This is a genomic window from Pseudomonas sp. GW821-FHT01A09 (assembly GCF_058986725.1).
Genome location: NZ_JBYSWB010000020.1, coordinates 1 through 57671 on the forward strand (window position 1 = coordinate 1; position 57671 = coordinate 57671).

Consider the following 57671-nt stretch of genomic DNA (forward strand, 5'->3'; position numbering starts at 1 on the left):
CCACGCGGGAACCCCTCGCGCCAGCGAGGGGCCAATGGTGGGGGCGGCGACCCCAAGGCCGGCTCGAAAGCAGAACCACCCCGATCCCAAAGCCTCGATAAAACCGTTCACATACGAAAATATCCAACCTCTTATCGCTTTTTAAACAGTCCGCGTTGAAGAAAAATGCTTTACTGCCGATAGGATGAAGGCACAGAGCCATTGCTTTACTTGTCAGCCATAGCCGCATCATGCAATCTTGCTGGACGCACTAGAACACGGGCCTGCCGGTCGCGTGCGATTGAACTCTTGAAGTGAGCTCTCCATGAAAAGCCAACCCGATGCCGCCAGCCGAATGGTGGCCGAGGTCGTGACGCAACTGCCGGTGCCCTCGCGCCTTGGCATGCTGCGCTTCGAACGGCTGAACGAGGCGAGCTGGGCCCTGCTTTATCTCGATCCCAACTGCGAACGCCCCTTCGGTATACCGGCGGCAGAGCTGTGCGCGTTGATTGGCTCGCCCTACGCGAGCCTGATGGAGCCCGAGGCCCGTTACGAGCTGCACGATGTCATTCAACAGCAACTGACCACCCAGTCCAACTACCTGATTCGCTACACCCTGCACACCGCCGAGGGCCCGCTGCAGCTGCTTGAAGTGGGCGAACCCTATAAACAGCACAATCGCCAACTGCTGCGCGGTTATCTGCTTGCGGTAGACGATGTCGCCGATGCGGCGGCGCAAGGCTCGGCGGCCGAGCTGGAAAACCAGAACAACCGGCTGCAAGTGGCCTTGGAGCTCAACCAGCAAGCGCAGCTCGAGCAGTTGCAGCACCTGGATCGCGTGCGCGCGCAGCAAGAGCTGATCCTCAACCTCGCTCGCCAGCGCTATACCGCACACAATCCGCTGCTGGAAGCGGCCGAGCTGATTACCCGCAGTGCCTGCGAGATCTACGAAGTCGAGTGTGCCAGCCTGTGGATGCTCGAAGGCAATCGCCTGGAACCGCTGATTTCCTACGACGCCGATGCCTTGATCCATCACACCGAAGCGGCCATCGACACCCGCCCTTACCCCAGCTACCTCGACGCCCTGCACAGCAGCCGCGCCATCGATGCCCACGACGCCGTGGCCGATCCGCGCATGTCGGAGATGTCCGAGTGGCTGCGCGCCCGCGATATCCATGCGGTGCTGGACGCCGGAATCCGCGTCGATGGCCAGGTGGTCGGCGTGCTCTGCCTGCAACAACGAGGCAAACCGCGGGCCTGGCAAGCGGACGAAATCACCTTTGCCGGCGAACTGGCCGATCAGTTCGCGCAGGTCATCAACAACCAGAATCGCCGCGCCGCCACCAGCGCCCTGCATCTGTTCCAGCGCGCCGTCGAGCAGAGCGCCAACGCCTTCCTGCTAGTCAATTGCGAAGGCGTGGTCGAGTACGTCAACCCCAGCTTCACCGCCATCACCCAGTACAGCCCCGATGAAGTCCACGGCCATCGGCTGGCGGAACTGCCCGCGCTGGAAAACCTCAGCGAGCTGCTGTTCGACGCGCCGTCGAGCCTGGCCAACAGCAACAGCTGGCAGGGCGAATTCAAGAGCCGGCGCAAGAACCTCGAACCCTACTGGGGCCAGTTGTCGATCTCCAAGGTCTATAACGATCAGCGCGAGCTGACGCACTACATCGGCATCTACGAAGACATCACCCAGAGCAAGCTGGCCCAGCAGCGCATCGAGCGCCTGGCCTACACCGACAACCTGACCAACCTGGGGAATCGCCCGGCGTTCATCCGCAGCCTCGACGAACGCTTCGCCCGCAACAGCGACGCGCCGATCAGCCTGATGCTGGTGGACATCGACAACTTCAAGCGCATCAACGACAGCCTCGGCCACCAGACCGGTGACAAGTTGCTGATCAGCCTTGCCCGGCGCCTGCGCAACAGCCTGAGCAGCAGCGGCAGCCTGGCGCGCTTCGCCAGTAACGAATTCGCCGTACTGCTCGACGATGTCGACCCCGAGGCCGGGCAATTGATCGCCCAGCAGGTGTTGCGCACGCTCGACAAGCCGATGTTCGTCGACAACCAGTTGATCAATGTCACCGCCTCGGTGGGCTTCGCCTGCGCGCCACTGCATGGCCGCGACCCGCAAACGCTGATGAAGAACGCCGGCCTGGCGCTGCACAAGGCCAAAGCCAACGGCAAGCATCAAGTGCAGGTGTTTACCGAAGCGCTGAACGCCGAGGCCACCTACAAACTGTTCGTCGAGAACAACCTGCGCCGCGCCCTGACCCAGAACGAGCTGGAAGTCTTCTACCAGCCAAAACTGTGCCTGCGCAGCGGCCGTCTGCTCGGCCTCGAGGCCCTGCTGCGCTGGAATCATCCGGAACGCGGCATGATCCGCCCGGATCAGTTCATCAGCGTGGCGGAAGAAACCGGCCTGATCATCCCGATCGGCAAGTGGGTGGCGCGCCAGGCGTGCCGCATGAGCAAGGAATTGACCGCCAACGGCATCGGCTCCCTGCAAGTGGCGATCAACCTGTCGCCCAAGCAGTTTTCCGACCCGGACCTGGTGTCGTCGATTCGCCACATTCTCGAAGAAGAAGCCCTGCCCCCGCACCTGCTGGAGCTCGAGCTGACCGAAGGCCTGCTGCTGGAAGCCACCGAAGAAACACGCCTGCAGCTCGGCGAGCTGAAGAGCCTGGGCTTGACGCTGGCCATGGACGACTTCGGTACCGGGTACTCTTCCCTGAGCTACCTGAAGAAATTCCCGATCGACATCATCAAGATCGATCGCAGCTTCATCCATGAAATCCCCGACAACCAGGACGACATGGAAATCACCTCCGCGGTGATCGCCATGGCCCACAACCTAAAGCTCAAGGTCGTGGCTGAAGGCATCGAGACTGCCGAACAGCTGGCGTTTTTGCGCCGCCACCGCTGCGACGTCGGCCAGGGCTACCTGTTCGACCGGCCGATCCCCGGCAGCGCGCTGGTCGAAGCCCTCAAACGCTACCCCCGCGGACCAGCGGCCTGACCGCCACGCAACACCGGGGCAAACTGTCGGTCTATCCTTGTTGCCACTTCCCATTCCCTGCAGAGGAGAAGACCCATGGTCTTGCGCTCGGAAATCCTGGTCAATAAAACCGAACTGCCCGAGCGCAAGCAAGCGCTGCCGGGCCGCGAATCACCCATGGCGGTGCCGCTGGAACACTTCGTCAACGGCCACTCACTGACGCAGTTCCCGGCCGGGCTAGAAACTGCGATCTTCGGCCTGGGCTGCTTCTGGGGGGCGGAACGTCGGCTGTGGAACGAGCCCGGGGTGTGGAGCACCGCCGCCGGCTATGCAGGCGGCTACACGCCTAACCCGACCTATGAGGAAACCTGCTCGGGCCTGACCGGGCACAGTGAAGTGGTGCTGGTAGCGTTCGATCCGCAACAGGTCAGCTACGAGACGCTGCTGAAGCTGTTCTGGGAAGCGCACAACCCGACCCAGGGCATGCGTCAGGGTAACGACATCGGCACTCAGTATCGCTCGGCCATCTATTGCACCAGCGAGGCGCAGCTGCAGGCGGCCAAGGCCAGTGAAGAGGTGTTTCAGGCGCAGTTGACCGAGGCGGGAATGGGCGCTATCACTACTGAAATCGCTTTGGCGCCGACCTTCTACTACGCCGAGGCCTATCACCAGCAGTATCTGGCCAAGAATCCGGGCGGGTATTGCGGACTGGGCGGGACTGGCGTGTGTATGCCACCTGCGGTCTGATCGGCACCTGTATCAACCCGATGACGCCTTCGCGGGCAAGCCTTGCTCCCACAGGACCACAGGGGTGCTGTTGGAGCAAGGCTTGCCCGCGAAGGCATCGTCAGCCGTTACTCGGCAATCAACCAATCCATCTTCCAGCCACCCTGGGTCTGACCGAGCAGCTGCGCCAGCCACGGCAGCAGCTCGTTCAACTCCTCCTCCAGGCCCCACGGCGGATTGGCGATCGCCAGCCCTGAGCCGTTGAGGCTCTGCTCGGTCTCGATCGGGTGCACCAGCAGCTCCACCCGCAGCAACTTCGGCGCACCGCTGCCGGCCAGATCCTGGTAGAAGCGCTTGAGCGCACGCTGGTCCTTGACCGGGTACCAGATCGCGGCGACCGTCTGGCGCATGCGGGCAATGGCTTCCTTGAGCGCCTTGGCGCAGCGCTGCATCTCGTCCAGTTGCTCGAACGGCGGATCGATCAGCATCAAGGCGCGTTTCTCCGGCACTGGCAGCAGCGCCCGCGGCACATGCCAGCCTTCGCCCAGATGCACCGCCACGCGGCGGTCACCCTTCATGTTGTCCTTGAGCAGCTGACCATCCTGGGGATGCTTTTCGTTCAGCAGCACGCGGTCCTGCGGGCGCGTCAGGCGCCGCGCCAACTCGGGCGAGCCGGGGTAGTAGCGCAGCTCGCCATCCGGGTTCATGTCGTGCAGCACCCGCAGGTAGTCCGCAGCCAAGGGCGGCACATCCTGCGCCTCCCACAGTCGGGCGATGCCCTGCAGCCACTCGCCGGTGCGGGTCGCCTGGTCGCCGCGCAAGTCATAGAGCCCCAGCCCCGCGTGGGTATCGATGCACGCAAAGGGCTGCTCCTTGCGCGACAGCAAGGCAATCAGACGGGTAAGGACAAGGTGTTTGAAGACGTCGGCGTGGTTGCCGGCGTGGAAAGCGTGACGATAGTTCATGGCAACTCCTGCAATGCGCAGGAGTTTACCTTGTGCCGGTCCCGCCGCCAAAATCGGCGAGGCCGGCGGCTAGCTATCGCTGCTGACGATAGGCATTTTCGGCGGACTCGAAACGCGCCAGCATGCTGGCCGTAGGTGAACCCAGGCGACTGACCGACCAGATAGCCAGGGTGGCCAGCAGGAAGCCCGGAATAATCTCATACAAGCCCAGCCAGCCGAACTGCTTCCAGACCAGCACGGTAATGGCCCCGGTCAGAATCCCGGCCAGCGCCCCGTTACGGGTCATGCCTTTCCATAGTACCGAAAGCAGTACCACCGGACCGAAAGCCGCGCCAAAGCCAGCCCAGGCATAACTGACCAGGCTCAAGACCCGGTTATCCGGACTGGCCGCCATGGCGATCGCGACCAGCGCCACCAGCATCACCATGCCCCGGCCGACCCAGACGAGTTCCCGCTGCGAGGCATGCTTGCGCAGGAATGCCTTGTAGAAATCCTCGGTCAGCGCACTGGAACACACCAGCAACTGACAGCTCAGCGTGCTCATCACTGCCGCCAGTACCGCTGAAAGCACCACCCCCGCGATCCATGGGTTGAACAACAACTGCGCCAACTCGAGGAACACCCGCTCAGGGTTGGCAGTCACCGGCGCGGCCAACTCCGGATGCGCGGCGAAGTAACCCACGCCAAAAAAGCCCGCACTGACGGCGCCCCCGAGGCACAACGCCATCCAGGTCATGGAAATGCGCCGGGCCGTGGCGATCGACTTGACCGAATCGGCCGCCATGAAGCGCGCCAGGATGTGTGGCTGACCGCAATAGCCCAGCCCCCAACCCAGCAGCGATACGATGCCAACGAAAGTGGTCCCTCGCAGCATGTCGAAATGCCCAGCCGATTGCGTCTCGATAGCGAGCATGGAGGCCTCTGCACCGCCGGTCGCCAGCATCACCATGACCGGGGTCAGGATCAGCACGAAAATCATCAACGTCGCCTGTACCGTATCGGTCCAGCTGACCGCCAGGAATCCACCGATGAACGTATAGAGAATGGTGGCGGCCGCACCCGCCCAGAGTGCCTGCTCATAAGGCATGGCGAAGGTGCTTTCGAACAACCGTGCCCCGGCGACGATGCCAGAGGCGCAATAAAGAGTGAAGAACACCAGGATCACGACTGCCGAGATGACCCGCAGCAGTGAGCTGCGATCTTCGAAACGGCTGCTGAAATAGTCCGGAAGGGTCAGCGCATCGCCATTGTGTTCGGTCTGCATGCGCAGCCGCCCGGCAACGAACAACCAGTTGAGATAAGCCCCTGCCAGCAGCCCGATAGCGATCCAACCTTCGGAAAGCCCGGACATGTAGACCGCCCCAGGCAGCCCCATCAAAAGCCAGCCACTCATGTCCGACGCGCCGGCGGACAGTGCGGTGACGAAGGCGCCGAGACTGCGACCGCCAAGGATGTAATCGGAGAGGTTGTGGGTTCGGTGCCAGGCGATCAGCCCGATGAGTACCATTGCTGCGATGTAGACCACGAAAGTGATCAAGGTAGGATTGGCGAAAGTCATGTGTACATGCCTTTTGTTATGGGCTGAGACGCCAAGTGCAACCGGAGTTGCACCCAGGACGACCAGCAGGAAAACCGCCCTGTTTAAGGGCGATACGGCCTATTCGGGTGGTGCAATGCACCACCGGAGAGCATACCGATATAAATTCGTTTGAATGCCACGACAGTGTTACCAATCCTTTCAAAAAAACCAGGTTGCACCCGGTTGCACCCAGCCTTGCGCCGAGCTAATCTGCACCCCACCTGATGCCGCGGGTCCAGCGGCCTTGATGAGGATTTGTAATGGCGACGACCACCCTTGGGGTCAAACTCGACGACCCGACCCGTGAGCGACTGAAGGCGGCAGCCCAGTCGATCGACCGCACGCCGCATTGGTTGATCAAACAGGCGATCTTCAATTACCTCGAGAAACTCGAAGCAGGCGCAACCCTCAACGAGCTAAGCGGCCTGGGTGGTACCAGCGGCGACGATGCTGGCGAAGTACAGGTCGAGCACAGCCATCAGTGCTTCCTCGAATTCGCTGAAAGTATCCTCCCGCAGTCGGTCCTGCGGGCCGCCATCACCGGCGCCTACCGTCGCCCCGAGCAAGAAGTCGTGCCGATGCTGCTGGAGCAGGCACGCCTGCCCGCCGCCATGGCCGAGGCCACCCACAAGGTCGCCGCCGGCATCGCCGAAAAACTGCGCAATCAAAAGAGCGCCAGCGGCCGCGCCGGCATCGTCCAGGGTCTGCTGCAGGAATTCTCGCTGTCGTCCCAGGAAGGCGTGGCCCTGATGTGCCTGGCCGAAGCGCTGCTGCGGATTCCCGACAAGGGCACCCGCGATGCTCTGATCCGCGACAAGATCAGCAACGGCAATTGGCAGCCCCACTTGGGCAACAGCCCGTCGCTGTTCGTCAACGCCGCGACCTGGGGCCTGCTGCTGACCGGCAAGCTGGTCTCGACCCACAACGAATCCGGCCTGACGTCCTCGCTCAGCCGCATCATCGGCAAGAGCGGCGAGCCGATGATCCGCAAAGGCGTGGACATGGCCATGCGCCTGATGGGCGAGCAGTTCGTCACCGGCGAAACCATCGCCGAGGCCCTGGCCAACGCCACCCGTTTTGAAGCCAAAGGCTTCCGCTATTCCTACGACATGCTGGGTGAAGCAGCCCTCACCGAGCACGACGCGCAAAAATACCTGGCGTCCTACGAGCAAGCCATCCACTCGATTGGCAAGGCCTCCCACGGCCGCGGCATCTACGAAGGCCCGGGCATTTCCATCAAGCTCTCGGCCCTGCACCCGCGCTACAGCCGCGCCCAGTACGAGCGCGTCATGGAAGAGCTGTACCCGCGCCTGCTGTCGCTGACCCTGCTGGCCAAGCAATACGACATCGGCCTCAACATCGACGCCGAGGAAGCCGATCGCCTGGAGCTGTCCCTCGACCTGCTCGAGCGCCTGTGCTTCGAGCCGCAGTTGACCGGCTGGAACGGCATCGGCTTCGTTATCCAGGCCTATCAGAAGCGTTGCCCGTACGTGATCGACTACGTCATCGACCTCGCTCGCCGCAGCCGTCATCGCCTGATGATCCGCCTGGTCAAGGGCGCCTACTGGGACAGCGAGATCAAGCGCGCCCAGGTCGAAGGCCTGGAGGGCTATCCGGTCTATACCCGCAAGGTGTACACCGACGTTTCCTACATCGCCTGTGCGAAAAAACTGCTGTCGGTGCCTGAAGTCATCTACCCGCAGTTCGCCACCCACAACGCCCACACCCTGGCCGCCATCTACCACATCGCCGGGCAGAATTATTACCCTGGGCAGTACGAGTTCCAGTGCCTGCACGGCATGGGCGAACCGCTGTACGAGCAAGTGGTGGGCAAGGTCGCCGATGGCAAGCTGAACCGCCCATGCCGCGTGTATGCGCCAGTCGGTACCCACGAAACACTGCTGGCCTATCTGGTACGCCGCCTGCTGGAGAACGGCGCCAACACCTCGTTCGTCAACCGCATCGCCGACCACTCCATCTCGATCCACGAACTGGTGGCCGATCCGGTGACCAGCATCGAGCGCATGGCTGCTCAGGAAGGCAGCTTCGGCCTGCCGCACCCGCGCATCCCGCTGCCGGTCGATCTGTACGGCGGCGAGCGCCACAACTCCGCCGGCATCGATCTGGCCAACGAGCATCGTCTGGCCTCCTTGTCCAGCGCCCTGTTGGCCACCGCCCATAACGACTGGCAGGCCGCGCCGATGCTCGGTTGCCCGGTCAGCCAGGGAACGCCAGCGCCGCTACTGAACCCGTCCGATCACCGCGACGTGGTCGGGCATGTGCAGGAAGCGTCCATCGAAGACGTCGACAACGCCCTGCTCTGCGCCCTGGGCAACGGCCCGATCTGGCAAGCGACACCGCCGGACGAGCGCGCCGCCGTGCTGGAGCGCGCCGCCGACCTGATGGAAGCCGAGATCCAGCCGCTGATGGGCCTGCTGGCGCGCGAAGCCGGCAAGACCTTCGCCAACGCCATCGCCGAAGTGCGCGAGGCTGTGGACTTCTTGCGCTACTACGCCGTGCAGGCACGCCACGACCTGAGCAACGACGCTCACCGCCCACTGGGCCCGGTGGTGTGCATCAGCCCGTGGAACTTCCCGCTGGCAATCTTCACCGGTCAGGTGGCCGCTGCACTGGCTGCCGGCAACCCGGTATTGGCCAAGCCGGCCGAACAGACCCCACTGGTCGCCGCCCAGGCCGTACGCCTGCTGCTCGAAGCCGGCATCCCCGAGGGCGTGCTGCAATTGCTGCCGGGCCGCGGCGAAACCGTCGGCGCCCGCCTGGTGGGCGATGAGCGCGTCAAAGGCGTGATGTTCACCGGTTCCACCGAAGTCGCACGGCTGCTGCAACGCAACATTGCCGGGCGCCTGGACAACCAGGGCCGACCGATCCCGCTGATCGCCGAAACCGGTGGCCAGAACGCCATGATCGTCGATTCGTCGGCGCTCACCGAGCAAGTGGTGATCGACGTGGTGTCCTCGGCCTTTGACAGCGCCGGTCAGCGTTGCTCGGCCCTGCGCGTGCTGTGCCTGCAGGAAGACTCGGCGGACCGCGTGATCGAAATGCTCAAGGGCGCCATGGCCGAAGCGCGGCTAGGCAACCCGGAGCGCCTGAGCGTGGACATCGGCCCGGTGATCGACGCCGAGGCCAAGGCCAACATCGACAAGCACGTGCAGGCCATGCGTGACAAAGGCCGCAACGTGTTCCAGATGGCGATCGCCGACAGCGCCGAACTCAAGCGCGGCACCTACGTCACGCCGACGCTGATCGAGCTCGAAAGCTTCGACGAGCTGCAGCGTGAAATCTTCGGCCCGGTGCTGCACGTGGTGCGCTACCAGCGCAAGGACCTCGACGGCCTGATCGAGCAGATCAATGCCTCGGGCTACGGCTTGACCCTCGGTGTGCATACCCGCATCGATGAGACCATCGCCAAGGTGCTGGACAACGTGAACGCCGGTAACGTCTACGTCAACCGCAACATCGTCGGTGCCGTCGTCGGCGTGCAGCCGTTCGGTGGCGAGGGCCTCTCCGGCACCGGTCCGAAAGCCGGTGGCCCACTGTACCTGTACCGCCTGCTGTCGACCTGCCCGGCCGACGCCATCAGCACCTCGCTGCAACGCCAGGACGGCTCGAGCGCTCCCGATGTGCGCTTGCGTGACACCCAGCTCAAGCCGTTGCGCGCCCTGCAGGCCTGGGCCACGAGCAATCAGCATGCCGAACTGGCCGATGTCTGCGCGCAGTTCGCCGAACAATCGCAGAGCGGTGTCACACGTCTGCTGAACGGACCGACCGGCGAGCGCAACAGCTACACCATCCTCCCCCGTGAGCAGGTGCTGTGCCTGGCCGAAACCGAAGCCGACCTGCTGGTGCAACTGGCCGCGACGCTGGCGGTCGGCAGCCATGCGGTGTGGGTCGAGAACGAGCTGGGCAAAGCCGTGCGCAACCGCCTGCCGAAGGACGTACAGGGGCAGATTCGCCTGGTAGCGGAGTGGAACAAGGATGACGTGCCGTTCGACGCCGTGATCCATCACGGTGATTCGGATCAACTGCGCGGCGTGTGCCAGCAGATCGCCAAACGCGCCGGTGCCATCGTCGGTGTGCAGGGGCTGTCCCAAGGCGAAAGCAATATCGCCCTGGAGCGCCTGGTGATCGAGCGAGCCTTGAGCGTCAACACCGCGGCTGCTGGCGGCAACGCCAGCCTGATGACCATCGGCTGATCCTGTAACAGCTGAACCACCGCAACCCAGTAGCGAGGGGGCCTGCCCCCGACAGTTCCCGACTGACTCACCTCGTGGTGTCAGACCGGTCCTGTCGGGCACAGGCCCCCTCGCTGCATTCCGGTACAGGGCTTTTATCCGTAGCCCTTTGACATATATGCAATTACACAGGTTATTATCCTTGGCACGTAGCCTGCATGACGCACGCTTTGCCTCGGACTGGAGTACTGCCCTTGAATGCGACCACCATCAACAGCCTGTTCTTGATCGGCGCGTTGCTGGTAGGTGCGAGCATTCTTGTGAGCTCCCTGTCGTCGCGCCTGGGCATCCCCATTCTGGTCATCATCCTCGCGGTCGGCATGTCGGCTGGGGTCGATGGCGGCGGCATCATCTTCGATAACTACCCCACGGCTTATTTGGTCGGCAACCTGGCGCTGGCGGTGATCCTCCTCGACGGTGGCCTGCGCACGCGGGTGGCGAGTTTCCGCGTGGCGCTGTGGCCGGCCTTGTCGCTGGCCACCGTGGGCGTGCTGATCACCACGGGGCTGACGGGCATGATGGCGGCCTGGCTGTTCGACCTGAACATCATCCAGGGCCTGCTGATCGGTGCCATTGTCGGCTCCACCGATGCTGCGGCGGTGTTTTCCCTGCTGGGCGGCAAGGGCCTCAATGAACGGGTGAGCGCCAGCCTGGAAATCGAATCCGGCAGCAACGACCCCATGGCGGTATTCCTCACCGTGACCCTGATCGACATGCTCGCCAGCGGCCAGACCGGCCTGCACTGGAGCCTGCTGATCCATCTGGTACGCGAGTTCGGCATCGGTGCGGCCATCGGCCTGGGCGGCGGCTGGCTGATGCTGCAACTGGTCAATCGCATCAATCTGGCCAACGGCCTGTACCCGATCCTGGTGATCAGCGGCGGCCTGGTGGTGTTCGCCCTGACCAACGCTCTGCATGGCAGCGGCTTTCTGGCGGTGTACCTGTGCGGGTTGGTGCTGGGCAACAAGCCGATCCGCAGCCGCCACGGCATCCTGCACATGCTCGACGGCATGGCCTGGCTCGCGCAGATCGGCATGTTCCTGGTGCTGGGCCTGCTGGTCACCCCCCATGACCTGCTGCCCATCGCCATCCCGGCGCTGGCCCTGGCGCTGTGGATGATCCTCTTCGCACGGCCGCTGTCGGTGTTCGTCGGCCTGCTGCCGTTCAAGGCTTTCCATGGCCGGGAAAAGGGCTTTATCGCCTGGGTCGGCCTGCGCGGCGCGGTACCGATCATTCTCGCGGTGTTCCCGCTGATGGCTGGCCTGCCCCATGCGCAGCTGTATTTCAACCTGGCGTTCTTCATCGTGCTGGTGTCGCTGCTGGTGCAAGGCACCAGTCTGCCGTGGGTGGCCAAGCTGCTGAAAGTCACGGTCCCGCCCGACCCGGCGCCGATTTCCCGTTCGGCGCTGGAAGTCCATGTCACTAGCGAGTGGGAGCTGTTCGTCTATCGCCTGGGCGCCGAGAAGTGGTGCATCGGCGCCGCCCTGCGCGAATTGAAAATGCCCGAGGGTACGCGGATCGCCGCGCTGTTCCGTGGCCAGCAATTGCTCCATCCGTCCGGTAGTACGGTGCTGGAAGTGGGCGACCTGCTGTGCGTGATCGGCCACGAGCACAACCTGCCCGCGCTGGGCAAACTGTTCAGCCAGGCCCCGCAACGCGGCCTCGACCTGCGCTTCTTCGGGGACTTCGTGCTCGAAGGCGACGCCGAGCTGGGCGCGGTATCGGCCCTCTACGGCCTACAACTCGATGGCGTGGATCCGCACATGCCGCTCAGCCGCTTCATCGCCCAGAAAGTCGGCGGCGCACCGGTGGTCGGCGACCATGTCGAATGGAACAGCACCATCTGGACGGTTGCAGTCATGGACGGGAACAAGATTGGCAAAGTCGGCGTCAGATTCCCCGAAGGAAGTCGCCCGGGCCCCGGGCTGTTCCTCTAAACTGCCGATCCAATCTTCGAGTTGCCCGACTTTTTACCTATGCCTAGCCTGCGCTCCTTAGTCGCCACAGCCCTGTTGGGGCTGTGCCTGGCGACCTCTGCCGTCCACGCCGCCGATGCGCCGTCCCGCGACGCCGTGCAGCACAGCCTTGATCATCTGGCGGACCGCAAGCTCGCCGATGCCGACCAGAAGGCCCTGCAGGAAGTACTGCAAGGCACCCTGACCTTCCTCACCAACGACGAAGACAATCAGCGCCAACTGGTGGCCCTCAAGCAGCAACTACTCGACGCGCCCAAGGACACTACCGCCAACCAGCGCGAACTGGCACGGATCAAGGCCACCAAGGTGGTGCCGGTGGATCAGCGCTACGCCAGCCAGAGCGTCAGCCAGCTCGAGCAACTGCTGACCGATCGCAGCAACGAGCAAGGCAGCCTGCAAAAGGCCCTGTCCGATGCCAACTCCATGACCATCGCCGCCCAGACTCGACCCGAGCGCGCGCAGACCGAAATCAGCGACAAGCAAAACCGCATCCAGCAGATCAACGGCATCCTCAAGAGCGGCCGCGACAACGGCAAGGCCATCAATGCCGATCAGCGCAACGAGCTGACCGCCGAGCTGGCTGCGATCAACTCGCTGATTGTGCTGCGCCGTCAGGAACTGGCCGGCAACACCCTGCTGCAGGATCTGGGCAACAGTCAGCACGACCTGCTGATGGCCAAGACCGGCCTGCTCGAACAGGAAATCCAGGACCTGCAGACGCTGATCAACCAGAAGCGCCTGGCGCAGTCGCAAAAGACCGTCACCGAACAGTCCATCGAGGCGCAGAAGGCCGGCGGCAGCAGCGTGCTGGCTACCGAGAGCGCGACCAACGTCAAGCTCTCCGACTACCTGCTCAAAAGCACCGACGAACTCAACGAGCTGACCCAGGAAAACCTCAAGACCAAACAGCAGCTCGACAGCATCACCCAGACCGACCAGGCGCTGGATGAGCAGATCAGCGTGCTGCAGGGCAGCCTGTTGCTGTCCAAGATCCTCTACAAGCAAAAACAGGCGCTGCCGCATCTCAAGGTCAATCGCAATCTGGCCGACCAGATCGCCGACATTCGCCTCTATCAGTTCGAGGTCAATCAGCAGCGCGAGGCCCTGAGCAGCCCGACCGCCTATGTCGAAACCCTGATCGCCGCGCAGCCGCCAGAAGACGTCACCCCACAATTGCGCAAGGGCCTGCTCGATCTGGCCGTGACCCGCAGCGACCTGCTGGAGCGCCTGAACCGGGAACTGAGCGCGCTGCTCAACGAATCCATCACCCTGCAACTCAATCAGAAGCAGCTGACCAGCACCGCCCAGAGCCTGCGCAAGACCCTCGACGAGCAGATGTTCTGGATCCCCAGCAACAAGCCGCTGGACGGCGACTGGTTCGCCGGCATGCCCAAGCGTCTGGTGCGGCAGGTGGCGACTCTGCCGTGGGCCTCCAGCGTCAGTGAACTGAAAGAAGGCCTGGTGCAGCGGCCGCTGCTGTTCCTGCCGTTGCTGCTGGTAATCGGTGCGCTGCTGTGGCGTCGCGGCTACCTGTACCGCAAGCTGACGCAACTGCATCAGGACATCGGCCACTTCAAACGCGACAACCAGTGGCACACGCCGCTGGCGCTGTTGATCAACATCCTCCTGGCCCTGCCCGTGGCGCTGGCCTTCGGCTTGTGCGGCCTGGCCTTGCAGATCGACGCCCGCGGGCAGAACGCCAGCCTCGGCTCGGCGCTGCTGCAGATCGCCCAGGCCTGGCTGGTGTTCTATACCGCCTACCGGATCCTAGCGCCCGCCGGCGTGGCCGAGCTGCATTTCCGCTGGGAGAAGCGCCAGGTCGAGTTCCTGCAAAAATGGGTGCGCAAGCTGGGCTTCGTGGTGCTGGCGCTGGTGACGGTGGTGGCCGTGGCCGAGCTGCAACCCTCGGCCCTGGCCGAAGACGTGATCGGCATCCTCGTGGTGCTGGCCTGCTACGCCTTGATGGCCAGCTTGCTGGGCCGCCTGTTGCTGGGCAGCCCGACCCACCAGAACGCCTCGCTGTTCCGCCGCGCCGTGGGCCTGGCCTTCACCGCCCTGCCCGTCGCGCTATTCCTGGCGGTGTGCTTCGGCTACTACTACACCGCGCTCAAACTCACCGACCGGCTGATCAACACCCTGTACCTGCTGATGCTCTGGCTGGTGATCGAAGCGGCGTTCGTGCGTGGCTTGAGCGTCGCCGCGCGGCGCCTGGCCTACAACCGCGCGCTGGCCAAGCGTCAAGCCGCAAAGGACAACGGCGATGGCGAAGGCGTGGGCGAAGAGCCGACCCTGGACATCGAACAGGTCAACCAGCAATCCCTGCGTCTGATTCGCCTGGCCTTGCTCGGTGGCTTTATCGCGGCGCTGTACTGGGTGTGGTCGGACCTGATCAGCGTGTTCTCGTACCTGGACAACATCACCCTGTACGAATACACCAGCGGCACCGGCGCCACCATGAGCATGGTGCCCATCAGCCTCGGCGACATGATCGGCGCGGCGGTGATCATCGGCATCACCTTCGTGCTCGCGGGCAACCTGCCCGGCCTGCTGGAAGTGCTGGTGCTGTCGCGGTTGAATCTGGCCCAGGGCAGCGCCTATGCCACCACCACGCTGCTGTCCTATGTGATCGCCGGCGTCGGCTTCGTCTCCGCGCTGTCGACCCTGGGGGTCAGCTGGGACAAGCTGCAATGGCTGGTGGCGGCGCTGTCGGTGGGCCTCGGGTTCGGCATGCAGGAAATCTTCGCCAACTTCATTTCCGGCATCATGATCCTGTTCGAGCGCCCGGTGCGCATCGGCGACACCATCACCATCGGCAACCTATCGGGCACGGTCAGCAAGATCCGCATCCGCGCGACCACCATCACCGATTTCGATCGCAAGGACATCATCGTCCCCAACAAGACCTTCATCACTGGCCAGTTGATCAACTGGTCGCTGACCGACACCATCACCCGCGTGACCCTCAAGCTGGGCGTCGACTACGGCTCCGACCTCGATCTGGTGCGCAGCCTGCTGCTCAAGGCCGCAGCCGACAACCCGCGGGTGCTCAAGGACCCGCAGCCCCACGTGTACTTTCTCAACTTCGGTGAAAGTACCCTGGACCACGAACTGCGCATGCACGTACGCGACCTCGGCGACCGCAACCCGGTACTCGACGAGATCAACCGGTTCATCAACAAGGAATTCAAGGCGCAGAAGATCAACATCTCGTTCCGACAGATGGAGATCTACCTGAAGAACACTCAGGGCGAGGAATACAAGCTGGTGCCGCAAAAACCCGGCGAAGGCGGCCCCGCAGGCACTTTGCAACCCCAGAGCGATGAGCCCGAGCCGCCAACGCCACAGCAATCGATCGAGGCGCCGAACCCGCCGCCGTCCAAGCTGGACTGACACCCACCCTGTAGCGAGGGGGCTTGCCCCCGATAAGTGTGTCAGCGACAGAGATGTGGCTGACCTGTCTTTCGGGGGCAAGCCCCCTCGCTACAAGGGTGATGTGTTTACAATGAGCACTCATTGCACTGGGAGAAGGCCGTGAAAGCCCTCGACGAACTGACTTTCGACAACCGCTTCGCCCGCCTGGGCGATGTGTTCTCGATCCACGTGCTGCCCGCACCGCTGGACTCACCGCGTCTGGTGGTGGCCAGCGACGCCGCCATGGCACTGCTGGATCTGGCCCCCAGCGAAGCGCAGACGCCGTTGTTCGCCGAGGTGTTCAGCGGCCACAAGCTGTGGGCCGAGACCGAGCCGCGGGCGATGATCTATTCCGGGCATCAGTTCGGCCATTACAACCCGCAATTGGGTGACGGCCGCGGGCTGCTGCTCGGCGAGGTGTACAACGCCGCCGGCGAGCACTGGGACCTGCACCTCAAGGGTGCCGGGCAGACGCCCTTCTCGCGCATGGGCGATGGCCGCGCGGTGTTGCGCTCCTCGATCCGCGAGTTCCTCGCCTCCGAAGCCCTGTACGCCCTCGGCATCCCCAGCAGCCGCGCGCTGTGCGTGATCGGCTCCGACACCCCGGTATGGCGCGAAACCCAGGAGAGCGGCGCCATGGTCCTGCGCCTGGCGCCTAGCCACGTGCGCTTCGGCCACTTCGAATACTTCTATTACACCAAGCAGCCGGAACAGCAGAAGATCCTCGCCGACCACGTGCTGGCCCTGCATTTCCCCGAATGCCTGGAGCAGCCCGAGCCGTATCTGGCGATGTTCAACACCATCGTCGAGCGCAACGCCGAGCTGATCGCTCTGTGGCAGGCCTATGGCTTCTGCCATGGCGTGATGAACACCGATAACATGTCGATCCTGGGCATCACCTTCGACTTCGGGCCCTTTGCGTTTCTGGATGATTTCGACGCCAACTTCATCTGCAACCACTCCGATCACGAAGGCCGCTACTCCTTCAGCAATCAGGTGCCGATCGCCCACTGGAACCTCAGCGCCCTGGCCCAGGCGCTGACGCCGCTGATCGCGCTCGAACCGCTGCGTCAGGCGCTGGGGATGTTTCTGCCGCTGTATCAGGCCCAGTATCTGGACCGCATGCGCCGCCGCTTGGGCCTGACCAGTGCCGAAGACGCCGACATGGCGCTGGTGGAGCGCCTGCTCAACCTGATGCAGAACAGCGGCGTGGACTACAACCTGTTCTTCCGCCGCCTGGGTGATCAGCCTGCCGAGCTGGCAGTGGCGACGTTGCGCGATGACTTCGTCGACATGCTCGGTTTCGATGGCTGGGCGCAAGACTATCTGGCACGCCTCAGCCGTGAAGCGCAGGGCAGCGACAGTGAACGCCAGGCGCGCATGCATGCCGTCAACCCGCTCTATGTGCTGCGCAACTACCTCGCGCAGAAAGCCATCGACGCGGCCGAACGCGGGGATTACTCCGAGGTGCGCCAACTGCACGCCGTCCTGACCCGCCCGTTCGACGCTCAGCCCGGCATGGAACAGTACGCCGAACGTCCGCCGGAGTGGGGTAAGCATCTGGAGATCAGTTGTTCGTCTTGAGGTAGATCACGACTCACGACCCACCTTGATAATCCAGCCCGGCGGCTCCACATAGGCAACATCTGCCCTTATCCGGTAACCCCACCATGTCCGACCCTCTGATAATCCCCTGCCCCCACTGCAACGGCCTCAACCGCATCCCCGCCGAGCGCTTGAGCGATCAGCCCAAGTGCGGGCGGTGCAAGCGGGCGGTGTTGTCGAGCAAGCCGTTCGAACTCAAGCAAGGCGACTACAGCAGCCAGATCAAGGGCGACTTGCCGCTGCTGGTGGATGTCTGGGCCGATTGGTGCGGGCCGTGCAAGTCGTTCGCACCGGTGTTCGAGCAGGCGGCGGCGCAGCTCGCGGGCAAGTGCCGACTGGCCAAACTGGACAGCGAAGCCAACCAGCAGCTGTCGGCGCAACTGGGGATTCGCTCGATCCCCAGCCTGATTCTGTTCAAGGATGGCCGCGAGGTGGCGCGCCAGAGCGGCGCGTTGCCGTTGGCCCAATTGCAGGCCTGGCTGAAAAGCCATGGCATCGCTGCGTCCTAGCTGCAGCGCAGCCTGTGGTCAGTTGTCGTCCAGCAGGTGATGCAGCTCGACGAACTGCTGGGTCAGCTTGTGTCGCGGGTCCAGATGGATCAGCGGCCTGCTGGCTTCGTGGGACTCGCGCATCTTCACAGAGCTGCTGAGGTACACCGGCAGCACCGGCAGGCCCTCGGCGATGAGCTCGTCGAGCATCTGCTGCGGCAGGCTCGCCCGGGCCTGATACTGGTTGACCACGATGCCCTCGACGCTGAGGTCCTCGTTGTGGTCATCCTTCAACTCTTGGATCTCTTCCAGCAGGCCGTACAGTGCGTGGCGCGAGAAGCTGTCGCAGTCGAAGGGAATCAAAACCCGATCCGCCGCGATCAGCGCCGACACTGCATAAAAATTCAACGCCGGTGGCGTGTCGATGTAGATGCGGTCGTAGTCTTCGTCCAGATCGTCGAGCAGTTTGCGCAGCTTGTTGATCTTGTGCTTGGCCTCCAGCTTGGGCTGCAGGTCCGCCAGCTCGGCGGTGGCGGTGATGACGTGGAGGTTGTCGTAGGGCGTCTCGTAGATATCGACCGCGTTCTTCTTGGTCAGCAAGCCGCTGGACAAGGTGTTCTTGAAGAACTCGGCGATGCCCATGGGGATGTCGGCCCCGGTCAGGCCGGTGAGGTACTGGGTCGAATTGGCCTGGGCATCGAGGTCGATCAATAGCGTACGGTAGCCCTCGCTCGCACTCACCGCCGCCAGGTTGCAGGCGATGCTGGATTTGCCGACGCCACCTTTCTGATTGAACACCACGCGACGCATGGGTAGACCTCCTTGTTTCAGGGAATGTCCGAGTGTAGTGGCGTGGGGGGGATGTTTGCTACCTCGCATTGGCGGATCGCGCTCAACCGGCCGCAGCCCGCAACAACTCCACGAACCCCCTGACCATCGCCGAAGGCGTTTCCCGGCGTTGCACCAGCCACACCGCTGATTCCGCGCCGGCATCGAGCAGCGGGCGGTAGACCACGCCGTCGATGCGCATCCATTGGAAGGAGGCCGGCAGTACCGACACCCCCAAGCCAGCGGAGACCAGGCCAATGATAGTCATGGCCGCCCCCGCCTCCTGAGCGATATGCGGGCTGAAGCCAGCGGCGCGGGCGAGGTTGAGCAGCTGCGAGTACAGGCCGCTGCCGTAGCCACGAGGAAAGAACACGAAGGGCTCGTTGGCCATGTCCGCCAAGTGCAGCCCGGAGCCGCTGTCGGGTACCAGCGGGTGGGCACTGTTGAGCACGGCCACCAGCGGCTCGCGGAACAATTCCACCGAGGTGAGCGAGTCGGGCAACGGCAGCGGCCGCATCAGGCCGATATCGATGGAGCCGTCCACCAGCGAATCGGCCACCTCCTTGCTGCTCATTTCTTCCAGATTGAGATGCACCGCCGGGAAGGCCTGGCGGAACGCATAGATCGCCCTGGGGATGCTGGAATTGAACGGCGCCGAGGTCGTGAAGCCGACTTTCAGTTCGCCCAGCTGGCCCAACTGCGCGCGACGGGCGACATCGGCTGCCTTGTCGACCTGGGCCAGTACCTGCCGCGCTTCGTCCAGAAACAACCGTCCGGCTTCACTCAACTCGACCCGCCGATTAGTGCGCTCGAACAGCCGCGCGCCCAATTCCTGCTCCAGCGCCTGAATCTGCTGGCTCAGCGGCGGCTGAGAGATCCCCAGCGCCAACGCCGCGCGACCGAAATGCAGCTCTTCGGCGACAGCGATGAAGTAGCGTAAATGTCGTAATTCCATGACGAGCCTATCGAGTCGTTAAACCTATCAAACAGGTCGAACAATATATTGGAAAGAATCATTAGCAGGCTATATGCTTTTTTTTATTGCCGTGCCCGGCTGCCCCCTCCCAGAGGTAAATGTGAAAACTGCGGTCGCTCCATCCCTCCACGAAGCCCCCCCCACCTCACTTGAAGAGTTGACCGAGCAGCTAAGCGAAGCCTATATCGAAAAAGGCACACCGCTCTTCCTGCGCACCGTGCTGGCCCTTTTCGCTGGCGGCTTCGCGACCTTCGCGTTGCTGTACTGCGTGCAGCCGATGATGCCGATCCTGTCTCGCGAATATTCGATCAATGCCGCGCAAAGCAGCCTGGTGTTGTCCATTTCCACCGGCATGCTGGCCATCGGCCTGTTGGTGACCGGGCCGATTTCCGACAGTATCGGCCGCAAGTCGGTGATGGTCGCTGCGCTCTTCAGCGCCGCCTTGTGCACCATCGCCAGCGCCTTCATGCCCAGTTGGGAAGGCGTGCTGCTGATGCGTGCGCTGATCGGCCTGTCCCTGAGCGGGCTGGCGGCGGTGGGCATGACCTATCTGAGTGAAGAGATCCACCCGCAGCACATTGGTCTGGCCATGGGCCTGTACATCGGCGGCAATGCCATCGGCGGCATGAGCGGGCGGCTGATCACCGGGGTGTTGATCGATTACGTCAGCTGGCACACGGCAATGATGGTGGTGGGCCTGGTGGCGCTGGGCGCAGCGACGTTGTTCCTCAAGTTCCTGCCGCCATCGCGCAACTTCCGCGCGCGCAAGCTCAACCCGCGCAGCCTGCTCGACGGCTTCACCATGCACTTTCGCGATGCCGGCCTGCCGCTGTTGTTCATCGAAGGTTTCCTGTTGATGGGCGCCTTCGTGACCATGTTCAACTACATCGGTTATCGCCTGCTGGCCGCGCCGTTCCTGATGAGTCAGGCGCTGGTCGGCATGCTCTCGGTGGTGTACCTGTCGGGCATCTACAGCTCGGCGAAGATCGGCGCACTGGCCGACCGTCATGGCCGCCGCAAGGTGTTCTGGATGTCGCTGGTGCTGATGTTCGCCGGCCTGCTGCTGACCTTGTTCACGTCGATCGCGCTGATCATCGTCGGCATGCTGATGTTCTGCTTCGGCTTCTTCGGCGCCCACTCGGTGGCCAGCAGCTGGATCGGCCGCCGCGCGACCAAGGCCAAGGGCCAGGCATCGTCGCTGTATCTGTTCTGCTACTACGTTGGGTCCAGCGTGGCTGGCACCCTGGGCGGTGTGGCCTGGCATTACGGCGGCTGGAACGGCATTGGCGCGTTTATCGGCGCGTTGCTGGTAGTTGCGCTGGCGGTGGCGGCGAAACTGGCGAAGCTGCAGCCGTTGCAGGTGAATGTGAAGGGGTTATAACTCGGTTCTGGCGCATGCCGTGTCTCACGGTACACTGAGGGCTTTAAGCCCTAGGGTATAGGAACGCCGGATGCGCCTGGACCGACTACATCTTCAAAATTTTCGCTGCTTTGAAAATGCCACGTTTGAATTTCAACCGGGGTTCAATCTTGTGGTGGGAGTCAATGGCAGTGGTAAGACGTCGCTGCTACAGGCTGTAGCTATGAGCCTTTCACCCTTCGTGAATGTGCTTCGTAGCGAGCACATATGGCAGGATTTCCGTATCGAAGAAAACGTCAGATTTGTCGTTGATGATTATGACGGCAGAAAAAGATTCGAGCGCCGCTATCCCTCTACTTTGATTTCGTTTGGTGAAGCCTTCACCTTGAAAGAGTGGGACATGGTCAAGTCATCGCCGAACGATCACACCACTCTAGTAGATTTCTACGGTGCCATGGCGGCGTCCAAAAGCGCAGTCAGTGCAAACATACCAACATCCCTTCCTATTGTTGCGCTTTATCCTGCCAATAGACGCTGGTCGATTTCACACGTAACAGCTGAATATGCAGCCACTCAGCAGCCTTCGAGATTCGATGGATATCGTAACTGGTCAAATGGTGCATCCGACATTAAAGAGCTAGAAGCCTGGTTGATCGGAAAAACGCTTGAACGCTTAGAAGCAATGGCTAACCAGCACGGTAACTTGGCAAGCTTCGATGATGAACTAGCATGGTTAAACGCTGTATTGAAAACTGCACTTTCAGATTTTGCCGAGCTGCGATATGACCTTAAGCTTCGGATGCTGATGATGGACATGGGAAAAGGGCAGTCAATCCCGTTTAGCGAGCTAAGTGACGGACAGCGGAGCATGATCGCGTTAATCGCTGACATAGCGAGACGTATGTGCTTACTGAATCCTCATATAGGCAAAGACGTTCTAGCCAACACTGCCGGGATTGTCGTAATCGATGAGCTGGATATCCATCTTCATCCCGCATGGCAACGCACGATAGTTTCAACACTGAAAAAATCCTTTCCAAAAGTCCAGTTCATCGCGGCCAGCCACTCCCCTCAAATCATTGGCGGACTCGAACAACACGAAGTGATGATTCTGGATAACCGCAGTATCTCGCGCCCTCGAATCACCTATGGATTGGACTCCAGCAGAGTCTTGGAAGAAGTCATGGGCGTGGCGCAACGGGAGCCCGAGATAGAGTTCCTGTTGAGTGAACTGTTTTCAATCATCGAAGACGGCGATCTACCGCTAGCGGCTACAAAGCTGACTGCACTCAAAGCCAAGGCGCCTGACCTTCCCGAATTTTACCGAGCCGAGGCATTGCTCAAGCGTAAGGAGATTCTCGGTAAATGAAGCGCGTGCTCAAGGGAGCTGAACCTCCGTCATTGATAGAGTGGAAGGCGCTGGCTAATGACGATTGGCACCCGACTTACGATGATTTACGCCACCCTCAGAAGGAAGATTTACATCGAACACTCCTGCGCGAGCAAATGTTCTGCTGCTGCTATTGCGGCGTCCAGATCAATGCTACTGATAGCCATATCGAGCATTTCAGGCCGCAGGAAAGATATGAAGCGCTCGCGTTGGACTATCAGAACCTGCATGTGTCCTGCCTGAGAACGCTACAAAAATATCCTGTAGTACCATTGCATTGCGGCCACAAGAAAGCCAACGAATTCGACGAAGATACATTCATATCGCCCTTGGATGTCGACTGCGAACAACGCTTCCGATTTCTGCTCAATGGGCAGATTCAGCCTGCAAGCAGCACTGACAGTCATGCTCGTAAAATGGTCGAAGCCCTGGCATTGGATATTGCCCATCTGAACAATCGCAGAGAGGAGGCGCTCTTGGGCTGGTTCGACGATGAGTTCCTCGTGGAAGCCAGCCAAGATGACCTCTATAAAATGGCTCAAACCTTCAGAAGCGAACATGCCTCAACAAGTTTCAGCCATGTCATAGCGCGCTACGCCGAGCAGCTCATGACTGAGTGATTACTCGGCGCGAGCACTTACTGGTGATATTGCGCCGAAAACTCATGCACAGCGCGGATAAACGCACCCGCATGCTCAGGATCGACTTCCGGGGTAATGCCATGACCCAGGTTGAACACATGCCCGGTGCCATGGCCGTAGCTGGCGAGGATGCGCGCTACTTCAGCGCGGATGGCTTCAGGCTTGGCGTACAGCACCGTCGGGTCCATGTTGCCTTGCAGGGCAACCTTGCCGCCTACGCGGCGGCGGGCTTCGCCGATGTCGCAGGTCCAGTCCAGCCCCAGCGCGTCGGCGCCGGCATCGGCAATGCTCTCGAGCCACAGGCCGCCGTTCTTGGTGAACAGAATCACCGGTACCTGACGACCATCGTGCTCGCGGATCAGGCCACTGACGATTTTCTTCATGTAGGCCAACGAGAACTCCTGGTACGCCGCGGCAGACAGGTTGCCGCCCCAGGTATCGAAGATCTGCACCGCTTGAGCGCCGGCCTGAATCTGGCCGTTGAGGTAAGCGGTCACCGATTGCGCCAGCTTGTCCAACAGCAGGTGCATGGCCTGGGGGTTGTCGTAGAGCATGGCCTTGGTCTTGCGAAAATCCTTGGACGAGCCCCCTTCGACCATGTAGGTCGCCAGCGTCCAGGGGCTGCCGGAAAAGCCGATCAGCGGCACGCGGCCGTTGAGTTCGCGGCGGATGGTGCTGACGGCGTCCATCACGTAGCCCAGGTCCTTGTGCGGATCAGGGATCGGCAGTGCCTCGATGTCGGCCATAGTGCTGACCACTTTCTTGAAGCGCGGGCCCTCACCCGTCTCGAAATACAGGCCTTGGCCCATGGCGTCGGGGATGGTGAGGATGTCCGAGAACAGAATGGCGGCGTCCAGCGGATAGCGCTCGAGCGGCTGCATCGTGACTTCGCAGGCGAACTCCGGGTTCATGCACAGGCTCATGAAATCCCCGGCCTTGGCCCGGCTGGCGCGGTATTCGGGCAGGTAACGGCCGGCCTGGCGCATCATCCACACGGGGGTGACATCGACCGGCTGCTTGAGCAGGGCACGCAGAAAACGGTCATTCTTCAGGGCAGTCATGGCAACATCCGGCAGAAAAGTGCGGGCATTTTCTCAGACCGAGACGCAAAAGGCACGGCGAGAGCCGTGCCTTTTATCTATCGGGGCGATTTGTCGCAAACCATCTGTAGCGAGGGGGCTTGCCCCCGATCGGTATTTCAGACACTGCAACCGTGACTGATGCACCTTGATCGGGGGCAAGCCCCCTCGCTACAGGGGATGGATCAGACCTCGAGGTAATCGAGGATCCCTTCGGCGGCATTGCGGCCTTCGAAGATCGCCGTCACCACCAGGTCGGAGCCGCGCACCATGTCGCCACCCGCGAAGATCTTCGGGTTGCTGGTCTGATGCTTGAACTTCGCCTGCTCGGGCGCGATCACTCGACCCTGGCTGTCGGTCTGGACGCTGTGCTGCTCGAACCACGACGCCGGGCTCGGGCGGAAACCGAACGCGATAACCACGGCGTCGGCCGGGATGATCTCTTCGGAACCCGGGATCGGCTCGGGGCTGCGACGGCCACGGGCATCCGGTTCGCCGAGACGGGTCTCGACCACCTTGACGCCTTCGACCTTGTCTTCACCAACGATGGCGATCGGCTGGCGGTTGTAGAGGAACTTCACGCCTTCTTCCTTGGCGTTCTTCACCTCTTTGCGCGAGCCCGGCATGTTCGCTTCGTCGCGACGATAGGCACAGGTCACGGCCTTGGCGCCTTGACGAATGGAGGTGCGGTTGCAGTCCATCGCCGTGTCGCCGCCACCCAGTACCACGACCTTCTTGCCCTTCATGTCGACGAAGTCTTCCGGCGACTTTTCAAAGCCCAGGTTGCGGTTGACGTTGGCGATCAGGAAGTCCAGCGCGTCGTGCACGCCCGGCAGGTCTTCGCCCGGGAAACCACCCTTCATGTAGGTGTAGGTACCCATGCCCATGAACACCGCATCGTACTCTTCAAGCAGCTGCTCGATGGTGATGTCCTTGCCCACTTCGGTGTTCAGGCGGAACTCGATGCCCATACCGCTGAAGACTTCGCGACGATTGCTCAGCACGCTCTTTTCCAGCTTGAACTCGGGGATGCCGAAGGTCAGCAGACCACCGATCTCCGGGTTCTTGTCGAACACCACCGGGGTCACGCCGCCGCGTACCAGCACGTCGGCACAGCCCAGGCCCGCAGGCCCGGCGCCGATGATGGCGACACGCTTGCCGGTCGGCTTGACCTTGGACATGTCCGGCCGCCAGCCCATGGCGAAGGCCGTGTCGGTGATGTACTTCTCGACCGACCCGATGGTCACCGCGCCAAAACCGTCGTTGAGGGTACAGGCCCCCTCGCACAGACGATCCTGCGGGCACACCCGACCGCAGACTTCCGGCAGGGTGTTGGTCTGGTGCGACAGCTCGGCGGCGGCGAGGATGTTGCCCTCGGCCACCAGCTTGAGCCAGTTGGGAATGAAGTTGTGCACCGGGCACTTCCATTCGCAATACGGGTTGCCACAGCCCAGGCAGCGGTGGGCCTGATCGGCCGACTGCTGGGGTTTGAAGGGTTCGTAGATTTCCACGAACTCCTTCTTGCGTTGACGCAACAGTTTCTTCTTCGGATCTTTGCGCCCGACCTCGATGAACTGGAAGTCATTACTCAGACGTTCAGCCATGTTTAAACCTCATCACACTCTTCAGGCGCATCACTGCGGGTTGGCACGGGTGCTGGAAAGCAACGATTTCAGGTTGGCGGCTTTTGGCTTGACCAGCCAGAAGCGGCGCAGGTAATCGTCGAGGTTCTCCCAGACGTTGCGGCCCCACTCGCTATCGGTTTCTTCAACGTATTCGGCCAGCACTTTCTCGAGGTGAGTGCGATAGGCTTCCATCGCTTCGCCGCTGATGCGCTGGATTTCCACCAACTCGTGGTTGACCCGGTCGACGAAGGTGTTGTCCAGGTCGAGCACGTAGGCGAAACCGCCGGTCATGCCCGAACCGAAGTTGTAACCGGTCTTGCCCAGCACGCAGACGAAACCGCCCGTCATGTATTCGCAGCAGTGGTCGCCCGTGCCTTCGACGATGGTATGCGCACCGGAGTTGCGCACCGCAAAGCGCTCACCCGCAGTACCGGCGGCGAACAGCTTGCCGCCAGTCGCGCCGTACAGGCAGGTGTTGCCGATGATGGCGCTGTCTTGGGTCTTGAACGGGCTGCCTTTGGGCGGAACGATCACCAGCTTGCCGGCGGTCATGCCTTTACCGACGTAGTCGTTGGCGTCGCCTTCGAGGTACATGTTCAGGCCGCCGGCGTTCCACACACCGAAGCTCTGCCCGGCCGTGCCCTTGAAGCGGAAGGTGATTGGCGCCTTGTTCATGCCCTGGTTGCCGTGCAGCTTGGCGATCTCGCCGGAAATCCGCGCGCCGATCGAACGGTCGCAGTTGCAGATGTCCAGTTCGTACTCGCCGCCGCTGGAATTGGTGATCGCCGACATTGCCAGACCGACCATCTTCTCGGCCAGCAGGCCTTTGTCGAAGGGCGGGTTGCGATCCACCAGGCTGAACTGCGGCTTGTCGGCAGGGATATGATCGCTGCCCAGTAGCGGCGTCAGGTCCAGGTGCTGCTGCTTGGCGGACTCGCCCGGCAGGATGTCGAGCAGGTCGGTGCGGCCGATCAGCTCTTCGAGCGAGCGCACGCCCAGGCGCGCCAGCCACTCACGGGTTTCTTCAGCGACGTAGGTGAAGAAGTTGATGACCATATCGACGGTGCCGATGTAGTGATCTTTACGCAGCTTCTCGTTCTGGGTCGCGACGCCGGTGGCGCAGTTGTTCAGGTGGCAGATACGCAGGTATTTGCAGCCCAGCGCGATCATCGGCGCGGTACCGAAGCCGAAGCTTTCTGCGCCGAGGATGGCCGCCTTGATCACGTCGAGGCCGGTTTTCAGGCCGCCGTCGGTCTGCACCCGGACCTTGCCGCGCAGGTCGTTGCCGCGCAGGGTCTGGTGAGTTTCGGCCAGACCCAGCTCCCACGGCGAACCGGCGTACTTGATCGAGCTCAGTGGCGATGCACCGGTGCCGCCGTCGTAGCCGGAGATGGTGATGAGGTCGGCATAGGCCTTGGCCACGCCAGCGGCAATGGTGCCGACACCGGCTTCCGCGACCAGCTTGACCGAGACGAGAGCGGCCGGGTTGACCTGCTTGAGGTCGAAAATCAGCTGCGACAAGTCTTCGATCGAATAGATGTCGTGGTGCGGCGGCGGCGAAATCAGCGTCACGCCCGGCACTGCATAGCGCAGCTTGGCGATCAGGCCGTTGACCTTGCCACCCGGCAGTTGCCCGCCCTCGCCCGGCTTGGCGCCTTGGGCGACCTTGATCTGCAGCACTTCGGCGTTGACCAGGTATTCCGGGGTCACACCAAAGCGGCCGGTGGCCACCTGCTTGATCTTGGAGCTGCGGATGGTGCCGTAGCGGGCAGGGTCTTCACCGCCCTCACCGGAGTTGGAACGCGCACCCAGGCGGTTCATGGCTTCGGCCAAGGCTTCGTGCGCCTCGGGCGACAGCGCGCCCAGGGAAATACCCGCCGAGTCGAAGCGCTTGAGGATGGCCTCCAGCGGCTCGATCTGGTCCATGGCCAGCGGCTGATCGAGTTCGCGCACCTTGAGCAGATCGCGGATCATCGACACCGGGCGCTTGTCCACCAGCGCGGTGTATTCCTTGAACTTGGCGTAGTCGCTCTGCTGCACCGCGGCCTGCAGAGTGTTGACCACGTCAGGGTTGTAGGCGTGGTACTCACCGCCGTACACGAATTTCAGCAGGCCGCCTTGCTGGATCGGCTTGCGCGCGCTCCAGGCTTCGGCTGCCAGGGCCTTCTGCTCGGCTTCGAGATCGACGAAACGCGCGCCCTTGATGCGACTCGGCACACCACGGAAGCTCAGCTCGCAGACTTCCTCGGACAGACCGATGGCTTCGAACAGCTGCGCACCGCGGTACGACGCGATGGTCGAGATGCCCATCTTCGAGAGGATCTTGAGCAGGCCTTTGGTGATGCCTTTGCGGTAGTTCTTGAACACTTCGTACAGATCGCCCAGCACTTCGCCGGTGCGGATCAGGTCGCCCAGCACTTCATAGGCCAGGAACGGATAGACCGCCGAGGCGCCGAAGCCGATCAGCACGGCAAAGTGGTGCGGATCGCGCGCGGTGGCGGTCTCGACCAGGATGTTGCTGTCGCAGCGCAGGCCTTTTTCGGTCAGGCGGTGGTGCACCGCGCCGGTGGCCAATGCCGCGTGAATCGGCAGCTTGCCGGGGCCGATATGGCGATCGGTCAGTACCAGCTGGGTGATCCCGGAGCGGGCGGCTTCTTCGGCCTGATCGGCGACGTTGCGGATGGCCGCTTCGAGACCCATGGACTCGTCATAGTTGAGGTCGATGATCTGCCGGGCGAAGCCTGAACGATCGAGGTTCATCAATGAGCGCCACTTGGCCGGAGAAATGACCGGCGAGCTGAGGATCACGCGCGAAGCGTGCTCTGGCGATTCCTGGAAGATGTTGCGCTCGGCACCGAGGCAGATCTCCAGCGACATGACGATGGCTTCGCGCAGCGGGTCGATGGGCGGGTTGGTGACCTGCGCGAACTGCTGGCGGAAGTAGTCGTAAGGCGTGCGCACGCGCTGGGACAACACCGCCATTGGCGTGTCGTCACCCATCGAGCCCACCGCCTCGTAGCCCTGCTCACCCAGCGGGCGCAATACCTGATCGCGCTCCTCGAAGGTGACCTGGTACATCTTCATGTACTGCTTGAGCTGGTCGCTGTTATAGAAAGCCGAACCGTGGTCGTTGTCTTCCATGGTCGACTGGATGCGCAGGGCGTTCTTGCGCAGCCAGTGCTTGTACGGATGACGCGACTTGAGACGGTTGTCGATGGCATCGGTGTCGAGAATCTGGCCGGTTTCGGTGTCCACGGCGAAGATCTGCCCTGGGCCGACACGGCCCTTGGCGATGACGTCCTCAGGCTTGTAGTTCCACACCCCGATTTCCGAGGCGAGGGTGATGTAGCCGTTCTTGGTGGTGACCCAGCGCGCCGGGCGCAGGCCGTTGCGGTCGAGCAGGCAGACCGCGTGACGACCTTCGGTCATCACCACGCCGGCCGGGCCGTCCCACGGTTCCATGTGCATGGAGTTGTATTCGTAGAAGGCGCGCAGGTCCGAGTCCATGGTCTCGACGTTCTGCCACGCAGGCGGAATGATCATCCGCACACCACGGAACAGGTCGATGCCGCCAGTGACCATCAGCTCCAGCATGTTGTCCATGCTCGAGGAGTCGGAACCCACGCGGTTGACCAGCGGGCCCAGTTCTTCGAGGTCCGGCATCAGTTCGTTGGCGAACTTGGTGCGACGCGCCAGCGCCCAGTTGCGGTTGCCGGTGATGGTGTTGATTTCGCCGTTGTGGGCGAGGAAGCGGAACGGCTGAGCCAGCGGCCATTTCGGCAGGGTGTTGGTGGAGAAGCGCTGGTGGAACACGCAGATCGCGGTGCGCAGGCGCTCGTCGCCCAGGTCCGGGAAGAAGGCTTCCAGGTCCGCGGGCATCATCAGGCCTTTATAGATGATGGTCTTGTGCGAGAAGCTGCAGATGTAGTGGTCGCTGTCGGCGGCGTTGGCCACCGACGAACGGCGACGGGCACTGAACAGCTTGAGGGCCATTTCCTGGTCGCTCAGGCCTTCGCCACCGATGAAAACCTGCTCGATCTTGGGCAGGCGCTCGAGGGCCAGACGGCCGAGCACGCTGGTGTCGATCGGCACCTGACGCCAGCCGATCAGCTGCAGGCCGGCCTTGAGGATCTCGCGGTTCATGTTCTCGCGAGCGGCTTCGGCCTTGGCGTCATCCTGGTTGAGGAACACCATGCCGACGGCATATTGCTTCGGCAAGTCGACGCCGAAGTGCTCCTTGGCCTTGGTGCGCAGGAACAGATCGGGCTTCTGGATCAACAGACCACAACCGTCGCCGGTCTTGCCGTCGGCGTTGATACCGCCACGGTGGGTCATGCAGGTCAGCGCTTCAATGGCTGTCTGCAACAGGTGATGACTGGGCTCGCCCGTCATGTGGGCGATCAGGCCAAAACCACAGTTATCCTTGAATTCATCGGGACGGTACAGACCTGTTTTCATAGACACTTTCTCACCAGGCTGCCTCTCACCGAGGCAATTTTCTTTTCAATTCAATCAGTTACCATCCACGCCCGACGTTCGCAGGCTTTGCGGAGGCAAAAGGGAGGTCATTGTACACAGCGATACGGTCTCTCACAAATTTGCGACGAAACCGTGAAAATCCATGTCGTGTTTCTGAACGTTTTTTATAGGCTTGTGTGTTATCGAGCTTTTCGCGAGTCTGCCGGTAATTGCCGACGGGCGCAATGCCCCCAGCGCCGGCCCAGAGCCTTGAAACGCTGCGGACAGAAAAGCCCGCCGCGCGTGCGCGGCAGGCTGTTCAGTAAGCTATGGATACGTCAGGCGGGTGGCAGGGATGGCGCCACCGCGGGCCTTTAGTGAGTGCTTGCGAGGTCCTGTTGGACGCTGGCAACGGTACGAGGCCAAGGTTTACCAGCCTGGACCTTCTCTGGCAAGTTCTTGATCGCACTCAGCGCGGCGGCACGGTTGGCGAAACTGCCATAAGTGATCACGTAGAGCGGCTTGCCTTGCAGGGTTTTCTTGAAGTAGCGGTACTCGCCGCCCTGCTCGCGCACGTAGCTTTGCGCGGTGGCTTCGTTACTGGTACCGAGGATCTGCACCACATAGTTACCAGGCGCCTGGCTGCCGTACCAGCCACTGGCAGCACCCGCCTTGGCGACTGCGGGTTTTTCCGCCGTCTTGGCATCAGGCTTGTGCTCGATTTTCGCCTCGGGCTTGGCAGCACTGGCCACCTGGACCGGCGGCTTGGCCGCAGCTGCAGGCTTGGCGGGCGCTGGCTTGGGCTGAGCCTGAGCAGGCACGGGCACTTGGGTCGCAGCTGGGCCAGCCGGGATGCCGGCCGGCGGCGCGGTGGTGGTCACGGTCGGCGGCGTGAAGCTGCTCGTCGGCCCCGTCGGCGCGGTGGCAGGAGCGCCATCTTCACCATCGGCATCGCCGGACCCCGTCGCTTCGGACAGCGGACCACGAACCACCGGCTGGCCATTCATCGGCAACGGCATCGGCTGCGAATTGCCGGCGAATTCAACGGCCGGGCTGCCGTCCTGGTTGGATTTGGCCGCAGTTGGCTGCCCCTGACCCAGCGGCAATTGCGCCTGTTGGGCAGGCGCCGTACCGTCGGTGGAAGCCTTGTGACCTGGAAGCAGAACTGCCGCCGCGACTGCAGCCACAACGACTCCAGCAAACGCCAGTACGTGTTTTTTCGACATCTTGAACCCCATGGATGGACGCTTGACCGCCGAGCGGCTGGCTATCATCGCCTCGATCATCGAGTCGCGGGCGACTTGGTTGATCAACCCTGGCCAGCCTTCGGATTGCTCGTGAATCTCGGCGATCTGATCATTGGTGAACAGCGCGATCCCTTGCCCGGCCCCTTCGAGGCGCAGGGCGAGGTACTCGCGCGTTTCCTCTTCGGTGTACGGTTCCAGCTCGATGACGTGGAAGCGTTCCTGCTCATGACCCAGGCCGTCCAGGCGCGCCAGCAACGACGGCTCGCCGAACAGGAACACGTGCGGACGCCCCTCGGGATTGCCCGCCGCCAGCGCCAGCAGGGCTTCGAGTGCGGATTCGTCGAGTTGTTCCGCATCGTCAACCAGCAGGTAGACTTCCTGCCCGGTCAGCGCCAGTTGCACGATCTGACCCAGCAGCAGCGTGACATCGGCCTGCTGCACGTTGAGCGCTTCGGCGACCTGGCTCAAGACGCTGGCGGCATCGCCGGCGCCGCGGGCGGAAACCACCACGCTTTGCACCGACTGCTTGTTGGTGCTGGCTACCAGCGCCTGACGCAGCAAGGTCTTGCCGCTGCCATGGGGCCCGGTGACGACCAGCAACAGCTGGCTGTAGCGCGCCAGATGGTGCAACTGACCCAGCACCGGCTTGCGCTGGGCCGGGAAGAACTTGAAGCCGGGGACGCGGGCGGCAAAGGGATCGTGGTCCAATTGGTAGTGGCCGAGAAAGGCCTCATCGGCATGCAGACTTGTCATCGAACTCTCATTGACCTCAAAGCGGGGCGACGATGGCGCGGTAATCCGCAGCCAGGGTTGCCTGAAGAACTTCTTTCGGATAATCGTCGGTCACCACGGCTTCGCCGATGCGACGCAACAACACCAGACGTAAACGGCCGTCGATCACTTTCTTGTCGATCGCCATGTGCTCGATGAAGTGCTCGGGCGTCATTTCGGCCGGTGGCACCACCGGCAAGCCCGCGCGCTGCATCAAGCGAATACCGCGATCGCGATCCTGCTGACTGATCCAGCCAAGGCGCATGGACATCTCCAGCGCCATCACCGTACCCGCCGCCACGGCCTCGCCATGCAGCCACACACCATACCCCATCTGTGTCTCGATGGCGTGACCAAAGGTGTGGCCCAGGTTGAGCGTGGCGCGCACGCCGGATTCGCGCTCGTCGGCATTGACCACCAGGGCCTTGGCTTCGCAAGAACGCTTGATGGCTGCAGTGACCGCTTCGGCGTCGATGTCGCGCAGGGCATCGATGTTTTCTTCGAGCCAGGTCAGGAACGGCTCGTCGCAGATCAGCCCGTACTTGATCACTTCGGCAAGCCCGGCCGACAGCTCGCGCGGCGGCAGGGTGCGCAGGGTGCCAGTGTCGATCAGCACCGCCTGCGGCTGATAGAAGGCGCCGACCATGTTCTTGCCCAGCGGGTGATTGATGCCAGTCTTGCCGCCCACCGAGGAGTCGACCTGGGACAACAGCGTGGTAGGCACCTGGATGAAGTCCACGCCTCGCTGGTAGCAGGCTGCGGCGAAGCCGGCCATGTCGCCGACCACACCGCCCCCCAGGGCGATGATGGTGGTGCGCCGGTCGTGACGCGCGGTCAGCAGGGCGTCGAAGATGGTCTGCAGGGTTTCCCAATTCTTGAACGCCTCGCCATCCGGCAGGACGATGGGCAGCACCTTGTAGGCCGCCAACGAGCGGGTCAGGCGTTCGATATACAGGGGCGCGACCGTGGCGTTGGAGACGATGGCCACTGAACGGCCCGCGATATAGGGCGCCAGCAGCTCAGGTTGGTCGAGCAGCCCCTCGCCAATATGGATCGGGTAACTGCGATCGCCGAGTTCAACCTTAAGTGTCTGCATGTGACCCCATGATGCCGGGCGCTGGCGCCCTCTCTCGAATTATTGGAACCCGCAGACGAGCTAGCGGGGAGACAAACGTTGCAGCCGCTCAAGAATGTCCAGGACCACCATGCGTGGCGGCCGCTCGTCGGTCTCGACGACGATGTCGGCAATCTCGCGATAGAGCGGATCGCGAATCTCGAGCAAGGCACGCAGTGTACCGGCGGGATCGGCCGTGCGCAGTAGCGGCCTATTGCGATCACGCGCCGTGCGACCGACCTGCTGTTCTACCGAGGCGTGCAGGTAAACCACCCGACCGCCGGCATGTAGCGACCGGCGGTTTTCCGGACGCAACACAGCGCCGCCGCCGGTCGCAAGGACCACGCCGTCGAAATCGCAAAGCTCGGCCAGCATCGCCTGCTCGCGGTCGCGAAAACCCGCCTCGCCTTCCTTGTCGAAGATCCACGGGATATTGGCACCGCAACGCAGCTCGATTTCCTTGTCGGAATCCTTGAAAGGCAGCCTGAGTTCTTTGGCCAGTAAACGGCCGATGGTGCTCTTACCCGCCCCCATCGGCCCAACAAGTATCAAATTTCGCACAGAATCAATGACTCACGGCAATCGCCTGGTTATTCATGATACGCGGAGTCAGGAATACCAGCAGCTCCGATTTTGCTTCCGACACGGTGTCCGAGCGGAAAAAGCGGCCAAGATACGGCACATCGCCCAAAAATGGCACCTTCGCTGTGGTTTTACTTTGCGTATTGGAGAATACCCCACCGATCACGATGGTCTCGCCATCGTTGACCAGCACCTTGGCGTTGACGGCGTTTTTCTTGATCGGCGGAACACCCAGCACCTCGTTGAGGTAGTCCGGCTCATCCTTGGTGACCTTGACGTCCATGATGATGCGGTTGTCCGGGGTGATCTGCGGCGTGACCTCCAGCGACAGCGACGCCTCCTTGAACGATACCGTGGTGGCGCCGCTGGAGCTGGCCTCCTGGTACGGTACCTCGGTACCCTTGAGGATCTTCGCGGTCTCCTTGTCGGAAGTCACGACCTTGGGCTGGGAAACGATCTCACCGTTGCCGGTGGCTTCCATCGCGCTCAGCTCCAGGTCGAGCAAGGTGTTGTTGGTCAGGAAGCCGATGCCGATGCCAGAGGTGGCATTGGTCGCACCCAGGTCGACGAACGGCGTAGAGGTACCGGCCGTGGTGGTCGACGATGTCGCCGACTGGCCGCCATAAATAGTCGCCTTGCCTTTGGTCGATTGACCACCCCAGGTCACACCCAGGGACTTGTCGTAGTTGACCGTGGCTTCGACGATACGCGCCTCGATCATCACCTGACGCACCGGGATGTCCAACTGGGCGACGATACGGCGCAGCTCGTCGAGACTCTCCTGGGTCTGGTAGGCAATGATGCTGTTGGTGCGATCATCCACCGTGATCGAGCCACGGGCGGTCTCGGATTTGTCCTTGCTGCCGGTGACCGACTGGAACAGCTTGGCGATGTCGGAGGCCTTGGCGTAGTTGACCTGGATCAGGTCACGACGCAACGGCGCCAGTTCCTGCAGCTGACGCTGGGATTCGAGCTCCTGACGCTCGCGAGCGGCGATCTCGTCGGCCGGCGCCACCAGCAGCACGTTGCCCACCTTGCGCTTGTCCAGCCCCTTGGTCTTGAGCACCAGGTCCAGCGCCTGATCCCATGGCACGTTCTGCAGGCGCAGGGTGATACCGCCCTGCACCGTGTCGCTGGCCACCAGGTTGAGGTCGGTGAAGTCGGCAATCAGCTGGAGCACCGAGCGCACATCGATGTCCTGGAAGTTCAGCGACAGCTTCTTGCCGCTATAGACGAAACGCTCGGCGTTGCGGCGCTGCTGGTCGTCGTTGGTCAACGGCCGCACGCTGATGGTCAGGCGGTTGTCGGTCTGGTAGGTGGAGTATTCATAGGCGCCGCTCGGCTCGATGGCGATCTGCGCCTTGTCGCCTGCCAGCGAGGAATTGACGAATTGCACCGGCGTGGCGAAGTCCTTCACGTCCAGACGCACGCGCAGCGGGTCAGGCAGGGCGGTCTTGGCGAAGCTGACGACGATCTTGCCGCCTTGCTCCTGGATGTCGGGGCTGATGGTCGGGTCGCTGAGGTCGATGACCACATTGCCCTCACCCAGCTCGCCGCGCTGGAAATCGACGTTGCGAATGGCCCTGCCGCCACCGGCCGGCACGAAAGGCCGCGACGGAGCAGCCGCCGTGACCGCGGCGTTGCGGCTTACCGGAGGCGGAGCCAGCGGCGCGGAAGCCCCCTGCTTGCCCTGCAACGCCGCCGCACCCTGGCCGATCAGCACGAACAGGTCATTGCCCTCGACCCGGGTGCTGTACGGCGCCAAATTGGTGAGGTTGACGATAATGCGGGTGCGGTCCTTGGTTTCGACTACCACCAGGCTGCGGGCGTTACCCACCCCCAGGTCGCGGCTGCGGCTGGCCACCTGGTTGGTCACGCCAGGCAGATCCAGGGCGATGCGCGCCGGCTGATCGGTGGTGTAACCCCGAGGCGCGGGCACAGGGGCATCGAAGCCCAACTTGAGCTCGATACGATCACCTGGCAGCGCCGCGACGTCGAGGGTCTTCAGGGTCGCCGCCATCAGCGCGGGCGCGCACACTGCCATCCATAGCGAAACGCCCAGCGCGGAAAAAAACCTATTCATTATCGAGTTCCACTGTGCTTGCTTGACCAGGCCCATTTACGAGCGTTCTTTAAGGGAAATGCTACGTGGCCGCTCGAGCCACCCTCCCTCTCCATCAGGCACGATCTCGACCACGTCGATCTGCGAATCACTGATGGAAACAATCTTTCCGTCGTTGCGGCCCAGATAGTCGCCGACCTTGACGCGATGCACCCCACCGGCACCGGAAATCAAGGCGAACGAACCGCTGTCGTTGGACAACGTCCCCACCATCTCGAACTGCTCGATATTGAAGCCTTCAAGAAACTGCTTGACCCGATTAGGGTCCGGCTTGAGCAGCTTGGAGCCCTTTTCCCGATGCACCAGATCGATCTTGACCGGCGGCTGGAAAGGGCTGCGCAACGCCGACGCTTCATAGGCGAACGCCTGGTAAGGCGCGAACCGCGGGATAGGCTCGATACTGCCCTGCGGCTTGGCTTTGACGTCCGCCATGAAGGCCTTGAGGTCGGCGAAATCGCCGGAACCGTCGCATCCGGCCAACAGCAAGGTAAAGAGCACCAGGCACAGCCCGGACAACACCCTCATTTATCCAGCCCCCGGTCGTTGTAGCGGTAAGTCTTGGCCAGGATACTCATGCGCAACTGCGAGGTATCGCCCTCGGTAGCCGGCTTGACGTCGAAGTCATGCAAGGTAACGATCCGCGGCAGGCTGGCGACGCCGCTGACGAAGGTCGCCAGGTCGTGATAGTTGCCGGTAACCGTGATCTGTATCGGCAACTCGATGTAAAACTGCTGGGTGACTTCCGGCAACAATTTGATTTCTTCGAATTCCAGCCCAGAGCCCAGGCCGGTGCGAGTGATGTCTTCGAGCAGGCCGGGCACTTCAGTGTCGCTGGGCAGCTGGCGCAGCATGGCGCCGAAAGAGGTTTCCATTTCCTTCATCTGCTGGATATAGGCCTCCAGATTAGCCGCCTTGAAGGCCTTGGCGCTGTATTGCTGCTTGAGGGTCTCCTCCTCGGCCACCTTGGCTTCGAGCTGGTTTTCCATGTCGAGGATGTAGAAGTTGTACCCCAGTCCCAGCAACAGGATCATCAGCAGGGACGCGATGATGGCCTTGATCGCCACCGGCCAGGAGCCGATGTTGTTGATGTCGAGCTCGCTGAGTTCGACCTTGCGCAGGTTTTCGATCCACTGAGGGGTATTCATTTGATGTTGTCCCCCTCGGTGGCGGGATGGATCTGCTGCACCGTCAGCTGGAAGACGTTGTTCTGATCAGGGTCGCCGGCCGCCTTGGCCTTGACCTCGGTGAGCGCCGCGCTGCCGAGCCATGGCGAGCCGTCCAGATTGCGCATCAGTTCGGAAACCTTGTTGTTCGATTCCGCAGAGCCGGTAATGGCGATGGTCTGCCCGCCCATCTTTACCTCGGTGAAATACACGCCATCGGGCAAGGTACGGGCCAGTTGATCGAACACCCGGCCGATGATCGGCCGATTGCCTTGCAGGTCCTGGATGGTCTTCATCCGCGCGATCAGCTGCTTGCGTCGATTCTGCAGCTCGCTGATCTGCGCGATGCGGGCATCGAGCACGGTGATTTCCTTTTTCAGGAATTCGTCGCGGGCGGTCTGGGCGCTGATAGCGCCGCTGTAATACTGAGCCGCGAGCAGGATGATGCCGATCGCGGCTACCACGACCACAGCCAGTATCGTCAGGAAACGCTTTTTTCGCTCTTCGCGAAGCTGCTCGCGCCAGGGCAGGAGGTTGATCTGTGCCATCAGTCAAAGCTCCTCAGCGCCAGGCCACAGGCGATCATCAACGCAGGCGCGTCACTGGCCAGTGCTCCGGCGTTGACCTTGCTGCTCAGAGCCATGTCGGCGAACGGATTGGCAACCAGGGTCGGCGTGCCCAGACGCTGCTGGATCAGTTGGTCGAGACCGGCGATCGAAGAAGTCCCCCCAGCGAGCATGATGTAGTCGACGTCGTTGAACTGGCCCGCGGCGAAAAAGAACTGCAGCGAACGCGATACCTGCTGCACCACGGCATCCTTGAACGGCTGCAGCACTTCGGCGACGTAGTCGTCCGGCAGGCCGCCCTGCTTCTTGGCCAGCCCCGCCTCTTCGACGGTCAGGCCGTAGCGGCGCTGGATTTCCTCGGTCAACTGGCGGCCGCCGAACAGCTGCTCGCGGGTATAGATGATGCGGCCGTTGTGCAGCACGCTGAGGGTGGTCATGGTCGCGCCGATGTCCATCACCGCCACGGTCAGCGAAGCATCGTCCTGGCCAAGCTGCGGCGCCAGCAGACCATAGGCACGCTCCAGCGCGTAGGCTTCGACGTCGATCACCTTGGCACTCAGGCCCGCCAGCGCCAGCGCCGCCTCGCGAACCTCGACGTTCTCTTTGCGGCAGGCGGCCAGCAGCACCTCGACGCGCTCGGGATTGCGCACCGAATAGCCCTGCACTTCGAAATCGATCGCAACTTCTTCGAGGGGATAGGGAATGTACTGGTCGGCCTCGACCTTGAGCTGGTTTTCCATCTCGTCGTCGGACAGCCCGGCGTCCATCTCGATGGTCTTGGTGATGACCGCCGAGCCCGCGACAGCCACGGCGACGCCCTTGGTACCGGTGCGCGCCTTGACCAGCACGCGTGACAAGGCCTGACCGACCCCTTCGAGCTCGGCGATGTTCTTTTCCACCACAGCGTTCGCCGGCAAGGGTTCAACGGCATACGCCTCGACCCGGTACCGGCCGCCCGAGCGACTCAGTTCCAGAAGCTTGACCGAGGTGGAGCTGATATCGATCCCCAGAAGCGAACTAGCTTTCTTGCTGAAGAGTCCTAGCACAACCGTTTCCCTAGTACTATCCGTGACTTACGGACCATTGTGGATTCGAAGCATTTAATAGCAGTCTTGACAGAAGCGCAAATGACGCTTGGTGTCGAAAAATGCTTATAATGCGCAGCGCTTTTTGCCCGTTTTTACCCGTTTGCGCTTAACTCATTCTTTTATCTGGAAATCCAAAAGCCTTGATACGCCTGCTGAAGTTTTTATGCTGGTCTTTCCTCGGTGTGTTCTGCGGGCTTGCGCTCGGCTTGAGCGGCGCCTACCTCTATCTTAGCCCCGGCCTGCCGTCCGTCGAGATGCTGAAAAGTGTCCAATTGCAAATACCGCTGCGCGTCTACAGCAGCGACGGCAAACTGATCGCGGAATTCGGCGAAATGCGCCGCTCTCCCATCAAGTTCTCGGACATTCCTCCGCAGTTCATCCAGGCCCTGCTGTCTGCCGAAGACGACAACTTCGAAAACCACTACGGCGTCGATCCCAGCGGCCTGGTCCGTGCGGCCGGGCAGCTGTTGCGCACCGGTCACATTCAGACCGGCGGCAGTACCATCACCATGCAGGTAGCGAAAAACTACTTCCTCAGCAGCGAGCGTAGCTTCTCGCGCAAAAGCAACGAGATTCTTCTCGCCTTGCAAATTGAGCGCCAACTGACCAAAGACGAAATTCTCGAGCTCTACGTCAACAAAATCTACCTCGGCAACCGCGCCTACGGCATCGAGGCCGCTGCGCAGGTGTATTACGGCAAATCGATCCGCGACGTAAGTCTGGCGCAGATGGCGATGATCGCCGGCTTGCCGAAGGCGCCGTCGCGCTTCAATCCGCTGGCCAACCCGGTGCGCGCCAAAGAGCGCCGCGACTGGATCCTGGGGCGTATGTACAAGCTGGGCAAGATCGACGAAGCCAGCTACCAGACCGCCTTGGCAGAGCCGATCAACGCCAGCTATCACGTCCCGACTCCAGAAGTGAACGCCCCTTACATCGCCGAAATGGCCCGTGCCGAAATGGTCGGCCGCTATGGCGCAGACGCCTACACCGAGGGTTTCCGGGTTACCACCACGGTGCCGAGCGACCTTCAGGACTCCGCCAACGGCGCGGTACGTGACGGCTTGATCGACTACGACAAGCGCCACGGCTACCGCGGTCCGGAATCGCGCCTGCCCGGCAAGACCCGCGACGCCTGGCTGACCGAACTGGGCAAGCAACGGACGCTGAACTCGCTGGATCCGGCGATCGTCACCCAGGTCGACAAGACCGGCATCACTGTCCTGACTCGCGAAGGCAAAGACGAGCACGTGAGCTGGGACACCATGAAATGGGCCCGCCCGTTCCTGAATACCAACAGCGTAGGGCGCGAACCGAGCCAACCGTCGGACGTTGCGCAGGTAGGCGATCTGGTGCGGGTGTTGCGTCAAGAAAACGGCAGCTTGAAGTTCTCGCAAGTACCGACCATCCAAAGCGCACTGGTATCCCTGGATCCGCATAACGGCGCCATCCGCGCCTTGGTCGGCGGCTTCGCGTTCGAGCAAAGCAATTACAACCGTGCGATGCAGGCCAAGCGCCAGCCGGGTTCGAGCTTCAAACCGTTCATCTACAGCGCGGCGCTCGATAGCGGTTATACGCCGGCAACCCTGGTCAACGACGCGCCGATCGTGTTCGTCGACGAATCGGTCGACAAGGTATGGCGGCCGAAAAACGACACCAACACCTTCCTCGGCCCTATCCGCCTGCGTGAAGCCTTGTACAAGTCCCGCAACCTGGTATCGATCCGCGTTCTGCAGAGCCTGGGGGTCGAGAACGCGATCAACTACATCACCCGCTTCGGCTTCAACAAGCAGGACCTGCCGCACAACCTGTCGCTCGCCTTGGGTACCGCGACCTTGACGCCGATGGAGATCGCCACCGGCTGGAGCAGTTTTGCCAACGGCGGCTTCAAGGTGTCCCCGTACCTGATCCAGCAGGTCGAAAGCCGTACCGGCGATGTGCTGTTCACCGCCAACCCGGCTACCGTTCCTCCCGATGAAGGCCAGGCCGACCCGGAACTGGCCGACGCCAACGCTATCCCGGCTCCGGACCCGGCCGCCACCAAGCTGATCACCAGCGATACCAGCCCGGCGACCTTGGCCCCCGCGGTGCCGGCTGCACCCACCGCACCGATCATCGCCCCACGGATCATCGACGGTCGTACCACGTACATCCTCACCAGCATGCTCGAGGACGTGATCAAGCGCGGTACCGGTCGGCGTGCGCTGTCGATGAACCGTCCCGACATCGCCGGCAAGACCGGTACCACCAACGACTCCAAGGACGCCTGGTTCTCCGGCTACAACGGCGACTACATGACCACCGTGTGGACCGGCTTCGACCAGCCGGAAACCCTGGGCCGTCGCGAGTTTGGCGGTACCGTGGCATTGCCGATCTGGATGGACTACATGAGTGCGGCGCTCAAGGGCAAACCGGCGCACACGCAGCCTGAGCCTGAAGGCATCGTCAGCCTGCGGGTCGATCCGGTCAGCGGCCGCGCCGCGAGCCCCGGCACCCCGGATGCCTACTTCGAACTGTTCAAGAGCGAAGACAGCCCGCCATCGAACAGCGAGCTGGGCAACGGCCAGGCTCCAGGCAGCCCGCTGCCGGCCGACGAGTCAGCGCCGATCGATCTGTTTTAAGATCCGTGCAAGGCATGCCGGCCTATTCGCGGGCAAGCCTTGCTCCTGCCTGTGGGAGCAGAGCTTGCTCGCGAAGAGGCCCGACAGCACACCGCCAGACAACAAAAAGCCCCGACTCTCGCGAGCCGGGGCTTTTCGCTGGAACGCTACAACGGCTTAACCGTTGAACACGTCATCCACGCTCTTGAGCGGGTAGTTTTTCGGATACGGCAGGGTCGCGACACCAGTCTCGATCGCGGCCTTGGCCACAGCGTCGGAGATCAGCGTAATCAGACGCGCATCCATGGGTTTCGGGATGATGTAGTCACGACCGAATTCCAACTTGATGCCGCCATAGGCGTCGCACACTTCCTGAGGCACCGGCAGCTTGGCCAGTTCGCGCAGGGCGTTGGCGGCGGCGACTTTCATTTCCTCGTTGATGCGCTTGGCGCGAACGTCCAGCGCACCACGGAAGATGAACGGGAAGCCCAGCACGTTGTTGACCTGGTTCGGGTAGTCCGAACGGCCGGTGGCCATGATCACGTCATCACGGGTGGCGTGGGCCAGCTCTGGCGAGATTTCCGGATCCGGGTTCGAGCAGGCGAACACGATCGGGTTGGCCGCCATGGACTTCAGGCCTTCAGCGCTCAGCAGGTTCGGACCGGACAGACCGACGAACACATCAGCGCCTTGCAGAGCGTCAGCCAAGGTGCGCTTGTCGGTGGCGTGAGCGAACACGGCCTTGTACTGGTTCAGATCGTCACGGCCGGAGTGGATCACGCCGCTGCGGTCGATCATGAAGATGTTCTCGATGCGCGCACCCATGCTCACCAGCAGCTTCATGCAGGAAATAGCGGCGGCGCCGGCACCCAGGCAGACGATCTTCGCCTCTTCGAGGGTTTTGCCAGCGATTTCCAGTGCGTTGATCATGCCGGCAGCGGTCACGATCGCCGTGCCGTGCTGGTCATCGTGGAATACCGGGATGTCGCACTGTTCGATCAGGGCGCGCTCGATCTCGAAGCACTCAGGTGCCTTGATGTCCTCGAGGTTGATGCCGCCAAATGTGATGGAGATGCGCTTGACGGTGTCGATGAAAGCTTGCGGGCTTTCGGAATCCACTTCGATGTCGAATACGTCGATGCCAGCGAAACGCTTGAACAGAACGCCCTTGCCTTCCATGACCGGCTTGGAGGCCAGTGGGCCGAGGTTGCCCAGGCCGAGGATCGCGGTGCCATCGGAGATCACCGCGACCAGGTTGCCCTTGCCGGTGTATTTGTAGGCCAGCTCAGGATCACGCGCGATTTCACGTACAGGCTCGGCTACACCAGGGCTGTATGCCAGCGACAGGTCGCGAGCGGTAGCAGTGGCTTTGGTGAGTTCGACGCTCAGTTTGCCTGGACGTGGATTGGCGTGGTATTCGAGAGCGGCAGTTTTCAAATCTGACATGGTGGCGTTCCGCTTTTGCTGTTGATCTTGACGGACCGCCGAGGATACGCGCGAAGGAATGGCCCGACAAGACTGGTCGGTCACTTAGTGTCAAGGTCCTCTGACTAAGACCTTAGACGTAACCAACACCTTGGTAGCAAGGCGGCTAGCCCCCGATTGCGACGGGTGGCGGGGAGTGGGATGGCACAAAGTTTTTCGGGGGCAAGCCCCCTCGCTACAGGATGGAGTGGGCTTTTGGAGAAGTGTTGGGGATAAAAAAAGGCGTCCCGGAGGACGCCTTTTTTTCAGCCTGGCAAGCCTTGAGGGCTTGCCAGCGCCAAAAGCCTTATTTGGCTTTTGGAGCGCCGAAACCAGCAAAACGCTGCTTGAAGCGATCGACACGGCCGCCTACGTCCAGCACTTTTTGCTTGCCGGTGTAGAACGGGTGGCACTCGGAGCAGACGTCCAGGCTCAGTGGCTTGCACAGAGTGGAGCGGGTCTTGATGACGTTACCGCAGGAGCAGGTGGCGTCAACGGCTTCGTACGCTGGATGAATATCAGCTTTCATGGCTACTTCCTCGGGCTAGGCATGCCGCCACTCAACACTATTGTTGAATACCGCACGCAATTAGGTCGGGCATATTACCAGACATTGCCCGGGACGCAAGTTGTCGCGCTTACCGGTGGTCGTCTGCTAGGCTGCGCGCACCATGCCCCGTAGCGAGGGGCTTGCCCCCGAAAAACGTCAGCTACCGCAAATGCACTGACCCACCGCAATCGAAGGCAAGCCCCCCTCGCTACATTTTCAATGAGAACCCTGCGCGTGTCCGACGTCATCCTGCGCCTCGCCCTGCCCTCGCCGCTGCGACGCCTGTTCGACTATCGCGCACCGGCCGGGGTCGATACCGCCCAGCTGCAACCCGGCATGCGCCTGCGGGTGCCGTTCGGGCGCCGGGAAATGATCGGCGTGCTGGTCGAGATCAGCGACCACACCGACGTGCCGCTGGACAAACTGCGCCCCGCCAGCGCCCTGCTCGACCCAGTCAGCCCCATCCCCGAGGCCATGTTCAAGCTGTGTCTGTGGACTGCCCAGTACTATCAACATGGCCTTGGCGACACCCTCAACTGGGCCCTGCCGGTGTTGCTGCGTCAGGGTGAAGCCGCCGAAACCCGTCAGGAACGCTTCTGGCAGATCGCCCCCGGCGCGCGTCTCGACGATCCGCGTGTCGCCCGCGCGCCCAAGCAGCGCGAAGCCCTGACCACCCTGGCCCAGCACCCCCATGGCGTCGCCCATCAACTGCTGAGCAAGCTGCAACTGAGCAAGGACAGCCTCGACCTGCTGCTGGCCAAGGCGCTGGTCACCGTCGAAGTGCGCCGCCACGCGCCGGTGGAGCGCCACGACCGCTGGCTGGCGCAACCGGAACTGCCGCTCAACAGCGAGCAACGCGCCGCCTTCGAAGCCGTGCGCGCCGGTTTCGACAGCTTCCATGCCTTTCTGCTGGCCGGCGTGACTGGCAGCGGCAAGACCGAGGTCTACCTGCAACTGATCCGCGAGACCCTGGAGGCCGGCAAGCAAGCGCTGGTGCTGATCCCGGAAATCAACCTCGGACCGCAGACTCTGGCGCGCTTCGAGCAACGCTTCAACGCCCGCATCGCCTTGCTGCATTCGGCCGTCAACGACCGTGAACGCCTGGACGCCTGGCTGGCCGCCCGCGACGGCGAGGCCGATATCATCATCGGCACCCGCTCGGCGCTGTTCACGCCGATGAAGAACCCGGGCCTGATCATCATCGACGAAGAACACGACGGCTCCTATAAACAGCAGGAAGGCCTGCGCTATCACGCCCGCGATCTGGCGCTGGTACGCGCGCGCCAGGAGAACATCCCCATCCTTCTGGGCTCGGCCACGCCATCGCTCGAAAGCCTGCACAACGCCTATACCGGACGCTACGGCCTGCTGCGCCTGGAACACCGCGCCGGCGGCGCCCAGCAACCGAAGTTCATGCGCCTGGACGTCAAGAGTCGACCGCTGGACAGCGGCATCAGCGGCCCCATGCAGCAGGCCATCGGCCAGACACTGGCGCACGGCCAGCAGGTGCTGGTGTTCCTCAACCGCCGCGGCTTCGCGCCGACCCTGCTGTGCCACGATTGCGGCTGGCTGTCCGAATGCCCGCGCTGTGACGCCCGCACCACGGTGCATCAGCGCTCCGGCGAATTGCGCTGCCACCATTGCGGGCACGTCGAACGGGTGCCGCGCCAGTGCCCGAAATGCGGGACCAAGGACCTGCGCCCGGTCGGCGCCGGCACCGAGCGCGCCGAGGAGCGCCTGATCACGCTGTTCCCGGATTACCCGGTATTGCGCGTCGACCGTGACAGCACCTCGCGCAAGGACGCCATGAACCAGCTGTTCGCCACCATCCAGCGCGGTCAACCGTGCATCCTGGTCGGTACGCAGATGCTCGCCAAGGGGCATCATTTCCCTCGGGTAACCCTGGTCGCGATCCTCGATGCCGACGGCGGCCTGTTCTCCGGGGATTTCCGTGCCAGCGAGCGCATGGCCCAACTGATCGTGCAGGTGGCCGGGCGCGCCGGGCGGGCCGAGGAGCCGGGCAAGGTGATCATCCAGACGCACCTGGCCGAACATCCTTTATTGGTGCAATTGACCGAGCAGGGCTACTTCGCCTTTGCCGAGCAGGCCATCAGCGAACGCCGCGCCGCCGGCCTGCCACCCTTCTCGCACCTGGCACTGCTGCGGGCCGAGGCGCACAAGCCGGGCCAGGCCGAAAGCTTCCTCGATGAAGCCTGCAGCGCCGCTGAACAGTTGCTCGCGCAGATGGGCCCGCACAGCGTCGAGCTGCTGGGGCCGGTGCCTGCGCCCATGGAGCGCCGTGCCGGACGTTTCCGCGCGCAGTTGCTGGTGCAGGCCAGCGCCCGCGCGCAACTGCATCGCCTGCTCAACGCCTGGATGCTGCAGCTGGAACAGATGCCCAGCGGGCGTCAGGTGCGCTGGTCGCTGGATGTGGATCCGGTGGACCTTTACTGACCGATCACCACTGTAGCGAGGGGGCTTGCCCCCGATAGGCCATATCTGACACCCGTCTGAGTGTCAGGCAAGGCCAATCGGGGGCAAGCCCCCTCGCTACAGGGATACGTTTGCAATTGGCAGCCAGAGGTTGGCAAGCTCGCCCCGGCAACGGATAATGCCCGATTTTTCCACCTGCGCTCTTTGGGCGCGACCGCGCCGCGGTCGATTGAGAGAATCATGAAAGACACCATCCGCCAGCTGATCCAACAAGCCCTGACCCATCTCGTCAAAGAAGGTGTCTTGCCTGAAGGGCTGACGCCGGCGATCCAGGTGGAGAACGCGCGCGACAAGACCCACGGCGACTTCGCCAGCAACATCGCCATGATGCTGGCCAAACCGGCCGGCATGAAGCCCCGCGACCTGGCGGAAAAGATCATCCAGGCGCTGCCCACCGATCCGCAGATCAGCAAGGCCGAAATCGCCGGCCCGGGCTTCCTCAACTTCTTCCAGAACACCCAGGCCCTGGCCGGCCGCCTCGACGCCGCCCTGGCCGACCCCAAGCTGGGCGTCAGCAAGCCGGGCGCCGCCCAGCGCGTGGTGGTCGACCTGTCCGCGCCCAACCTGGCCAAGGAAATGCACGTCGGCCACCTGCGTTCCACCATCATCGGTGACGGCGTGGCCAACGTTCTCGAATTCCTCGGCGACACGGTGATCCGTCAGAACCACGTCGGCGACTGGGGCACCCAGTTCGGCATGTTGATGGCCTACCTGCAGGAAAACCCGATCACCAGCAACGAGCTGTCGGACCTGGAGAACTTCTACCGCGCCGCCAAGAAGCGCTTCGACGAGTCCGCAGAGTTTGCCGATCGCGCCCGCAGCCTGGTGGTCAAGCTGCAGGCCGGCGATGCCGAATGCCTGGAGCTGTGGGGCCGCTTCCGCGAGATTTCCCTGTCCCATTGCCAGGAAATCTACGAACTGCTCAACGTCAACTTGACCATGGCTGACGTCATGGGCGAAAGCGCCTACAACGACGATCTGATCAATGTGGTCAACGACCTCAAGGCCAAGGGCCTGCTGGTCGAGAGCAACGGCGCGCAGTGCGTCTTCCTCGAAGAATTCAAGACTGCCGACGGCGAGCCGTTGCCGGTGATCATCGTCAAGGCCGACGGCGGCTATCTTTATGCCACCACTGACCTTGCCGCCGTGCGCTACCGCAGTGGCGTGCTGAAAGCCGACCGCGCGCTTTATTTCGTCGACCAGCGCCAGGCCCTGCACTTCCAGCAAGTGTTCGAAGTGGCGCGCCGTGCCGGTTTCGTCCCGCACCCCATGCACATGGAACATATGGGCTTTGGCACCATGAACGGCGCCGATGGCCGCCCATTCAAGACCCGCGACGGCGGCACCGTGAAGCTGATCGACCTGCTGACCGAAGCCCAGGAGCGCGCCTATGCGCTGGTGAAGGAAAAGAACCCCGAAGCAGCCGAAGCCGACCTGCGCGCCATCGCCAAGGTGGTGGGCATCGGCGCGGTGAAATACGCCGACCTGTCCAAACATCGCACCAGCGATTACAGCTTCAACTTCGACCAGATGCTCAACTTCGAAGGCAACACCGCGCCGTACCTGCTGTATGCCTACACCCGGGTCGCGGGCGTATTCCGCAAGCTGGGCAAGGGCTTCGACGAAGTCAGCGGGCAGATCAGCCTCGACGCGCCGCATGAGCAGGAACTGGCTGCCCGCTTGGCACAGTTCGGCGAAGTGCTGAACAACGTCGCGGAAAAGGGCACGCCCCATGTGCTGTGCGCGTACCTGTACGACATCGCCGGGCTGTTCTCCAGCTTCTACGAGAACTGCCCGATCCTGGCTGCCGACAGCCCGGAACAACAGAACAGCCGTCTGCTGCTGGCCGCCCTGGCCGGTCGCACCCTGAAACAAGGCCTGCAACTGCTGGGTCTGGATACACTGGAGCGAATGTAAGTTGGCCGCCAAGAAAAAACCTGCTCCCAAGCGTGGCGCCAGCCGCAATTCCGCTCCAGCGAAAAAGCCCATCCCCGGATGGCTATGGATGGCCATCGGTCTCACCGTGGGCGCGTTCATCGTGTTCCTGATGAAGCTGGAGCCCGGCAAGGAAGACGTCAAACGCAGCCGCGAAGAAGCCAAGGCGGCGAAAATCGCTGAGGCCAACAAGACGCCGCCCAGCCCGCAGGTGCCGGTCAAGCCCAAGTACGACTTCTATACCTTGCTGCCCGAATCGGAGGTCATCGTGCCGCCCGATGCCGTGCCGGAGAAAACCCCGCCGGTGCCGGCGCAACCGCCGGTCACTCCGGCCGAAGCGGCGAAGATCGACACCGCCCGCGCCCAGGCGGCCTTGAGCGGGCAGACCCCACCGCCCGCGCCGGCGATCGTCAAGCCGGCAGCGACCACGCAGTTCTTCCTGCAGGCCGGCTCGTTCCGCAACAAGAGCGACGCCGACAAGGTGCGCGCGCAGATCCTGCTGCTGGGCCAGGGCGTGAACGTCGAGTCCGGCACGGTCAAGGACGACACCTGGTACCGCGTGCTGGTCGGGCCGTTCAGCAACCGCGAGCAGCTCACCACCGCGCAAAAGCAACTGGCGGGCAGCGGCTTCAACAATCTGCTGCTGCAACAGCGTCAGACGCGGCAGTAACAGTCTGGCAGGAACACATTTGACCTGTAGCGGGGGGGCTTACCCCCGAAAGCGATATCAGCGAAATAAATGCCGCTGATACACCGCCATCGGGGGCAAGCCCCCTCGCTACAGGTGGAACGGCTGCAACATCCAAAGCTTGAAATCCCCTCCCACACCCCCATATGAGTTTCCATCAGGGCATTTTCGCCCCGCTGCGTGGAGACTCCCCCTTGACCACCATCGTTTCAGTCCGCCGTCACGGCAAAGTCGTCATGGGCGGCGACGGCCAGGTTTCCCTCGGTAATACCGTGATGAAAGGCAACGCCAAAAAAGTGCGTCGCCTGTACCACGGTCAGGTCATCGCCGGTTTTGCCGGCGCCACCGCCGATGCCTTCACCCTGTTCGAGCGCTTCGAGAGCCAGCTTGAAAAACACCAGGGGCACCTCGTGCGCGCTGCGGTCGAACTGGCCAAGGAATGGCGTACCGATCGCTCGCTGAGCCGCCTCGAAGCCATGCTGGCCGTGGCCAACAAGGATGCCTCGCTGATCATCACCGGCAACGGCGACGTCGTCGAACCTGAAGACGGCCTGATCGCCATGGGCTCCGGCGGCGCCTACGCCCAGGCCGCCGCCCGTGCGCTGCTGATGAAAACCGACCTGGGTGCACGGGAAATCGCCGAAACCGCCCTCGGCATCGCTGGCGACATCTGCGTGTTCACCAACCATAACCTGACCATCGAGGAGCAGGATCTCGCCGAGTGATCAGTAGTGCTTGATGCCCGCTCCCACAAGAATCAAGCGCACTGAACCTTGCCGAGGCCGACAGCCACCATGTCCATGACCCCCCGCGAAATCGTCCACGAACTCAACCGCCATATCATCGGCCAGGACGATGCCAAGCGCGCCGTCGCCATCGCCCTGCGCAACCGCTGGCGGCGCATGCAGCTGCCTGAAGAGCTGCGCGTCGAAGTGACCCCCAAGAACATCCTGATGATCGGCCCTACCGGCGTCGGCAAGACCGAAATCGCCCGACGCCTGGCCAAGTTGGCCAACGCGCCGTTCATCAAGGTCGAAGCGACCAAGTTCACCGAAGTCGGCTATGTCGGCCGCGATGTCGAGTCGATCATCCGTGATCTGGCCGATGCGGCCCTCAAGCTGCTGCGCGAGCAGGAGATCGTCAAGGTCCGCCACCGCGCCGAAGACGCCGCCGAAGAGCGCATCCTCGACGCGCTGCTGCCACAAGCCCGTGGCAGCTTCAGCGAAGAAGCCCCGACTGGCGATTCCAACACCCGCCAGCTGTTCCGCAAACGCCTGCGCGAAGGCCAACTGGACGACAAGGAAATCGAGATCGAAGTGGCAGAGATGGCCGGTGTCGATATTTCCGCGCCGCCGGGCATGGAAGAGATGACCAATCAGCTGCAGAGCCTGTTCGCCAACATGGGCAAGGGCAAGCGCAAGAGCCGCAAGCTCAAGGTCAAGGAAGCGCTCAAGCTGGTGCGCGAGGAAGAGGCCGGGCGCCTGGTCAACGAGGAAGAGCTCAAGGCCGCGGCCCTCGAAGCCGTCGAGCAGCACGGCATCGTGTTCATCGACGAGATCGACAAGGTCGCCAAGCGCGGCAACGTCGGCGGCGCCGATGTGTCCCGTGAAGGCGTGCAGCGTGACTTGCTGCCGCTGATCGAAGGCTGCACGGTGAACACCAAGCTGGGCATGGTCAAGACCGACCATATCCTCTTCATCGCCTCGGGCGCGTTTCACCTGAGCAAGCCGAGCGACCTGGTGCCCGAGCTGCAAGGCCGGCTGCCGATCCGCGTCGAACTCAAGGCCCTGAGCCCGGAAGACTTCGAGCGCATCCTCAGCGAGCCTCACGCCTCCCTTACCGAACAGTACGTAGCCTTGCTGAAGACCGAAGGCCTGCACATCGAGTTCGCCCCGGAAGGCATCAAGCGCCTGGCGGAGATCGCCTGGCAGGTCAACGAGAAGACCGAGAACATCGGTGCCCGTCGCCTGCACACGTTGCTCGAACGCCTGCTGGAGGAAGTCTCGTTCAGCGCCGGCGACCTGGCCAGCGCCCACAGCGATACGCCGATCCGCATCGATGCCGAGTACGTCAACAGCCACCTGGGCGAGCTGGCGCAGAACGAAGATCTGTCGCGGTATATCCTGTAACCACCGCGCGTCCATGTAGCGAGGGGGCTTGCCCCCGATTGCGATTGTTCAGCCACAACGATGTAGCTGATCTACCGTGATCGGGGGCAAGCCCCCTCGCTACACCGGTCTACGTCTAATTCGGGTGCTCTGCCATGACCAACCTCCCCACCGCCATCAACCTGCACAAAGCCTCCAAGACCCTGACCCTGCAATACGGCCCCGGCGAGTCCTACACCCTGCCCGCCGAATTCCTGCGGGTGCATTCGCCCTCGGCTGAAGTGCAAGGCCATGGCAAGCCCATTCTGCAGTTCGGCAAACTTGGCGTCGGCCTCACCAAGATCGAGCCCGCCGGGCAATACGCACTCAAATTGACCTTCGATGACGGCCACGACAGCGGCTTGTTCACCTGGGAATACCTGTACCAGCTCGCCGTTCGTCAGGAAGCGCTGTGGAACGACTATCTGGACGAACTGCGCGCCGCCGGCAAGACCCGCGACCCGGCGCAATCGGTGGTCAAACTGATGCTCTAGGCCTTCGCGGCGGTTTTCTAGAGTTCTTTTTCCAAATCTATTTGCTCGAATGCCTTGCCAACTGGCAGGGATAGGCTTTCTTGCGCATTGGCGCCAACTCGCGTAACCACTGGCAACTGGCAAGCTAAGTGCTTCACTTTGAATGCTGGAGCGATCACTGGTTACCCGAGCGCGGCGGCCTCTTCAAAAGCCTCACGGCCGCACGCCTCTGGACAATGGAGCGTCGTGGATGAGCAGCAAGAACACCGATGACATCAAGCAGCAAGCTTCGCAGAACACCCTTGGCTTGAACCCCGTGATCGGCCTGCGCCGCAAGGACCTGCTGACCTCCGCGCGAATGGTCCTGCGCCTGGCCTTGCGCCAACCGCTGCTGAGCGCCCGCCACGTAGCGCACTTCGGCGTGGAATTGAAAAACGTCCTGCTCGGGTCCTCGACCTTGCAACCCGAGAGCGACGACCGCCGCTTCGTCGATCCGGCCTGGAGCCAGAACCCCCTGTACCGCCGCTACCTGCAGACCTACCTGGCCTGGCGCAAGGAACTGCACAGCTGGCTGGACGGCAGCGAACTCTCGGCGCAGGACATCAGCCGCGGCCACTTCGTCATCAACCTGATGACCGAAGCCATGGCCCCGACCAACGGCGCCGCCAACCCCGCGGCCGTGAAGCGCTTCTTCGAAACCGGCGGCAAGAGCCTGCTCGACGGCCTCTCGCACCTGGCCAAGGATCTGGTGAAGAACGGCGGCATGCCCAGCCAGGTCAACATGGACGCCTTCGAAGTCGGCAAGAACCTCGCCACCAGCGAAGGCTCGGTGGTGTTTCGCAACGACGTGCTGGAGCTGATCCAGTACGCCCCCATCACCGAGCAGAACCATGAACGGCCGATGCTCATCGTGCCGCCGCAGATCAACAAGTTCTATGTGTTCGACCTCAGCCCCGACAAGAGCCTGGTGCGCTTCTGCCTGCGCAACAACGTGCCGACCTTCATCATCAGCTGGCGCAACCCCACCAAGGCCCAGCGCGAATGGGGCCTGTCGACCTATATAGATGCGCTCAAGGAAGCCGTGGACGTGATCACGGCGATTTCCGGCAGCAAGGACATCAACATGCTCGGCGCCTGCTCCGGCGGCATCACCTGCACCGCACTGGTGGGTCACTATGCGGCGCTCAAGCAGCAGAAGGTGCATTCCCTGACCTTGCTGGTGAGTGTGCTCGACACCACACTCGACACCCAAGTGGCGCTGTTCGTCGACGAGCAGACCCTGGAGGCCGCCAAGCGTCACTCCTATCAGTCCGGCGTGCTCGAAGGCCGCGACATGGCCAAGGTGTTCGCCTGGATGCGCCCCAACGATCTGATCTGGAATTACTGGGTCAACAATTACCTGCTGGGCAACGAGCCTCCGGTGTTCGACATCCTGTTCTGGAACAACGACACCACGCGCCTGCCCGCCGCCTTTCATGGCGATTTGATCGAGATGTTCAAGAACAACCCCCTGACCCGTGCTGGGGCCCTGGAGGTGTGCGGCACGCCGATCGATCTCAAGCAGGTGACCTGCGACATCTTCAGCGTCGCCGGCACCGCCGATCACATCACCCCGTGGCACTCGTGCTTTCGTTCGGCGCAGTTGTTCGGCGGCAAGATCGAGTTCGTGCTGTCGAGCAGCGGCCATATCCAGAGCATTCTCAACCCACCGGGCAACCCCAAGGCCCGCTTCATGACCAACGATCAAGCCACCCCCTCGCCGAGTGACTGGCAGGACAACGCCGTCAAGCACACTGACTCATGGTGGCTACACTGGGCAGACTGGCTGGGTAAACACTCCGGCAAGCTCAAGAAGGCGCCCTCGGAACTCGGCAGCAAGGCATTCGCTGCTGGCGAGGCAGCGCCCGGGACCTACGTGCATGAACGCTGACTGACTGCGATCGCCGCTGCCGCCCCACCATTGCTTGCAAAGGATCGAGTGCATGCCGCAACCGTACATATTTCGTACCGTGGATCTCGATGGCCAGGCCATTCGCACGGCGGTACGTCCTGGCAGCCCGCACATGACGCCGCTGCTGATCTTCAATGGCATCGGCGCGAACCTGGAGCTGGTGTTTCCGTTCGTCGCCGCGCTGGATCCGGACCTCGAGGTGATCGCCTTCGACGTGCCCGGGGTCGGCGGCTCCTCCACACCCGGCCGGCCCTATCGGTTCCCGGGCCTGGCGCAGCTCACCGCGCGCATGCTCGACTACCTCGACTATGGCCAGGTCAACGTCATCGGCGTGTCATGGGGCGGGGCGCTGGCCCAGCAGTTCGCCCACGATTACCCCGAGCGCTGCAAGAAGCTGGTGCTGGCGGCCACCTCGGCCGGTGCGGTGATGGTACCCGGCAAGCCACGGGTGCTGTGGTTGATGGCCAGCCCGCGGCGCTATCTCCAGCCGTCCCACGTGGTGCGTATCGCCCCGGAAATCTACGGCGGCAGTTTTCGGCGCGACGCCACCCTGGCGATGTCCCATGCCAGCAAGGTGCGTTCGTCAGGCAAGCTCGGTTACTACTGGCAGCTGTTCGCCGGGCTGGGCTGGACCAGCGTGCACTGGCTGCACAAGATCCACCAGCCGACGCTGATACTGGCCGGCGACGACGATCCGTTGATCCCGCTGATCAACATGCGCCTGCTGGCGTGGCGCATTCCCAACGCGCAACTGCATATTATCGATGACGGCCATTTGTTCCTCGTCACCCGTGCCGGCACCGTGGCGCCGATCATCATGAAATTTCTCGAGGAGGAGCGCCAACGCGCAGTGGTTCATCCTCGGCCACCGATTTAACGCACGACTCTGCCCGTGTAGCGAGGGGGCTTGCCCCCGATGACGATAGATCAGCAGCATCGATGTGGCTGACAGGCATTTCGGGGGCAAGCCCCCTCACTACGGGGAATACGCCGCAAATACAGGAGTGTAGCGCCATGAAGAACAAGAGTGCCCCGCCTACGGTGTCCACGACCGCGGCCTTCATCAACGCCCAGAGCGTGATCAGCGGACTGGGCGGGCGCGACCTCGTTTCGACCCTGCGCAGCGTCGCCCGCCACAGCCTCAAACATCCCATCCATAGCGCCAGGCACGCGCTCAATCTGGGCAGCCAACTGGGCCGTGTGCTCCTGGGCGAAACCCTGCACGCGCCCAACCCCGGCGACCAGCGTTTCGCCGACCCGACCTGGGCGCTCAACCCCTTCTACCGCCGCGGCCTGCAGGCTTATCTGGCCTGGCAGAGCGAAACCCGGCAGTGGATCGACAACAGCCAGTTGTCCGAAGACGACCGCGCCCGCGCACACTTCGTCTTCGCCCTGCTCAACGACGCCCTGTCACCCACTAACTCGCTGCTCAATCCGCTGGCCCTCAAGGAGCTCTTCAATTCCGGCGGCGCCAGTCTGGTCAAGGGCCTCAATCACCTGCTCGATGACCTGCGCCACAACCATGGCCTGCCCAGCCAGATCGGCAAGCAGGCCTTCGAGGTCGGCAAGACCGTGGCCACCACCCCCGGCGCCGTGGTGTTTCGCAACGACATGCTGGAGCTGATCCAGTACCGCCCCATGAGCGAGAAGCAGTACCGCCGGCCGCTGCTGATCGTGCCGCCGCAGATCAACAAGTTCTATATCTTCGACCTGTCGCCCGCCAACAGCTTCGTGCAGTACGCGCTGAAGAACAATCTGCAGACCTTCGTCGTCAGTTGGCGCAACCCTGACGGCCGCCACCGCGAATGGGGGCTGTCCAGCTATGTGCAGGCGCTGGAGGAAGCACTCAACGCCTGCCGCGCGATCACCGCCAGCCGTGAGGTCAATCTGGTCGGGGCCTGCTCGGGCGGCTTGAGCATCGCCGCGCTGCAGGGTCATTTGCAGGCCAAGCGGCAGCTGGCGCGGATATCGAGCGCGACCTACCTGGTGAGCCTGCTGGACAGTCAGATCGACAGCCCTGCCTCGCTGTTCGTCAACGAGCAGACGCTGGAGGCGGCCAAGCGCCGCTCCTATCAGCAGGGCGTGCTGGAAGGCAGCGAGCTGGCGCGGGTGTTCGCCTGGATGCGGCCCAATGATCTGATCTGGAACTACTGGGTCAACAACTACTTGCTGGGCAAGGAGCCACCGGCCTTCGACGTGCTGTTCTGGAACAACGACAACACCCGTCTGCCGGCGGCCTTGCATGGCGACCTGCTGGACTTCTTCAAGCACAACCCGCTGACGCGGCCGGGCGGGCTGGAGGTGTGCGGTACGCCGATAGACTTGCAGAAGGTAAATGTCGACAGCTTCAGCGTGGCCGGCATCAACGATCACATTACGCCGTGGGACTCGGTGTATCGCTCCAGCCTGCTGCTGGGTGGCGAGCGCCGCTTCGTGCTGGCCAACAGCGGGCATATCCAGAGCATCCTCAATCCACCGGGCAACCCCAAGGCGAACTTTGTCGAAAATGGCCGGTTGAGCGGCGATCCGCGCGCCTGGTATTACGATGCCAAGCAAGTGGAGGGCAGCTGGTGGCCGCAGTGGCTGGCCTGGGTGCAGGAGCGCTCCGGGGCCCTGCGCGAAACGCAGATGACCCTGGGCAACGAGGCGCATCCGCCCAAGGATCCGGCACCGGGCACTTATGTGTTGGCTGAATGAAGCGGTGCATGGTGTGGGAAGTGCCGTGCCTGTACGGGCCTCTTCGCGGGCAAGCCTTGCTCCCACGGGCCTTGCGCACTTTGGGCGGTACACCTGTGGGAGCTTCCTGTCTGTACGGGCCTCTTCGCGGGCAAGCCTTGCTCCCACGGGCCTTGCGGACTCTGAGTCGTACACCTGTGGGAGCAAGGCTTGCCTGCGAAAGGGCCGGTCGCTTTAGCGCCAGACTCGACTCATGACCAAGGGCCTGATCCTGCAATGAAGACTCGCGAACGCATACTGGAATGCACCCTGGCGCTGTTCAACGCGCTGGGCGAACCCAATGTCACGACGCTGCAGATCGCCAACGAACTGGAGATCAGCCCAGGCAACCTGTACTACCATTTTCACGGCAAGGAGCCTTTGATCCTCGGGCTGTTCGAGCGCTTCGAAGACGAGCTGACGCCGCTGCTGGATCCACCGGACGAGCTGCAGTTGGCACCCGAGGACTATTGGCTGTTCCTGCACCTGATCGCCGAGCGCATGGCCCGCTATCGCTTCCTGTTCCAAGACCTGTCGAATCTGGCCGGGCGCCTGCCCAAGCTGGCCCGCGGGGTACGCAGCCTGCTTGACGCGATCAAGCGCACGCTGGCTTCGTTGCTGGCCAATCTGAAGGCCCAGGGGTTAGTGGCCAGCGAGACCCAGGCGCTGGGGCAACTGGTGGAGCAGATCACCTTGACCCTGGTGTTCTCGCTCGATTACCAGCGCATCATCGGCCAGCCGGGAGAGACCGGAGTGGTGGTGTATCAAGTGATGATGCTGGTGGCGCCACACCTGCATGCACCGTCTCGCCATGCCACGGAGCGCCTGGCGTTGCAGTACCTGCATGTGTAGCGAGGGGGCTTGCCCCCGAAAGGGTGTCAGCATCTTCACCGCTACTGATGCACCTTAATCGGGGGCAAGCCCCCCCGCTACATGTCGTGCCGCAGGGCTATGGCTGGGCCGAGGGGGTCGCGGGTTCAGATGCAGCAGCGGGCGGGGTGGGTGGCGTCGGGGATGCCGCCGCTGCGGGCGTGGTATCGGCCTTGGCTGGCTCGGGCTTTTTCGCGGCAGGCTTTTTGGCTGCCGGTTTGGGCACGGGCTTCACGGCCGGTTTGGGCTTGGCAGCGGCCGCAGGCTTGGCGGTTGTGCTTTTAGCCGCTGTCGTGGCCTTGGCAGCGGTGGCCTTGGCAGCGGTGGCCTTGGCCGCCGAAGCGGTTTTTGACGCCGCTGACTTGGCCGCTGCCACCGGCTTGGCCGCGACTGCCTTGGTCGCAGGTTTCGCTGCGGCGGTTTTAGCCTTGGCGGCCGCTACCGGTTTGGCCGCAGGTTTAGCCTTGGCGGCCGGCTTGGCCGCCGCGGTTTTAACCGCTGGCTTGCTCGCCGCTTTGGCCGGCGCTTTCGTCGCGGGTTTGGCCGCGCCGTTTGCAGCGGACTTGGCTGACGTCTTGACCGCCGGTTTGGCCGCACCATTGGCCGCGGTTTTAGTCGCCGGCTTGGCCGCCGGCGCCCGCACCGATTCACCCGTGAGCTTCTCGAGCTGGCGAGTCAAGGTATCCACCTTGCTGTGCAGGGCTTTCACCTCGTTGCGGCTCGGCACGCCCAGGCGTGAAATCGCGCTGTTGAGGCGAGTATCGAACGCCTCCTCCAGCTCGCTCCACTTGCCCAACG

38 protein-coding genes and 2 pseudogenes (1 of these 40 running past the window's edge) are annotated in these 57671 nt (G+C 62.6%); 22 read left to right on the forward strand and 18 right to left on the reverse strand.

The window, feature by feature from the left end; genetic code table 11:
* Nucleotides 1-304: 304 nt before the first annotated feature.
* The 3 genes and pseudogenes from AC3WJP_RS20520 to msrA all read left to right on the forward strand — a co-directional run.
* Nucleotides 305-2122 (forward strand): annotated as a pseudogene (locus AC3WJP_RS20520) (diguanylate cyclase domain-containing protein); the annotation flags it as partial.
* Nucleotides 2123-2290: 168 nt separating this feature from the next.
* Nucleotides 2291-2998: pseudogene (locus tag AC3WJP_RS20525) on the forward strand (putative bifunctional diguanylate cyclase/phosphodiesterase); the annotation flags it as partial.
* Nucleotides 2999-3073: 75 nt separating this feature from the next.
* Nucleotides 3074-3724 (forward strand): peptide-methionine (S)-S-oxide reductase MsrA, encoded by a 651-nt coding sequence (gene msrA / locus AC3WJP_RS20530; RefSeq protein WP_493723494.1) that lies wholly within the window; start codon nucleotides 3074-3076, stop codon nucleotides 3722-3724.
* 107 nt (nucleotides 3725-3831) lie between these two features.
* On the opposite strand, the gene AC3WJP_RS20535 is transcribed toward msrA, so the two are convergent.
* Both AC3WJP_RS20535 and putP read right to left on the reverse strand, forming a co-directional pair.
* A complete protein-coding gene (locus AC3WJP_RS20535; protein ID WP_493723493.1) occupies nucleotides 3832-4668 on the reverse strand; it encodes a 23S rRNA (adenine(2030)-N(6))-methyltransferase RlmJ in 837 nt (278 codons plus the stop codon).
* A gap of 73 nt (nucleotides 4669-4741) precedes the next feature.
* Nucleotides 4742-6226, reverse strand: coding sequence for a sodium/proline symporter PutP (putP, locus tag AC3WJP_RS20540; RefSeq protein WP_493723492.1), 1485 nt, complete (start codon nucleotides 6224-6226; stop codon nucleotides 4742-4744).
* Nucleotides 6227-6507: 281 nt separating this feature from the next.
* On the opposite strand from putP, the gene putA reads away from it, so the two are divergent.
* From putA to trxC, 5 genes are all read left to right on the forward strand, one after another.
* A complete protein-coding gene (gene putA / locus AC3WJP_RS20545) occupies nucleotides 6508-10461 on the forward strand; it encodes a trifunctional transcriptional regulator/proline dehydrogenase/L-glutamate gamma-semialdehyde dehydrogenase (protein WP_493723491.1) in 3954 nt (1317 codons plus the stop codon).
* Nucleotides 10462-10694: 233 nt separating this feature from the next.
* Nucleotides 10695-12437: a potassium/proton antiporter gene (locus AC3WJP_RS20550; protein ID WP_493723490.1), complete on the forward strand. Its 1743-nt coding sequence runs from the start codon at nucleotides 10695-10697 to the stop codon at nucleotides 12435-12437.
* Nucleotides 12438-12476: 39 nt separating this feature from the next.
* On the forward strand, nucleotides 12477-15866 hold the full coding sequence (gene mscK / locus AC3WJP_RS20555; RefSeq protein ID WP_493723489.1) for a mechanosensitive channel MscK: 3390 nt from the start codon (nucleotides 12477-12479) through the stop codon (nucleotides 15864-15866).
* A gap of 141 nt (nucleotides 15867-16007) precedes the next feature.
* Nucleotides 16008-17471, forward strand: a complete 1464-nt coding sequence (gene selO, locus AC3WJP_RS20560) for a protein adenylyltransferase SelO (protein WP_493723488.1) — start codon at nucleotides 16008-16010, stop codon at nucleotides 17469-17471.
* Nucleotides 17472-17557: 86 nt separating this feature from the next.
* Nucleotides 17558-18001 (forward strand): thioredoxin TrxC, encoded by a 444-nt coding sequence (trxC, locus tag AC3WJP_RS20565; protein ID WP_493723487.1) that lies wholly within the window; start codon nucleotides 17558-17560, stop codon nucleotides 17999-18001.
* 18 nt (nucleotides 18002-18019) lie between these two features.
* On the opposite strand, the gene AC3WJP_RS20570 is transcribed toward trxC, so the two are convergent.
* Together AC3WJP_RS20570 and AC3WJP_RS20575 are read right to left on the reverse strand one after the other, a co-directional pair.
* Entirely contained in the window at nucleotides 18020-18790 is a 771-nt protein-coding gene (locus AC3WJP_RS20570; RefSeq protein WP_493723486.1) for a ParA family protein, read from the reverse strand.
* An 82-nt stretch (nucleotides 18791-18872) separates the two neighbouring features.
* Nucleotides 18873-19763, reverse strand: a complete 891-nt coding sequence (locus AC3WJP_RS20575; RefSeq protein WP_493723485.1) for a LysR family transcriptional regulator — start codon at nucleotides 19761-19763, stop codon at nucleotides 18873-18875.
* Between the two features lie 121 nt (nucleotides 19764-19884).
* Here AC3WJP_RS20575 and AC3WJP_RS20580 point away from each other — a divergent pair, with 121 nt between their 5' ends.
* From AC3WJP_RS20580 to AC3WJP_RS20590, 3 genes are all read left to right on the forward strand, one after another.
* The gene (locus tag AC3WJP_RS20580; protein WP_493723484.1) at nucleotides 19885-21165 is read left to right on the forward strand and encodes an MFS transporter; all 1281 of its coding nucleotides are present in this window, start codon (nucleotides 19885-19887) and stop codon (nucleotides 21163-21165) included.
* 70 nt (nucleotides 21166-21235) lie between these two features.
* On the forward strand, nucleotides 21236-22513 hold the full coding sequence (locus AC3WJP_RS20585; RefSeq protein ID WP_493723483.1) for an AAA family ATPase: 1278 nt from the start codon (nucleotides 21236-21238) through the stop codon (nucleotides 22511-22513).
* Complete coding sequence (locus tag AC3WJP_RS20590; RefSeq protein WP_493723482.1) at nucleotides 22510-23154, forward strand: retron system putative HNH endonuclease; 645 nt, start codon at nucleotides 22510-22512, stop codon at nucleotides 23152-23154. Before AC3WJP_RS20585 ends, AC3WJP_RS20590 begins: the two co-directional genes overlap by 4 nt.
* A 17-nt stretch (nucleotides 23155-23171) precedes the next feature.
* On the opposite strand, the gene hemE is transcribed toward AC3WJP_RS20590, so the two are convergent.
* The 11 genes from hemE to AC3WJP_RS20645 all read right to left on the reverse strand — a co-directional run bounded on the left by hemE (nucleotide 23172) and on the right by AC3WJP_RS20645 (nucleotide 38948).
* A complete protein-coding gene (gene hemE, locus AC3WJP_RS20595; RefSeq protein ID WP_493723481.1) occupies nucleotides 23172-24236 on the reverse strand; it encodes a uroporphyrinogen decarboxylase in 1065 nt (354 codons plus the stop codon).
* 203 nt (nucleotides 24237-24439) lie between these two features.
* A complete protein-coding gene (locus AC3WJP_RS20600; protein WP_493723480.1) occupies nucleotides 24440-25858 on the reverse strand; it encodes an FAD-dependent oxidoreductase in 1419 nt (472 codons plus the stop codon).
* A gap of 30 nt (nucleotides 25859-25888) precedes the next feature.
* Nucleotides 25889-30337 carry a glutamate synthase large subunit gene (gltB, locus tag AC3WJP_RS20605; protein ID WP_493723479.1) on the reverse strand — a complete coding sequence of 1483 codons (4449 nt, stop codon included), beginning with the start codon at nucleotides 30335-30337 and terminating at the stop codon, nucleotides 25889-25891.
* A gap of 374 nt (nucleotides 30338-30711) precedes the next feature.
* Complete coding sequence (locus tag AC3WJP_RS20610) at nucleotides 30712-32337, reverse strand: AAA family ATPase (protein WP_493723478.1); 1626 nt, start codon at nucleotides 32335-32337, stop codon at nucleotides 30712-30714.
* Between the two features lie 16 nt (nucleotides 32338-32353).
* Nucleotides 32354-33451, reverse strand: a complete 1098-nt coding sequence (gene aroB, locus AC3WJP_RS20615; protein WP_493723477.1) for a 3-dehydroquinate synthase — start codon at nucleotides 33449-33451, stop codon at nucleotides 32354-32356.
* Nucleotides 33452-33511: 60 nt separating this feature from the next.
* A complete protein-coding gene (gene aroK, locus AC3WJP_RS20620; protein WP_493723476.1) occupies nucleotides 33512-34030 on the reverse strand; it encodes a shikimate kinase AroK in 519 nt (172 codons plus the stop codon).
* A 4-nt stretch (nucleotides 34031-34034) separates the two neighbouring features.
* Entirely contained in the window at nucleotides 34035-36134 is a 2100-nt protein-coding gene (locus AC3WJP_RS20625) for a type IV pilus secretin PilQ (RefSeq protein WP_493723475.1), read from the reverse strand.
* 36 nt (nucleotides 36135-36170) lie between these two features.
* A complete protein-coding gene (pilP, locus tag AC3WJP_RS20630; protein ID WP_493723474.1) occupies nucleotides 36171-36698 on the reverse strand; it encodes a type 4a pilus biogenesis lipoprotein PilP in 528 nt (175 codons plus the stop codon).
* Nucleotides 36695-37318: a type 4a pilus biogenesis protein PilO gene (gene pilO, locus AC3WJP_RS20635; RefSeq protein WP_493723473.1), complete on the reverse strand. Its 624-nt coding sequence runs from the start codon at nucleotides 37316-37318 to the stop codon at nucleotides 36695-36697. Before pilO ends, pilP begins: the two co-directional genes overlap by 4 nt.
* Nucleotides 37315-37884, reverse strand: coding sequence for a PilN domain-containing protein (locus AC3WJP_RS20640; RefSeq protein WP_493723472.1), 570 nt, complete (start codon nucleotides 37882-37884; stop codon nucleotides 37315-37317). Before AC3WJP_RS20640 ends, pilO begins: the two co-directional genes overlap by 4 nt.
* Nucleotides 37884-38948 carry a pilus assembly protein PilM gene (locus tag AC3WJP_RS20645; protein WP_493723471.1) on the reverse strand — a complete coding sequence of 355 codons (1065 nt, stop codon included), beginning with the start codon at nucleotides 38946-38948 and terminating at the stop codon, nucleotides 37884-37886. The genes AC3WJP_RS20640 and AC3WJP_RS20645 overlap by 1 nt, the downstream gene beginning before the upstream one ends.
* 185 nt (nucleotides 38949-39133) lie before the next feature.
* Here AC3WJP_RS20645 and AC3WJP_RS20650 point away from each other — a divergent pair, with 185 nt between their 5' ends.
* On the forward strand, nucleotides 39134-41608 hold the full coding sequence (locus AC3WJP_RS20650) for a penicillin-binding protein 1A (protein ID WP_493723496.1): 2475 nt from the start codon (nucleotides 39134-39136) through the stop codon (nucleotides 41606-41608).
* A gap of 156 nt (nucleotides 41609-41764) precedes the next feature.
* On the opposite strand, the gene AC3WJP_RS20655 is transcribed toward AC3WJP_RS20650, so the two are convergent.
* Nucleotides 41765-43033, reverse strand: a complete 1269-nt coding sequence (locus tag AC3WJP_RS20655) for a malic enzyme-like NAD(P)-binding protein (RefSeq protein ID WP_493723470.1) — start codon at nucleotides 43031-43033, stop codon at nucleotides 41765-41767.
* A 325-nt stretch (nucleotides 43034-43358) separates the two neighbouring features.
* Nucleotides 43359-43580, reverse strand: a complete 222-nt coding sequence (rpmE, locus tag AC3WJP_RS20660) for a 50S ribosomal protein L31 (RefSeq protein WP_493723469.1) — start codon at nucleotides 43578-43580, stop codon at nucleotides 43359-43361.
* Nucleotides 43581-43835: 255 nt separating this feature from the next.
* Between rpmE and AC3WJP_RS20665 the strand changes: the two genes are divergently transcribed.
* From AC3WJP_RS20665 to AC3WJP_RS20710, 10 genes are all read left to right on the forward strand, one after another.
* On the forward strand, nucleotides 43836-46055 hold the full coding sequence (locus tag AC3WJP_RS20665; protein ID WP_493723468.1) for a primosomal protein N': 2220 nt from the start codon (nucleotides 43836-43838) through the stop codon (nucleotides 46053-46055).
* 219 nt (nucleotides 46056-46274) lie between these two features.
* Nucleotides 46275-48011, forward strand: coding sequence for an arginine--tRNA ligase (gene argS, locus AC3WJP_RS20670; RefSeq protein ID WP_493723467.1), 1737 nt, complete (start codon nucleotides 46275-46277; stop codon nucleotides 48009-48011).
* Between the two features lies 1 nt (nucleotide 48012).
* Complete coding sequence (locus AC3WJP_RS20675; protein ID WP_493723466.1) at nucleotides 48013-48699, forward strand: SPOR domain-containing protein; 687 nt, start codon at nucleotides 48013-48015, stop codon at nucleotides 48697-48699.
* Between the two features lie 212 nt (nucleotides 48700-48911).
* Nucleotides 48912-49442: an ATP-dependent protease subunit HslV gene (gene hslV, locus AC3WJP_RS20680; protein WP_226504190.1), complete on the forward strand. Its 531-nt coding sequence runs from the start codon at nucleotides 48912-48914 to the stop codon at nucleotides 49440-49442.
* Nucleotides 49443-49511: 69 nt separating this feature from the next.
* Nucleotides 49512-50846, forward strand: a complete 1335-nt coding sequence (gene hslU / locus AC3WJP_RS20685; protein WP_493723465.1) for an ATP-dependent protease ATPase subunit HslU — start codon at nucleotides 49512-49514, stop codon at nucleotides 50844-50846.
* Between the two features lie 134 nt (nucleotides 50847-50980).
* Nucleotides 50981-51358, forward strand: coding sequence for a gamma-butyrobetaine hydroxylase family protein (locus tag AC3WJP_RS20690; RefSeq protein ID WP_493723464.1), 378 nt, complete (start codon nucleotides 50981-50983; stop codon nucleotides 51356-51358).
* 229 nt (nucleotides 51359-51587) lie between these two features.
* Complete coding sequence (phaC, locus tag AC3WJP_RS20695; RefSeq protein WP_493723463.1) at nucleotides 51588-53267, forward strand: class II poly(R)-hydroxyalkanoic acid synthase; 1680 nt, start codon at nucleotides 51588-51590, stop codon at nucleotides 53265-53267.
* A 52-nt stretch (nucleotides 53268-53319) separates the two neighbouring features.
* Nucleotides 53320-54165 (forward strand): poly(3-hydroxyalkanoate) depolymerase, encoded by an 846-nt coding sequence (gene phaZ, locus AC3WJP_RS20700; RefSeq protein WP_493723462.1) that lies wholly within the window; start codon nucleotides 53320-53322, stop codon nucleotides 54163-54165.
* Nucleotides 54166-54302: 137 nt separating this feature from the next.
* Nucleotides 54303-55985, forward strand: coding sequence for a class II poly(R)-hydroxyalkanoic acid synthase (gene phaC / locus AC3WJP_RS20705; RefSeq protein ID WP_493723461.1), 1683 nt, complete (start codon nucleotides 54303-54305; stop codon nucleotides 55983-55985).
* A gap of 255 nt (nucleotides 55986-56240) precedes the next feature.
* Nucleotides 56241-56855, forward strand: a complete 615-nt coding sequence (locus AC3WJP_RS20710) for a TetR/AcrR family transcriptional regulator (RefSeq protein WP_493723460.1) — start codon at nucleotides 56241-56243, stop codon at nucleotides 56853-56855.
* A gap of 97 nt (nucleotides 56856-56952) precedes the next feature.
* Here AC3WJP_RS20710 and AC3WJP_RS20715 read toward each other — a convergent pair whose 3' ends face one another.
* Nucleotides 56953-57671, reverse strand: partial view of a phasin family protein gene (locus AC3WJP_RS20715; protein ID WP_493723459.1) — the 3' portion only. 259 nt of this gene lie beyond the right edge of the window; 719 of the gene's 978 nt are visible here — the last part of the coding sequence; the start codon falls outside the window, past its right edge; its stop codon occupies nucleotides 56953-56955.

What these genes read in the sequence shown, in the direction of transcription:
- msrA (WP_493723494.1), top strand. Translation starts at nt 3,074, where the DNA reads ATGGTCTTGCGCTCGGAAATCCTGGTCAATAAAACCGAACTGCCCGAG.
- AC3WJP_RS20535 (WP_493723493.1), bottom strand. Translation starts at nt 4,668, where the DNA reads ATGAACTATCGTCACGCTTTCCACGCCGGCAACCACGCCGACGTCTTC.
- putP (WP_493723492.1), bottom strand. Translation starts at nt 6,226, where the DNA reads ATGACTTTCGCCAATCCTACCTTGATCACTTTCGTGGTCTACATCGCA.
- putA (WP_493723491.1), top strand. Translation starts at nt 6,508, where the DNA reads ATGGCGACGACCACCCTTGGGGTCAAACTCGACGACCCGACCCGTGAG.
- mscK (WP_493723489.1), top strand. Translation starts at nt 12,477, where the DNA reads ATGCCTAGCCTGCGCTCCTTAGTCGCCACAGCCCTGTTGGGGCTGTGC.
- trxC (WP_493723487.1), top strand. Translation starts at nt 17,558, where the DNA reads ATGTCCGACCCTCTGATAATCCCCTGCCCCCACTGCAACGGCCTCAAC.
- AC3WJP_RS20570 (WP_493723486.1), bottom strand. Translation starts at nt 18,790, where the DNA reads ATGCGTCGCGTGGTGTTCAATCAGAAAGGTGGCGTCGGCAAATCCAGC.
- AC3WJP_RS20575 (WP_493723485.1), bottom strand. Translation starts at nt 19,763, where the DNA reads ATGGAATTACGACATTTACGCTACTTCATCGCTGTCGCCGAAGAGCTG.
- AC3WJP_RS20585 (WP_493723483.1), top strand. Translation starts at nt 21,236, where the DNA reads ATGCGCCTGGACCGACTACATCTTCAAAATTTTCGCTGCTTTGAAAAT.
- AC3WJP_RS20590 (WP_493723482.1), top strand. Translation starts at nt 22,510, where the DNA reads ATGAAGCGCGTGCTCAAGGGAGCTGAACCTCCGTCATTGATAGAGTGG.
- hemE (WP_493723481.1), bottom strand. Translation starts at nt 24,236, where the DNA reads ATGACTGCCCTGAAGAATGACCGTTTTCTGCGTGCCCTGCTCAAGCAG.
- AC3WJP_RS20600 (WP_493723480.1), bottom strand. Translation starts at nt 25,858, where the DNA reads ATGGCTGAACGTCTGAGTAATGACTTCCAGTTCATCGAGGTCGGGCGC.
- gltB (WP_493723479.1), bottom strand. Translation starts at nt 30,337, where the DNA reads ATGAAAACAGGTCTGTACCGTCCCGATGAATTCAAGGATAACTGTGGT.
- AC3WJP_RS20610 (WP_493723478.1), bottom strand. Translation starts at nt 32,337, where the DNA reads ATGACAAGTCTGCATGCCGATGAGGCCTTTCTCGGCCACTACCAATTG.
- aroB (WP_493723477.1), bottom strand. Translation starts at nt 33,451, where the DNA reads ATGCAGACACTTAAGGTTGAACTCGGCGATCGCAGTTACCCGATCCAT.
- AC3WJP_RS20625 (WP_493723475.1), bottom strand. Translation starts at nt 36,134, where the DNA reads ATGAATAGGTTTTTTTCCGCGCTGGGCGTTTCGCTATGGATGGCAGTG.
- pilP (WP_493723474.1), bottom strand. Translation starts at nt 36,698, where the DNA reads ATGAGGGTGTTGTCCGGGCTGTGCCTGGTGCTCTTTACCTTGCTGTTG.
- pilO (WP_493723473.1), bottom strand. Translation starts at nt 37,318, where the DNA reads ATGAATACCCCTCAGTGGATCGAAAACCTGCGCAAGGTCGAACTCAGC.
- AC3WJP_RS20640 (WP_493723472.1), bottom strand. Translation starts at nt 37,884, where the DNA reads ATGGCACAGATCAACCTCCTGCCCTGGCGCGAGCAGCTTCGCGAAGAG.
- AC3WJP_RS20655 (WP_493723470.1), bottom strand. Translation starts at nt 43,033, where the DNA reads ATGTCAGATTTGAAAACTGCCGCTCTCGAATACCACGCCAATCCACGT.
- rpmE (WP_493723469.1), bottom strand. Translation starts at nt 43,580, where the DNA reads ATGAAAGCTGATATTCATCCAGCGTACGAAGCCGTTGACGCCACCTGC.
- argS (WP_493723467.1), top strand. Translation starts at nt 46,275, where the DNA reads ATGAAAGACACCATCCGCCAGCTGATCCAACAAGCCCTGACCCATCTC.
- hslU (WP_493723465.1), top strand. Translation starts at nt 49,512, where the DNA reads ATGTCCATGACCCCCCGCGAAATCGTCCACGAACTCAACCGCCATATC.
- AC3WJP_RS20690 (WP_493723464.1), top strand. Translation starts at nt 50,981, where the DNA reads ATGACCAACCTCCCCACCGCCATCAACCTGCACAAAGCCTCCAAGACC.
- phaC (WP_493723463.1), top strand. Translation starts at nt 51,588, where the DNA reads ATGAGCAGCAAGAACACCGATGACATCAAGCAGCAAGCTTCGCAGAAC.
- phaZ (WP_493723462.1), top strand. Translation starts at nt 53,320, where the DNA reads ATGCCGCAACCGTACATATTTCGTACCGTGGATCTCGATGGCCAGGCC.
- phaC (WP_493723461.1), top strand. Translation starts at nt 54,303, where the DNA reads ATGAAGAACAAGAGTGCCCCGCCTACGGTGTCCACGACCGCGGCCTTC.
- AC3WJP_RS20710 (WP_493723460.1), top strand. Translation starts at nt 56,241, where the DNA reads ATGAAGACTCGCGAACGCATACTGGAATGCACCCTGGCGCTGTTCAAC.